At 57.6% G+C, this 55,936-nt stretch carries 56 protein-coding genes and 1 pseudogene (2 of these 57 running past the window's edge); 31 read left to right on the plus strand and 26 right to left on the minus strand.

Translation table 11 applies throughout. The features are described from left to right. Window positions 1-986: the 5' portion of an acetyl-CoA hydrolase/transferase C-terminal domain-containing protein gene (locus ICA16_RS11875; RefSeq protein WP_210700664.1), read on the minus strand. The gene continues 937 nt to the left of window position 1, outside the view; only the first 986 of its 1,923 coding nucleotides appear in the window; it begins with the start codon at window positions 984-986; its stop codon lies off the left edge, out of view. A gap of 580 nt (window positions 987-1,566) precedes the next feature. Here ICA16_RS11875 and lanM point away from each other — a divergent pair. From lanM to ICA16_RS11895, 4 genes are read left to right on the plus strand one after another with little or no spacing between them, the layout of a single operon-like run. Further along, window positions 1,567-4,500 carry a type 2 lanthipeptide synthetase LanM gene (gene lanM, locus ICA16_RS11880; RefSeq protein ID WP_210700665.1) on the plus strand — a complete coding sequence of 978 codons (2,934 nt, stop codon included), beginning with the start codon at window positions 1,567-1,569 and terminating at the stop codon, window positions 4,498-4,500. After that, window positions 4,497-5,375, plus strand: a complete 879-nt coding sequence (locus ICA16_RS11885) for an ABC transporter ATP-binding protein (protein ID WP_210700666.1) — start codon at window positions 4,497-4,499, stop codon at window positions 5,373-5,375. The genes lanM and ICA16_RS11885 overlap by 4 nt, the downstream gene beginning before the upstream one ends. 27 nt (window positions 5,376-5,402) lie before the next feature. Further along, window positions 5,403-6,263: an ABC transporter ATP-binding protein gene (locus ICA16_RS11890; RefSeq protein ID WP_210700667.1), complete on the plus strand. Its 861-nt coding sequence runs from the start codon at window positions 5,403-5,405 to the stop codon at window positions 6,261-6,263. After that, window positions 6,256-6,975 (plus strand): AAA family ATPase, encoded by a 720-nt coding sequence (locus ICA16_RS11895; RefSeq protein ID WP_210700668.1) that lies wholly within the window; start codon window positions 6,256-6,258, stop codon window positions 6,973-6,975. Before ICA16_RS11890 ends, ICA16_RS11895 begins: the two co-directional genes overlap by 8 nt. A gap of 55 nt (window positions 6,976-7,030) precedes the next feature. Here the strand turns inward: ICA16_RS11895 and ICA16_RS11900 are convergent, their stop codons facing one another. The 5 genes from ICA16_RS11900 to dadA all read right to left on the minus strand — a co-directional run bounded on the left by ICA16_RS11900 (window position 7,031) and on the right by dadA (window position 11,062). Beyond that, window positions 7,031-7,444, minus strand: a complete 414-nt coding sequence (locus ICA16_RS11900; protein WP_150593750.1) for a c-type cytochrome — start codon at window positions 7,442-7,444, stop codon at window positions 7,031-7,033. Between the two features lie 182 nt (window positions 7,445-7,626). After that, entirely contained in the window at window positions 7,627-8,175 is a 549-nt protein-coding gene (locus tag ICA16_RS11905) for a cupin domain-containing protein (protein WP_025112726.1), read from the minus strand. A gap of 88 nt (window positions 8,176-8,263) precedes the next feature. Then, the gene (gene alr / locus ICA16_RS11910; protein ID WP_210553570.1) at window positions 8,264-9,337 is read right to left on the minus strand and encodes an alanine racemase; all 1,074 of its coding nucleotides are present in this window, start codon (window positions 9,335-9,337) and stop codon (window positions 8,264-8,266) included. A gap of 95 nt (window positions 9,338-9,432) precedes the next feature. Then, the gene (locus ICA16_RS11915) at window positions 9,433-9,786 is read right to left on the minus strand and encodes a RidA family protein (RefSeq protein ID WP_150604618.1); all 354 of its coding nucleotides are present in this window, start codon (window positions 9,784-9,786) and stop codon (window positions 9,433-9,435) included. After that, window positions 9,758-11,062 (minus strand): D-amino acid dehydrogenase, encoded by a 1,305-nt coding sequence (gene dadA / locus ICA16_RS11920; RefSeq protein WP_150593461.1) that lies wholly within the window; start codon window positions 11,060-11,062, stop codon window positions 9,758-9,760. Before dadA ends, ICA16_RS11915 begins: the two co-directional genes overlap by 29 nt. A 155-nt stretch (window positions 11,063-11,217) precedes the next feature. Here dadA and ICA16_RS11925 point away from each other — a divergent pair, with 155 nt between their 5' ends. Next, window positions 11,218-11,706 carry an Lrp/AsnC ligand binding domain-containing protein gene (locus tag ICA16_RS11925; RefSeq protein WP_003206849.1) on the plus strand — a complete coding sequence of 163 codons (489 nt, stop codon included), beginning with the start codon at window positions 11,218-11,220 and terminating at the stop codon, window positions 11,704-11,706. A 137-nt stretch (window positions 11,707-11,843) separates the two neighbouring features. On the opposite strand, the gene ICA16_RS11930 is transcribed toward ICA16_RS11925, so the two are convergent. Beyond that, a complete protein-coding gene (locus tag ICA16_RS11930; RefSeq protein ID WP_042561739.1) occupies window positions 11,844-12,197 on the minus strand; it encodes a YkgJ family cysteine cluster protein in 354 nt (117 codons plus the stop codon). A gap of 146 nt (window positions 12,198-12,343) precedes the next feature. Between ICA16_RS11930 and ICA16_RS11935 the strand changes: the two genes are divergently transcribed. Further along, window positions 12,344-13,654 carry an NAD(P)/FAD-dependent oxidoreductase gene (locus ICA16_RS11935; protein WP_210700669.1) on the plus strand — a complete coding sequence of 437 codons (1,311 nt, stop codon included), beginning with the start codon at window positions 12,344-12,346 and terminating at the stop codon, window positions 13,652-13,654. A 115-nt stretch (window positions 13,655-13,769) separates the two neighbouring features. On the opposite strand, the gene ICA16_RS11940 is transcribed toward ICA16_RS11935, so the two are convergent. Next, window positions 13,770-14,015 (minus strand): DUF1127 domain-containing protein, encoded by a 246-nt coding sequence (locus tag ICA16_RS11940; protein WP_150604621.1) that lies wholly within the window; start codon window positions 14,013-14,015, stop codon window positions 13,770-13,772. A gap of 179 nt (window positions 14,016-14,194) precedes the next feature. On the opposite strand from ICA16_RS11940, the gene ICA16_RS11945 reads away from it, so the two are divergent. Next, window positions 14,195-15,613 (plus strand): aminotransferase-like domain-containing protein, encoded by a 1,419-nt coding sequence (locus ICA16_RS11945; RefSeq protein WP_150616855.1) that lies wholly within the window; start codon window positions 14,195-14,197, stop codon window positions 15,611-15,613. Here ICA16_RS11945 and ICA16_RS11950 read toward each other — a convergent pair. The 3 genes from ICA16_RS11950 to ICA16_RS11960 form a co-directional block, all read right to left on the minus strand. Then, window positions 15,596-17,977 carry a fimbria/pilus outer membrane usher protein gene (locus ICA16_RS11950; protein WP_210700670.1) on the minus strand — a complete coding sequence of 794 codons (2,382 nt, stop codon included), beginning with the start codon at window positions 17,975-17,977 and terminating at the stop codon, window positions 15,596-15,598. The genes ICA16_RS11945 and ICA16_RS11950 overlap by 18 nt on opposite strands. 65 nt (window positions 17,978-18,042) lie before the next feature. After that, on the minus strand, window positions 18,043-18,750 hold the full coding sequence (locus ICA16_RS11955) for a fimbria/pilus chaperone family protein (protein ID WP_210700671.1): 708 nt from the start codon (window positions 18,748-18,750) through the stop codon (window positions 18,043-18,045). A gap of 138 nt (window positions 18,751-18,888) precedes the next feature. Further along, complete coding sequence (locus ICA16_RS11960; RefSeq protein ID WP_150616858.1) at window positions 18,889-19,539, minus strand: DUF1120 domain-containing protein; 651 nt, start codon at window positions 19,537-19,539, stop codon at window positions 18,889-18,891. Window positions 19,540-19,818: 279 nt separating this feature from the next. Between ICA16_RS11960 and ICA16_RS11965 the strand changes: the two genes are divergently transcribed. Next, on the plus strand, window positions 19,819-21,387 hold the full coding sequence (locus ICA16_RS11965; protein WP_210700672.1) for a phospholipase D family protein: 1,569 nt from the start codon (window positions 19,819-19,821) through the stop codon (window positions 21,385-21,387). An 87-nt stretch (window positions 21,388-21,474) separates the two neighbouring features. Here the strand turns inward: ICA16_RS11965 and ICA16_RS11970 are convergent, their stop codons facing one another. Beyond that, on the minus strand, window positions 21,475-22,617 hold the full coding sequence (locus tag ICA16_RS11970) for an MFS transporter (RefSeq protein WP_210700673.1): 1,143 nt from the start codon (window positions 22,615-22,617) through the stop codon (window positions 21,475-21,477). A 262-nt stretch (window positions 22,618-22,879) separates the two neighbouring features. Next, window positions 22,880-24,373 carry an aldehyde dehydrogenase gene (locus ICA16_RS11975; protein ID WP_008086799.1) on the minus strand — a complete coding sequence of 498 codons (1,494 nt, stop codon included), beginning with the start codon at window positions 24,371-24,373 and terminating at the stop codon, window positions 22,880-22,882. A gap of 238 nt (window positions 24,374-24,611) precedes the next feature. On the opposite strand from ICA16_RS11975, the gene ICA16_RS11980 reads away from it, so the two are divergent. Continuing rightward, window positions 24,612-24,974 carry a cupin domain-containing protein gene (locus ICA16_RS11980; protein ID WP_210700674.1) on the plus strand — a complete coding sequence of 121 codons (363 nt, stop codon included), beginning with the start codon at window positions 24,612-24,614 and terminating at the stop codon, window positions 24,972-24,974. A 205-nt stretch (window positions 24,975-25,179) separates the two neighbouring features. Here the strand turns inward: ICA16_RS11980 and rpmG are convergent, their stop codons facing one another. Further along, entirely contained in the window at window positions 25,180-25,335 is a 156-nt protein-coding gene (gene rpmG, locus ICA16_RS11985; RefSeq protein ID WP_016772554.1) for a 50S ribosomal protein L33, read from the minus strand. 11 nt (window positions 25,336-25,346) lie between these two features. Further along, complete coding sequence (rpmB, locus tag ICA16_RS11990; RefSeq protein ID WP_007920377.1) at window positions 25,347-25,580, minus strand: 50S ribosomal protein L28; 234 nt, start codon at window positions 25,578-25,580, stop codon at window positions 25,347-25,349. Window positions 25,581-26,027: 447 nt separating this feature from the next. Between rpmB and ICA16_RS11995 the strand changes: the two genes are divergently transcribed. Beyond that, the gene (locus ICA16_RS11995; RefSeq protein ID WP_210553369.1) at window positions 26,028-27,614 is read left to right on the plus strand and encodes an ABC transporter substrate-binding protein; all 1,587 of its coding nucleotides are present in this window, start codon (window positions 26,028-26,030) and stop codon (window positions 27,612-27,614) included. Between the two features lie 126 nt (window positions 27,615-27,740). On the opposite strand, the gene radC is transcribed toward ICA16_RS11995, so the two are convergent. After that, window positions 27,741-28,415 (minus strand): RadC family protein, encoded by a 675-nt coding sequence (gene radC / locus ICA16_RS12000; protein WP_210553368.1) that lies wholly within the window; start codon window positions 28,413-28,415, stop codon window positions 27,741-27,743. Between the two features lie 135 nt (window positions 28,416-28,550). Here radC and coaBC point away from each other — a divergent pair, with 135 nt between their 5' ends. The 7 genes and pseudogenes from coaBC to ICA16_RS12035 all read left to right on the plus strand — a co-directional run bounded on the left by coaBC (window position 28,551) and on the right by ICA16_RS12035 (window position 34,296). Then, window positions 28,551-29,759, plus strand: a complete 1,209-nt coding sequence (gene coaBC, locus ICA16_RS12005) for a bifunctional phosphopantothenoylcysteine decarboxylase/phosphopantothenate--cysteine ligase CoaBC (RefSeq protein WP_053125030.1) — start codon at window positions 28,551-28,553, stop codon at window positions 29,757-29,759. A 5-nt stretch (window positions 29,760-29,764) separates the two neighbouring features. Beyond that, complete coding sequence (gene dut / locus ICA16_RS12010) at window positions 29,765-30,220, plus strand: dUTP diphosphatase (protein WP_210553367.1); 456 nt, start codon at window positions 29,765-29,767, stop codon at window positions 30,218-30,220. Window positions 30,221-30,573: 353 nt separating this feature from the next. Further along, a pseudogene (locus ICA16_RS12015) lies at window positions 30,574-31,950 on the plus strand (phosphomannomutase/phosphoglucomutase); the annotation flags it as partial. Between the two features lie 17 nt (window positions 31,951-31,967). Further along, window positions 31,968-32,873: an acetylglutamate kinase gene (gene argB / locus ICA16_RS12020; RefSeq protein WP_150593448.1), complete on the plus strand. Its 906-nt coding sequence runs from the start codon at window positions 31,968-31,970 to the stop codon at window positions 32,871-32,873. A 202-nt stretch (window positions 32,874-33,075) separates the two neighbouring features. Continuing rightward, window positions 33,076-33,336, plus strand: a complete 261-nt coding sequence (locus tag ICA16_RS12025) for a hypothetical protein (protein ID WP_210623190.1) — start codon at window positions 33,076-33,078, stop codon at window positions 33,334-33,336. Window positions 33,337-33,353: 17 nt separating this feature from the next. Beyond that, window positions 33,354-33,926 carry a hypothetical protein gene (locus ICA16_RS12030; RefSeq protein WP_150616865.1) on the plus strand — a complete coding sequence of 191 codons (573 nt, stop codon included), beginning with the start codon at window positions 33,354-33,356 and terminating at the stop codon, window positions 33,924-33,926. After that, window positions 33,913-34,296: a hypothetical protein gene (locus tag ICA16_RS12035; RefSeq protein ID WP_210700676.1), complete on the plus strand. Its 384-nt coding sequence runs from the start codon at window positions 33,913-33,915 to the stop codon at window positions 34,294-34,296. The genes ICA16_RS12030 and ICA16_RS12035 overlap by 14 nt, the downstream gene beginning before the upstream one ends. A 163-nt stretch (window positions 34,297-34,459) precedes the next feature. Here ICA16_RS12035 and pyrE read toward each other — a convergent pair whose 3' ends face one another. Further along, window positions 34,460-35,104: an orotate phosphoribosyltransferase gene (gene pyrE, locus ICA16_RS12040; RefSeq protein ID WP_041071932.1), complete on the minus strand. Its 645-nt coding sequence runs from the start codon at window positions 35,102-35,104 to the stop codon at window positions 34,460-34,462. Window positions 35,105-35,186: 82 nt separating this feature from the next. On the opposite strand from pyrE, the gene ICA16_RS12045 reads away from it, so the two are divergent. After that, a complete protein-coding gene (locus ICA16_RS12045) occupies window positions 35,187-35,966 on the plus strand; it encodes an exodeoxyribonuclease III (protein ID WP_007920349.1) in 780 nt (259 codons plus the stop codon). Between the two features lie 80 nt (window positions 35,967-36,046). Here ICA16_RS12045 and gltS read toward each other — a convergent pair whose 3' ends face one another. The 3 genes from gltS to rph all read right to left on the minus strand — a co-directional run bounded on the left by gltS (window position 36,047) and on the right by rph (window position 38,802). Continuing rightward, the gene (gene gltS, locus ICA16_RS12050) at window positions 36,047-37,255 is read right to left on the minus strand and encodes a sodium/glutamate symporter (RefSeq protein WP_210700677.1); all 1,209 of its coding nucleotides are present in this window, start codon (window positions 37,253-37,255) and stop codon (window positions 36,047-36,049) included. A gap of 429 nt (window positions 37,256-37,684) precedes the next feature. Next, the gene (locus ICA16_RS12055; RefSeq protein WP_150604638.1) at window positions 37,685-38,050 is read right to left on the minus strand and encodes a DUF4870 domain-containing protein; all 366 of its coding nucleotides are present in this window, start codon (window positions 38,048-38,050) and stop codon (window positions 37,685-37,687) included. A 29-nt stretch (window positions 38,051-38,079) separates the two neighbouring features. Next, window positions 38,080-38,802: a ribonuclease PH gene (gene rph, locus ICA16_RS12060; protein WP_042561757.1), complete on the minus strand. Its 723-nt coding sequence runs from the start codon at window positions 38,800-38,802 to the stop codon at window positions 38,080-38,082. A gap of 270 nt (window positions 38,803-39,072) precedes the next feature. Here rph and ICA16_RS12065 point away from each other — a divergent pair, with 270 nt between their 5' ends. The 6 genes from ICA16_RS12065 (at window position 39,073) to ICA16_RS12090 (ending at window position 44,379) form a co-directional block, all read left to right on the plus strand. After that, entirely contained in the window at window positions 39,073-39,936 is an 864-nt protein-coding gene (locus ICA16_RS12065) for a YicC/YloC family endoribonuclease (protein WP_042561758.1), read from the plus strand. Window positions 39,937-39,949: 13 nt separating this feature from the next. Continuing rightward, window positions 39,950-40,570, plus strand: a complete 621-nt coding sequence (gene gmk / locus ICA16_RS12070) for a guanylate kinase (RefSeq protein WP_150604639.1) — start codon at window positions 39,950-39,952, stop codon at window positions 40,568-40,570. 167 nt (window positions 40,571-40,737) lie between these two features. Next, window positions 40,738-41,001 carry a DNA-directed RNA polymerase subunit omega gene (gene rpoZ / locus ICA16_RS12075; RefSeq protein WP_016985812.1) on the plus strand — a complete coding sequence of 88 codons (264 nt, stop codon included), beginning with the start codon at window positions 40,738-40,740 and terminating at the stop codon, window positions 40,999-41,001. Between the two features lie 57 nt (window positions 41,002-41,058). Next, the gene (spoT, locus tag ICA16_RS12080) at window positions 41,059-43,164 is read left to right on the plus strand and encodes a bifunctional GTP diphosphokinase/guanosine-3',5'-bis pyrophosphate 3'-pyrophosphohydrolase (protein ID WP_210553362.1); all 2,106 of its coding nucleotides are present in this window, start codon (window positions 41,059-41,061) and stop codon (window positions 43,162-43,164) included. A gap of 24 nt (window positions 43,165-43,188) precedes the next feature. Continuing rightward, window positions 43,189-43,569 (plus strand): RidA family protein, encoded by a 381-nt coding sequence (locus ICA16_RS12085; RefSeq protein WP_003229509.1) that lies wholly within the window; start codon window positions 43,189-43,191, stop codon window positions 43,567-43,569. Between the two features lie 69 nt (window positions 43,570-43,638). Then, complete coding sequence (locus ICA16_RS12090) at window positions 43,639-44,379, plus strand: hypothetical protein (protein ID WP_150604640.1); 741 nt, start codon at window positions 43,639-43,641, stop codon at window positions 44,377-44,379. 137 nt (window positions 44,380-44,516) lie between these two features. Here the strand turns inward: ICA16_RS12090 and ICA16_RS12095 are convergent, their stop codons facing one another. Next, window positions 44,517-45,374 (minus strand): SDR family oxidoreductase, encoded by an 858-nt coding sequence (locus tag ICA16_RS12095; RefSeq protein ID WP_210700678.1) that lies wholly within the window; start codon window positions 45,372-45,374, stop codon window positions 44,517-44,519. A gap of 188 nt (window positions 45,375-45,562) precedes the next feature. On the opposite strand from ICA16_RS12095, the gene exbB reads away from it, so the two are divergent. The 6 genes from exbB to ICA16_RS12125 all read left to right on the plus strand — a co-directional run bounded on the left by exbB (window position 45,563) and on the right by ICA16_RS12125 (window position 52,401). Next, window positions 45,563-46,516, plus strand: a complete 954-nt coding sequence (gene exbB / locus ICA16_RS12100) for a tonB-system energizer ExbB (RefSeq protein WP_210700679.1) — start codon at window positions 45,563-45,565, stop codon at window positions 46,514-46,516. 6 nt (window positions 46,517-46,522) lie between these two features. After that, window positions 46,523-46,951 (plus strand): TonB system transport protein ExbD, encoded by a 429-nt coding sequence (gene exbD, locus ICA16_RS12105; RefSeq protein ID WP_103302606.1) that lies wholly within the window; start codon window positions 46,523-46,525, stop codon window positions 46,949-46,951. Then, entirely contained in the window at window positions 46,948-47,694 is a 747-nt protein-coding gene (locus tag ICA16_RS12110; protein ID WP_150595960.1) for an energy transducer TonB family protein, read from the plus strand. Before exbD ends, ICA16_RS12110 begins: the two co-directional genes overlap by 4 nt. 212 nt (window positions 47,695-47,906) lie before the next feature. Further along, window positions 47,907-48,836, plus strand: coding sequence for a hydrogen peroxide-inducible genes activator (locus tag ICA16_RS12115; protein WP_042561765.1), 930 nt, complete (start codon window positions 47,907-47,909; stop codon window positions 48,834-48,836). 9 nt (window positions 48,837-48,845) lie between these two features. Beyond that, complete coding sequence (gene recG / locus ICA16_RS12120) at window positions 48,846-50,921, plus strand: ATP-dependent DNA helicase RecG (RefSeq protein WP_150604643.1); 2,076 nt, start codon at window positions 48,846-48,848, stop codon at window positions 50,919-50,921. Window positions 50,922-51,000: 79 nt separating this feature from the next. Beyond that, complete coding sequence (locus tag ICA16_RS12125) at window positions 51,001-52,401, plus strand: aminoacyl-tRNA deacylase and HDOD domain-containing protein (protein ID WP_150604644.1); 1,401 nt, start codon at window positions 51,001-51,003, stop codon at window positions 52,399-52,401. A gap of 266 nt (window positions 52,402-52,667) precedes the next feature. On the opposite strand, the gene ICA16_RS12130 is transcribed toward ICA16_RS12125, so the two are convergent. Continuing rightward, on the minus strand, window positions 52,668-53,051 hold the full coding sequence (locus tag ICA16_RS12130) for a helicase (protein WP_150595957.1): 384 nt from the start codon (window positions 53,049-53,051) through the stop codon (window positions 52,668-52,670). Between the two features lie 354 nt (window positions 53,052-53,405). Between ICA16_RS12130 and ICA16_RS12135 the strand changes: the two genes are divergently transcribed. After that, window positions 53,406-53,768 carry a DUF6124 family protein gene (locus ICA16_RS12135; RefSeq protein ID WP_210700680.1) on the plus strand — a complete coding sequence of 121 codons (363 nt, stop codon included), beginning with the start codon at window positions 53,406-53,408 and terminating at the stop codon, window positions 53,766-53,768. A 114-nt stretch (window positions 53,769-53,882) separates the two neighbouring features. Here ICA16_RS12135 and ICA16_RS12140 read toward each other — a convergent pair whose 3' ends face one another. The 4 genes from ICA16_RS12140 to ICA16_RS12155 all read right to left on the minus strand — a co-directional run. Then, on the minus strand, window positions 53,883-54,047 hold the full coding sequence (locus ICA16_RS12140; protein ID WP_191626489.1) for a hypothetical protein: 165 nt from the start codon (window positions 54,045-54,047) through the stop codon (window positions 53,883-53,885). A 146-nt stretch (window positions 54,048-54,193) separates the two neighbouring features. Further along, window positions 54,194-54,793 (minus strand): lysozyme inhibitor LprI family protein, encoded by a 600-nt coding sequence (locus ICA16_RS12145; RefSeq protein WP_210700681.1) that lies wholly within the window; start codon window positions 54,791-54,793, stop codon window positions 54,194-54,196. Then, window positions 54,790-55,863, minus strand: coding sequence for a tetratricopeptide repeat protein (locus ICA16_RS12150; protein WP_210700800.1), 1,074 nt, complete (start codon window positions 55,861-55,863; stop codon window positions 54,790-54,792). Before ICA16_RS12150 ends, ICA16_RS12145 begins: the two co-directional genes overlap by 4 nt. Before the next feature lie 2 nt (window positions 55,864-55,865). Further along, on the minus strand, window positions 55,866-55,936 hold the final stretch of the coding sequence (locus ICA16_RS12155; protein ID WP_210700682.1) for a tetratricopeptide repeat protein. The gene runs 778 nt beyond the window's last position; the window shows 71 of its 849 coding nt (coding positions 779-849); its start codon lies off the right edge, out of view — the gene reads right to left on this strand; it ends in the stop codon at window positions 55,866-55,868.

Here is a 55,936-nt window from a genome sequence, read left to right on the forward strand (position 1 = left end):
TAAACCTTGCGCCGGATAATCCCGGCATCCGCCAGCACCAGCAGACCGTTGACGAACATTTCGCTGCAACCGTACAGGCCTTTGGCGAACGGCTCGCTGCCGCCCTCGCGCTCGATCAATTGCGCCCACTGGCTGAGGTTTATATCAGCGAGCAAGGCCTGATAACCCGCGTTATCGGCTTGACGCGCCAACAGCGCGGCGGTCAGCGCATCGCCCATGGAGCCGATGCCGATCTGCAACGTACCGCCATCGCACACCAACGCACTGGCATGCAGCCCGATGAAGTGATCCTGAAAACCGACCGGCATGTTCGGCGTGGAAAACAGCGTGCTGCTGTCCTTCTCGTCGATCAGCAAATCGAACGTGTCGATATCAACCTCGGCGTCGCCGGGCATGTACGGCAGATCGGTGTGTACCTGACCGACCAACAAAATCGTCTCCCCGGCGACCCGGCGCTTGGCGATCATCGGTAACAGGTCGAGGGTGATGTCCGGGTTGCAGCTCAGACTCAAGCGATCCGGGTGTTCGCTGCTGCTGGCGAGCAGTTGCGCCACCAGGTTCAGGCCGGCGGCGTTGATGTCGCGGGCGGCATGGCTGTAGTTGCTGCTGACGTAATCCTGCTGGGCCGGCGCGCTGTTGAGCAGGCTACCGGGCTGCATGAAGAACTGCTGGATGCGGATGTTGGCGGGCAGGCTATCGCGATGCAGATCAGCGAGGAAATCGAATTCCGGGTAGTCACCGAAGACTCGCTCAACGAAGGGCTCGATAAAGCGCTTCTGCAAACCGTCGCCCAGACTCGGACGGCCCAGACACAGCGCCGTATAAATCGTCAGTTGCCGATCGGGCAGCCCTTTGACGCGCCGATACAACGCGTTGACGAAGTGATTGGGTTTGCCCAACCCCAGCGGCAAGCCCATGTGGATATGCGCCGGCAATCGCGCCAGCACGTCATCCACTGCCTGTTCGATCGAACACAACTGCACCATCTGAAGCCTCCCGCCCGTTCCGTGAATAGGGGTAGACCGAGATTGCCGGGGATTTACTTCAGAGGGAAGGCAATTAGTGCGAAAAAAAGTGAAATAGGCGAGTGCAGTGCTTGGTGCAAGCACATCCAGAAAACTTTCAACAATAACAATGAATTAACAACACCAAGAGAATCATCGCACAAGCCGACAGCTTTTTTCCTACATTGACTCGAATTTAATCACGCAGAACTTCAGGACACTTCTGAATTGAAGTTATTTGAGTCACAGCTAGCATTAAAAACGTAACACTTCATTAGCAATCAATACCTTTAGGCCAAACAAACTTATAAGGAAAAATTATGGAAATCGACTTCTTAGCAATTCGTAGTGCGCGGGCACGCATTCTAAATTCAAGCGCACCTATTTCAACACTGGCAATTCAAGCATTCAGCAACTTAAGCGCAGCCAGCAGCGGTTCGCGCCCATGCACTAGTTGTTGCTCACAATGTTGGCAAGGATGCTGCTACGCGACTTACATGTAGTTATGAGCCAGGGGCGGTCAATACCTGCCGCCCCTATCACTTAATTTAGGATTTTTACATTGAAAACGCCGATTGAGTTTTTAACTGAATCCTTGAACTCCAACCGAAGCCTGACCACCGACTGCCCAGTATGGCCATACCTATCTTACTATATCTATCATATCGAAAATAAACTTCCAAAAGCATACGGAAGCGCCTTGGAGACTCAGTCAGTTATTATCAGCGGTTTCGCAACAAACCTCGCAGCGAGAATTACCAACGTAGCTAATAACGTTTTAATCACTGAAAAACAAATATTTGAAAAATCAATCCTCGGCAGAGAGATGGAAACCTCCTCTTACTACAAGTTAGTTAGCGAAAACAAAAGCTATCTCACCGACATTATTAAAGCTTATCCGGAGCTAGATCGAGTCCTCACCAAACTATCACAAAATTTTGTCGAATTTACATTACAGTTTTTTACTGACTTGATAGAAGACAGGCAGGAGATTAACGAAGTATTCAATATTGGGTCTGACGTCGACCTCTCCGCAATTGATGTCTCGGCTAGTGAAACGCATTATGGATCGAGGACCGTTTGCACGCTTTCCTTTAACTCCATAAAAATAGTTTACAAACCAAGAAATCTGAAACTTGAAGCGGAAGCATCCGGCTTTCTACTGTCTTTGAGCAGTGCCGCAGGCACTGACTTTTGCAAATGGAAAATACCAATTTATTTGGTGAAAAAAGAGCATGGATGGGCAGAGCACACACCTCAAAAGCAGGCAGAAACCGAAGAAGAGGTACATCAATACTTTAAAAGAGCAGGATTTTTATTAGGTTATTGCACTGCCTTTATCGCTGCGGACATTACCTCTGACAATCTGATTGCGCATGGAGCAAGCCCTATACCCATTGATCTGGAGACAATTTTTTACAGCACCTTAAACATTGAGACAATCCCGAGAGAAGTTCGGTGGAACGTTACCCAAACAAGTATCCTTCCAAACTGGACTTGGAAAGGCACCGATGGTATCGGTGTAGACTTGAGTGCGCTGGGTGGGTTATCAGAGCAATATGTCAGTCTAAACCTGTATCAACACTTAGAAGACGAAACTGGTCACAGCCAGTTTGGCATGGACGGAGTTAAAATCTTTCCAAATCAGAATGTTTTATATTTTGACGGGAAACCGGCGCAGCCGTGGGAATACGAAAAAGAAATAATTAATGGCCTAACCACCTTATTTTCTATATTAAACAATGCGCAGCCGTCAATTATCGAAAAAATTAAATCTTTTAGAGGCAGACAAAACAGGTATATCCCCAGACCGACAGCGACATATCACTACGCCATTCAATGTTCCCTGCATGCAACCTTAATGCGTTGCACTGACAAACGAACGGCCTTTCTGGAAAATATCCTTAATAACGACACAGCCCCCGCGATAGGCTTTCTCGACGCGGAGGTCTCAGCTTGCTTGGATCTGGACATTCCTTTTGCTCGAGGACAAGCCGGTATTCTTGAGTTCTACGACCCCGGTTACAGCGGTTCAGGGCACCTCGATAGTAAAGATTATATAAACGGAATAGACAACAGCATCCAATACATCACAACCTTGGACAAAAACAGAATTGCATTTGAAGAAAAACTAACTTCAAACACCCTTTTAGCAATGAAAAACATGTATGAACACGGAAATAAACTCACGGACCACTCCTTCAAACAACACGACGATGTGAAAGACCCCCGTTATTCAAATATTGACGAGATCATTAAAAAAATCAGGACATCATCGGAAATCAACGCATGCTTGATCAATGAACTGTTACGTACCGAAATTTCGAGTAATGGGCTCTGGCTAGGATTTCACTCATCACCAGGTGGCTATATGGAGTTCTCGGAGTTAGGAGATGACTTCTACTACGGGTTGTCTGGCATTCTTTATGGCTGCGTAGTGGCGGCCAGTCATAGCAGTGCCATAGATAAAGCCCTGGTAACTGAACTACTAAATCATTGCCACAGTAGAATAGTTAAAAAACTGACAAATAAGGGTACGCACCTAGGGGGCTTTCACTTCGGTCTATCGTCCGCAATCGTTCCGCTCTTGATAGGCTTAAATTATTTTGACGATGAAAGACAAAGCCAACTGCTACAGCTGTATAAAAAATATGTTGAAGACGTACTGGCAGACCCATGGTGGCAAAAATATTTTTGGGGCTCTGACTTTCTCTCTGGAATGTTCGGCACTCTAAGTGTACTCACGTTGTTATTCGACCTTACTAAAGATTTATCGTTTTGCGATTTAGCCAACTTGTTATACAAAAAAATAGAGACAGAACTCACTTTTATATCTGGAAGCAAACTAGCCACATTCGACAATGCAATTACAACGAGAAGCGACGCTTTACTGAGTGGCCTATCTCACGGAATAATGGGGTGCGCATACTCACTATTTTATTTTAATAACCTTATCGCTAAAAAAGATTCAATCCACGAATTATTCCTAGGCTTTTTGTCTTGGGAGCTTAACGAATATGATGAGTCAATTGAAAATTGGCGTGACTACAGAAAACGCTCGGAATCAAGCGCCGGTGAGTTTGCGTGGAGCCACGGTTTACCTGGAAATTATTTGGCGATCAGTTATTTCGCAAACAATGGAGTACAGCCTGCGCTAGACTTCTTGGAAAAGCACCCACCAAAAGCCGCATTCTCATATTCGAATCTCGAAAAACGAAAGAGACCCGTCAATGACTCTTTATGTCATGGCGCTTATGGGATTCTGAATATCATGAAAAAGATCTCACCGGAATCGTTGCTCGATCCACAAGTTTTTCTATGGTCGAATATCGTCAATTTAAGCGAACAAAACTCAAGAATCTTGAGAACAAAAACTGCTGATCCATTAGGATTATGGATCGGCCGCGTGGGCTCACTACTTGGCTCCATTGGTTTGATTGACCATAACTACGAGTTTCCATTTCTTCCGCACCAAATGGAATTCATCAAACCATGAAGAGCAACCTAATACTTTGCTGCTTTGGCCTGGGCATTTCAGTTCTAACAAGCGCATCGCCCTACCTAATCGGCAATTCAATTAATTTTTATATATCCCAAGACCGCTTATATTTATATGCACTCGCAGGCGCTTCGCTTCTTATCATCGCGACGCCTCCCTTGAAACTAGCAGCCAACATTTATCTACAAAGGACTGCTGCCAAGACAAGATATATTCTGAAAAGGACAATTCTAACGCACCTGCGAAGCAAGGCATCCACATATAGTAAAAATCCAGGTGAGCAAATCGAACTCATCGACGGCGATGTTGACGGCTCGATGTATCTATACCATTCGGTATTCTTTGACACTTCACTCAATTTCAGCATTATAATTTTCGCGCTGATTATAACGGCTCTGTATCATCCACTTCTGGCGCTCGCCCCCCTTAGCGGCCTGCTATATGCCTCAGCTGCATATTTTATAACCCGGAGAAAGAGCGCCGCCCTTTTTGAAGAGTATGTCCAAGAAAACACCGTTACAATCGGGGCAATCTGTGCGCATGTATGCGATGCCAAACCGTACAACGACAGAGTCAAGCTGGACATCAAAAACATTGAGCGCCTCGCTTTTCGTTCAAACCTGAAAGCATCTTTTTTCGAATCAATTTCAGGAACATGTTACTTGGTAGCGATAGTTGTTTTGCTCTTGATATCCGCTCATTTAATAAGTGAAGGCGCTTTGACAACAGGCGCTATCTTTGCCTCAGCCATCTACCTTGAGCGTGTGCTAAGCCCAACAATGTCGCTTATATCCATTTACTACTCAAGCAGAGAGGCCTCTTATCGCCGCAATCGAATTCTGAGCTATAAACTACAGCACGGGGGGCGTTGAATTATGCTTATGTGCTTGCGAAAAAACGTGGCATTATTTTTGTTTTCAACAATGAGCCTGACTTTAGCAGCCGCATGTCAGTTGTTAATACCTTCGATCGTGGCAGAGGGACTTACAGCTCTTAGTAGTGGCGCTGTCAGCACTCATCTGTACTTCACCCTCACCGCTGTTTTTTTATCCAAGCTAGCGACGCAAACTCTGGGCAGTTCCATGGCGGCGCTCATGGAAGCGAAATCTCGCTTTTCGCTCATCAATTTCATCGTGCATGATGAAAGACCTTGTCCGTTAAGCTCTCGCGTGACGATGATCAAAGAGGATGCTGAGAAAATTGCTTCAGTCCTTCATGACTCAATTCATCTGGCAGGATCTTGTATTTTGACATTTGCCACAGCCTATATCTTACTTCGTGAAAACGCTTATTTCCTCATCCCCTTGATATTTATCACGACATTGACTTGTGTGCAGTTGAAATTTGCAAAACCACAAATCCAGAGTCTGTATAAAGCCGAAATGAGCAATGAAGACCTGTACAAGGAATCGTTAATCAGCACTTTCAGCTCATCCACAATTGATGAGCAAAGTCTTCAATCACTTATCAGCAATAGTGATGAATGTTTGAGCAACACAATACAAGCACGTTATAAATATCAAAAAGCCAATGCCATTCAGTGCTTCTGGCCGGAAATGGCTATCTCGGCCGGGACAGTATCAGTCATCATTTTTAGCGCCACTGCGACGCCGGAGTTATTCGGCGAGCGTCTTATTGTCTATCTTGGTTACGTCGGAATTTTTACCATGGCCAGCACGAGTTCGATAAGCCTTGGTATAACGATGATTGGAGTAAAGGTATCCGTCGGAAGAGTATTCAGGGGGCGCCAATATGAATGATTTATTCATCCAGCAGATACGCCTTAAGTCAGACAGAGTGGCGGCTCATTTTTTACGCGGCCTTTTTCCGCTTCAATTCAATAACAGAATTACTGTATTTATCGGAGAAAACGGTTCTGGAAAATCCACCCTGCTTGAAGCACTTGCCATCAAGTTGGGATGCAATCCAGAAGGCGGTGGGAAGAACTTCAATTTCTCGACTGAGAACACCCACTCGAAACTGCACGAAACCCTGATGCTTTCAAAAGGCTACCGACGGGAGAAGGACGTTTTTTTCTACAGAGCAGAGACTTTCTATAACTTGAACACTGCGATCCGCAAGCTTGATGCAGAGGGGAGCTTTGATCCCGAAATAAAGACCTATTACGGCGGCGTGGATATGCATTGCATGTCACACGGTGAAGCAATGGAGGCGCTGTTTCAAAACCGATTCAAAGCCCAGGGACTGTACGTTCTCGATGAACCGGAAGCGTCGTTGTCTCCATTGAGGCAATTGGTGTTTATCAACCGCGTAATGGAGCTATCGCGCAAAGGCTCACAGTTCATCATCGCTACTCACTCACCGCTCATTATGTCGATCCCGGGATGTGATCTGAGACAGATATCGCAAGGGCGCTCCGAACCAATAACCCCGGCAGATACTGATGCTTATGCTGTGTACAAAGCCGTGCTTAACTCGGCCGGCGCCTACATCGCGAAAAATATGCAGTGAGATTGCAGACACAAAAAAACCGTCCGAAGACGGTTTTTTTCATCAGCAGTACGCCCTACTTCAGGCCCGACATCTTCTCGATCGCCCCTTTCAGATCGGCATCCGAGCAATCCGCGCAGGTACCTTTCGGCGGCATGGCGTTGATGCCGGTGATCGCCTTGGCCAGGATGCCGTCGAGGCCGCCCTGGTGATCGGCGCGTTCTTTCCACGCTGCGGTGTCACCAATTTTCGGCGCGCCCAACAGGCCGGTGCCGTGACAAGCGTTGCAATGTTTGGCAATGATTGAGTCTGGAGTCTTGGCATCACCGCCGCCGGCAGTTGCAGCCACTTCCATCCCTTTGCATTCCTGACCTTGCACACACACCTGGCCGACGGGCTCGAGGCGTTTGGCAATGTCGTCGTTCGTCGCAGCTTGAGCGCTGACAGCCCAGAGGGCCAGTACGGTTGCTGGTGCAGCCAGCATTTTCATAATTAGGTTCACGCGTTCACCCTCAATGGTGGCTATTCACGCCTGCGGCCACGGTTCGCAGGCGGGCGCAAGTATAGCGGTTAGCCCGCCACACTGAAACAACCCCATAGTCGAAGGGGTTATACCGCGCTGTGGAAAAACTGTTCGGATGCCTTCGCCGTTATGGCCTGGCGCCTCTTTGTTTAAAAATTCGCCGGCGTGGCTGCGCTGATTAGTCGCGCAGGCAAGTCGAACGGATTACGAAAACGATGCGGCTTGGTACTTTCAAAGTAGTAGCTGTCGCCAGCTTCGAGAATAAAAGTTTCAAGACCCACCACCAATTCCAGACGACCCTCCACCAAAATCCCGGTTTCCTCGCCCTCGTGGGTGAGCATTTCTTCGCCGGTGTCGGCGCCCGGCGGGTAGATTTCGTTGAGGAACGCGATGGCCCGGCTCGGGTGCGCGCGGCCGACCAGCTTCATGGTCACGGCGCCGTCGGAAATGTCGATCAGCTCGTTGGCCTTGTAAACGATCTGGGTCGGTATTTCCTGCAGGATCTCTTCGGAAAAGAACTCGACCATGGACATGGGAATCCCGCCCAGAACCTTCCTCAGCGAACTGATCGAAGGGCTGACGCTGTTCTTTTCGATCATCGAAATGGTGCTGTTGGTGACGCCCGCGCGCTTGGCGAGTTCACGCTGGGAAAGCCCTTTGAGCTTGCGGATCGATTGCAGTCGTTCACCGACGTCCAAGGCTGGAGCCTCCTGATATTGTAGAAATATTGAGCGTTATCATGGCGACAGCGTTCAGTATTTACAACACGTGGGCTCCGTGACGGCCTCAACCCTCGGAATAGAGCCTTGGCACTCGACGCAGGTTGCAGAAAATCTGGTACGGAATGGTGCCGGCCCACTGCGCCACTTCGCTGGCGAGGATGTTTTTACCCCACAACTCGACGGTCGAACCCAGCCCGGCTTCTGGCACATCGGTGAGGTCGATGCAGAGCATGTCCATCGATACCCGGCCGATGATGCGGCTACGTTTGCCCGCGACCAAAACCGGCGTGCCGGTTGGCGCCTGACGTGGGTACCCATCGGCGTAACCCATGGCAACCACGCCAATGCGCATCGGTTTGTCGGTGATGAACTTGGCGCCGTAGCCAACAGGTTCACCGGCCGGCAATTCACGCACGCTGATAACTTTTGATTCGAGGGTCATCACTGGCAGCAGACGCCCGGCCACGGTGTGGGATTCTTCGAACGGCGTAGCGCCGTAGAGCATGATCCCCGGGCGCACCCAGTCGCTGTGGATCTGCGGCCAACCGAGCACCGCTGGCGAGTTGCGCAGACTGACTTCGGCGGCGAGGCCCTGCCGCGCGGCTTCGAACACGGCGACCTGATCGGCGCTGCTCTGCTCGTGCAATTCGTCGGCGCGGGCGAAGTGGCTCATCAAGACGATCTTCGCCACTTTGCCGCTGGCCAGCAGACGTTGATAGGCCGCCGGGTAGTCCTTGGGATGCAGGCCAACGCGGTGCATGCCCGAATCAAGCTTCAGCCACACGGTGATTGGCTTGCTCAGAGCGGCCTGCTCAATTGCTTCGAGCTGCCACAGCGAATGCACCACGCACCAGAAATCATGCTCGACGATCAGCGCCAGCTCATCAGCTTCGAAAAAACCTTCAAGCAACAACACCGGCGCACGTATGCCGGCAGCGCGCAGTTCCAGAGCCTCTTCGATGCAAGCGACGGCAAAACCGTCGGTCTCTCCTTCCAGCGCCTGGGCGCAACGCACCGCGCCATGGCCGTAGGCATCCGCCTTGATCACCGCGAGCGCCTTGGCGCTAGTGACTTCGCGGGCAATTCGGTAGTTGTGACGCAGGGCTTGAAGGTCGATCAGGGCACGGGCAGGACGCATGGCGGCAGACTTCTGGGCGGTCATGGGAATAAAAACCGGCACCGGCTGACGGCGTGAACCGCCAACAGCGCCGGGAGAGGGATCTTTACAACGTATTACGGCAGTGCGGCGACGATGGAGATCTCAACCAGGATGCTCGGTTTGGCCATCTTCGCTTCAACGGTGGCACGGGCCGGGGCAGCACCTTTGGGCAGCCACTGATCCCACACCGAGTTCATCCCGGCAAAGTGTGCCTCGATATCGTTGAGGTAGATGGTCGCCGACAGCAGATGCTCCTTGTCAGTGCCGGCCAGATCGAGCAAACGCTCGATGTTGGCGAGGACTTCGCGAGTCTGCTGTTCAATACCGGCGTCGAAGTCGTCGCCGACCTGCCCGGCCAGATACACAGTGCCGTTATGGCTGACGATCTGACTCATGCGCTCATTGGTGAGCTGGCGCTGGATTGCCATGTTTTGCGGACTCCTGAATTTTGTTGCCGTAACGGGAAATATCGAGGCCTTCGGCGCTGATTTGCGGTTTTTTCTTCGCCATCAGGTCGGCCAGCAAACGACCGGATCCGCACGCCATGGTCCAGCCGAGCGTGCCGTGCCCAGTGTTGAGGAACAGGTTCTTGAACGGCGTCGCACCCACGATCGGCGTACCGTCCGGAGTGGTCGGACGCAGGCCGGTCCAGAAGCTCGCCTCGGCCAGATTGCCGCCCTGAGGATAAAGGTCGTTGACGATCATCTCCAGGGTTTCGCGCCGACGAGGGTTCAGCGACAGGTCAAAACCGGCGATCTCGGCCATGCCACCAACGCGGATGCGGTTGTCGAAACGGGTGATCGCGACCTTGTAGGTCTCGTCAAGAATGGTCGAAGTCGGGGCCATTGCCGGGTTGGTGATCGGCACGGTCAGCGAGTAACCCTTCAGCGGATAAACCGGCGCCTTGATGCCCAGCGGCTTGAGCAGTTGCGGCGAGTAGCTGCCGAGGGCCAGCACGTAGCGGTCGGCGGTTTCCAGTTTGCCGTCGATCCACACGCCGTTGATGCGATCACCGGCGAAGTCGAGTTTCTGGATGTCTTGGCCGAAGCGGAATTCCACACCCAGTTGCACCGCCATCTCAGCGAGACGCGTGGTGAAGATCTGGCAGTCGCCGGTCTGGTCGTTCGGCAGGCGCAGGGCACCAGCGAGAATATCGGTAACGCCCGCCAGGGCCGGCTCGACGCGGGCAATGCCGGCGCGGTCGAGGAGTTCAAACGGCACGCCGGATTCTTTCAGCACGGCGATGTCTTTGGCGGCGTTATCCAGTTGAGCCTGGGTGCGGAACAGTTGAGTCGTACCGAGGCTGCGCCCCTCGTAGGCGATGCCGGTTTCGGCGCGCAATTCGTCGAGGCAGTCGCGGCTGTACTCGGACAGACGCACCATGCGCTCCTTGTTCACCGCGTAACGATTGGCGGTGCAGTTGCGTAGCATCTGCGCCATCCACAAGTACTGGTCGATGTCAGCGGTGGCCTTGATCGCCAGAGGCGCATGGCGTTGCAACAGCCACTTGATGGCCTTGAGCGGCACGCCCGGCGCAGCCCACGGCGAGGCGTAGCCTGGCGAGACCTGGCCGGCATTGGCGAAACTGGTCTCCATGGCCGCGGCTGGCTGCCGGTCGACCACCACCACTTCAAACCCGGCACGGGCCAGATAGTAAGCACTGGCGGTACCGATGACGCCGCTACCCAAGACCATAACGCGCATTTTTGTATCCCTCATCGCGGCGTGCCGCGTACGTCTGTTGTTAGAGCAATGATGCGCGCAGTGTAAAAAAGATTTGCCAGTGCTTTTCACTGTATAAGCGCCTATATTTGGCGACAATTCTCGGCAAAAACCCTTTTCACGGAGGCGCATCCCCTATGCGTACCAATACTCAGACCAAACGTGAGCTGGACAAGATCGACCGCAACATCTTGCGGATCCTGCAGGCGGACGGGCGGATTTCCTTTACCGAACTCGGGGAAAAGGTCGGCCTCTCCACCACGCCGTGCACCGAGCGGGTGCGGCGCCTGGAACGCGAGGGGATCATCATGGGCTACAACGCCCGGCTGAATCCGCAGCACTTGAAAGGTAGCTTGCTGGTGTTCGTCGAGATCAGCCTCGACTACAAATCCGGCGACACTTTCGAAGAGTTCAGACGCGCGGTGCTGAAGTTGCCCCACGTGCTGGAGTGTCACCTGGTGTCAGGGGATTTCGACTATCTGGTGAAGGCGCGGATTTCCGAGATGGCGTCGTACCGCAAGCTGCTCGGCGACATTCTGTTGAAGCTGCCGCATGTGCGTGAATCGAAGAGCTATATCGTGATGGAAGAGGTGAAAGAGAGCCTGAACTTGCCGATTCCGGATTGATATTTGTGGCGTCTGACCTGGCCCCATCGCTGGCAAGCCAGCTCCCACAGTGATTTGTCGCGTTCACAAAATCTGTATCCACCGCCGTACCTGTGGGAGCTGGCTTGCCAGCGATGGCAGCAACGCTGTTCAACCGGCTAAACCAACACCTGCCGATTCGCCGCCATGTATTCGAAAATCTGCTTTTCAGCGCGTGGATGAATCAGCTCCACCGGCCCGCGCCCATTCGGGCAAGGCAACGTCTTCGTCGTCCCAAACAACCGGCAAATCAGCGGCCGTTCGCCATACACCGTGCAGCCGTTCGGCCCCAGGTGTACGCAGTTCAGCTCGTCCATCGCCGCATCCTGCTCGGCGCGGGTCTTGCGCGGCAGGCGCGCCATCTCTTCGGGCGAGGTGGTCACTGGCCCACAGCAGTCGTGGCAGCCCGGCACGCACTCGAACGTGGGGATCTGCTGACGCAGGGTGCGGATTTTCTCGCTGTTGCAGCTCATCGAAACAGTGACCGACGTGAAGTAGGCGGCAATTGTGCCGCAAAAGCCGTGATCCAGACACCACAGGCCGACCAGTGTTGCCCGACTTCGCGCGTGCGGCTTATGCTCCGTCAAATTTTCTCGACACCCCGCTCAGGATGACGCCCATGACTGCCCGCGCCCACACCACCGCGAGCCAACCTCACGCTGCCTCTTATTACGCCGCCAGCAGCCTGCCGCAACCGGATCACCCGTTGCTGCAAGGCGAGGTGATTGCGGATGTGTGCGTGGTTGGCGGCGGCTTTTCCGGGCTGAACACCGCGCTGGAACTGGCCGAACGTGGCCTCAGCGTGGTGTTGCTCGAAGCGCACAAGATCGGCTGGGGTGCCAGCGGTCGCAATGGCGGGCAACTGATTCGCGGGGTTGGCCATGGGCTGGATCAGTTCACTAACGTGATCGGCGCCGATGGCGTGCGGCAGATGAAACTCATGGGCCTGGAAGCGGTGGAAATTGTCCGTCAGCGCGTCGAGCGTTTTCAGATTGCCTGCGATTTGACCTGGGGCTACTGCGACCTCGCCAACAAGCCGTCGGACCTCGAAGGTTTTGCCGAAGATGCCGAGGAGCTGCGCAGCCTCGGTTATCGCCACGAAACCCGGCTGCTGCAAGCCAATGAAATGCACACCGTGGTCGGTTCCAAACGCTACATCGGTGGTTTGATCGACATGGGTTCCGGCCATCTGCATCCGCTGAATCTGGCGCTGGGCGAAGCCGCAGCAGCGCAGCAACTGGGCGTCAGATTGTTCGAGCAGTCGGCCGTCACGCGCATCGATTACGGCCCGCAAGTGCGCGTGCATACCGCCCAGGGTTCAGTTCGCGCCAAAACTCTGGTGCTGGGCTGCAACGCCTATCTGAACAACCTCAATGCGCAGCTCAGTGGAAAAGTGCTGCCCGCCGGCAGCTACATCATCGCCACTGAACCGTTGAGCGAACAACAAGCTCACCAGTTGCTGCCGCAAAACATGGCGGTCTGCGACCAACGTGTGGCGCTGGATTACTACCGGCTTTCGGCGGATCGCCGCTTGCTGTTCGGCGGTGCGTGTCATTACTCGGGGCGCGATCCAAAGGACATCGGCGCGTACATGCAGCCGAAGATGCTTGAAGTGTTTCCGCAATTGGCCGGGGTGAGAATCGATTATCAGTGGGGCGGGATGATCGGCATCGGCGCCAACCGTTTGCCACAGATCGGTCGGCTCGCGGATCAACCGAACGTGTATTACGCCCAGGCGTACTCCGGACATGGCGTGAACGCCACGCACCTTGCGGGCAAGTTGCTGGCCGAAGCGATCAGCGGGCAGCACAGCGGCGGGTTTGATCTGTTCGCCAAAGTGCCGCACATCACCTTCCCCGGCGGCAAGCATTTTCGCTCGCCATTGTTGGCGCTGGGGATGTTGTGGCATCGCCTCAAGGAATTGCGATGAAGTAGCGCCCTGTAGGAGCTGCCGCAGGCTGCGATCTTTTGACTTTGCCTTTGAAAAAACAAGATCAAAAGATCGCAGCCTGCGGCAGCTCCTACAGGGAGTGCATTTCAACGTGTCAGATCCGCCAGAATGGCTTCAACCCCTCTTCCAGCGCCTGCTCGCGTGACAACCCGACATCCTTGAGCTGATCGTTTGTCATGTTCAGCAATGCCTTGCGCGTGTGCAGACGATGCCAGAACAGATCCCAGCGACTGAGGCCGGACGGTGCGTTGCGCATGGCGCTGTTCCACGCACTGTCCTCCTGCCCTGCCTCCAGTTCCTGACTGTGTAACGTCAGCCGCACATCGCTCAAGCCGTTCATTTTTGTCGCTCCTGTTTACTTGGGTAGCCAGAGATTCCATGATGCGCGGGCCGGCAAAAGCATTACAGATTCAACTCATCTGTATTAAATCCATACAGATTTGCTACACCTGCTACTGAATTGCCGATTTACGCCGCATCTGTACTGGTTTTTCGAATCACCTGCATCGAGGCAGTGCCATGACGCTTTATGTGAATCTCGCCGAACTGCTCGGCACACGCATCGAACAAGGCTTCTATCGTCCAGGTGATCGACTGCCGTCGGTGCGCGCCTTGAGCGTAGAACATGGCGTCAGCCTCAGCACGGTGCAGCAGGCTTATCGCATGCTTGAGGACGGTGGTTTGGCCACACCGAAACCCAAATCCGGTTACTTCGTGCCGGTCGGGCGCGAGCTTCCGGAGCTGCCCGCCGTCGGCCGCCCGGCGCAGCGGCCGGTGGAGATCTCGCAGTGGGATCAGGTGCTGGAGCTGATTCGCGCGGTGCCGCGCAAGGATGTGGTGCAACTCGGTCGCGGCATGCCCGACATCAGCTCACCGACCATGAAGCCGCTGCTGCGCGGACTGGCACGGATCAGCCGGCGCCAGGACATGCCCGGGCTGTATTACGACAACATCCACGGCACCCTCGAACTGCGTGAGCAGATCGCCCGGCTGATGCTCGATTCCGGCTGCCAGTTGAGCGCCAGCGACCTTGTCGTCACCACCGGTTGCCACGAAGCGCTATCCACCAGCATCCGCGCGATCTGCGAGCCCGGCGACATCGTCGCGGTGGATTCGCCAAGTTTCCACGGCGCCATGCAGACGCTCAAAGGGCTGGGCATGAAGGCTTTGGAAATCCCCACCGACCCGCTCACTGGCATCAGCCTCGAAGCGTTGGAACTGGCGCTGGAGCAGTGGCCGATCAAGGTCATCCAGCTCACCCCCAACTGCAATAATCCGCTGGGCTACATCATGCCGGAGTCGCGCAAACGTGCCCTGCTCAACCTCGCACAGCGCTTCGACGTGGCAATCATCGAGGACGATGTGTATGGCGAACTGGCCTACACCTACCCGCGCCCACGCACGATCAAATCCTTCGATGAAGACGGCCGCGTGCTGCTTTGCAGTTCGTTTTCCAAAACGTTAGCGCCGGGGCTGCGCATCGGCTGGGTCGCGCCGGGTCGGTATCTGGAACGGGTGCTGCACATGAAATACATCAGCACCGGATCGACCGCGCCACAGCCGCAAATCGCCATTGCCGAATTTCTCAAGTCCGGCCACTTCGAACCGCATTTGCGGCGGATGCGTACGCAATACCAGCGCAATCGCGACATAATGATCGACTGGGTGACTCGCTACTTCCCCGCCGGCACGCGCGCCAGCCGCCCGCAAGGCAGCTTCATGTTGTGGGTCGAACTGCCGGAAGGCTTCGACGCGCTGAAACTGAATCGTGCGCTGCTCGAGGAAGGCGTACAGATTGCCGTTGGCAGCATCTTTTCCGCCTCGGGCAAGTACCGCAATTGCCTGCGCATGAACTACGCCGCCAAACCAACGCCGCAAATTGAAGAGGCGGTGCACAAAGTCGGCGCGGCGGCGATCCGGCTACTGGCCCTCGGCTGATTGGCAGACAGCGTCGACCGTTGCATACAGTTTATCGGTGTCGCTGCTTGCCGGCGCATCGACCTCGACCTGGCAGGCTTGACCGCTGCCGGAGTCGATCCGCAACCGCACCAGGACTGGCGCATCGATCAGGTACACCAGCCCGGCATCCACCACATTGGTCAGGTAGTTGCCCTGGGCATCCTGCACCGATGCACCTTTACGGACGGGTAAACCGTCAGGCGTACGCACCTGCAGCATCAGACGGCGCACGGTGTCTACGGGAAAGTCCAGGCGCGGCACGGCGCCACGTCCGGCTTCGACTTCCTGATAACCATTGAGTACATCCACATTGCGCGGCAGGCTGCGGGTGTCGATTTCGACTCGATTGGTGCGCCACGCCGACAAACTGGAAGCCACTGCCCGCCCCGCGCCATCGGTCCAGACCGGACCTTGCGGCGTGCTCAACTGGATACCGGCATCGTCACCTGCCTTGACCAGCGCAAAGGTCTCGCGCACCGGATAAGGCGATAGCGTCACGCCCCCTTCGTGCAGCACCAGACCACCGCGCAGCCCGGCGTCATAACGGCTCGAGCCGACGCTATTACGCGAGTAGCCAAGGTCGACGCTGGTGTAACGCGGCAATGCACTGAGCCGGGCATTGAAGTCGGTCTGCCCGTTCTGGGTACGCTCCATGCCCATGCTGTAATCCATCGTGTCGCTCAATTGTTCGGCGTAACGCACGCCTGTGCGCGAGCCCCGGTGCTCATCGTGGCGGGCGAATGTGCTCAGTCTGCGTTTGCTTCCCAGCGGCAGACTAACAGTCAGGTAGGCGCTGTCACCTCGCCCCCCCATGGCGGAGCTGCTGCTTTCGCGCTGAACACTGAGCGATAAGTTGGCCCTGGAATAAGTCTGCGACCATGTCGCCCCCATCCGCGAATGTTGCGTGCTGCCCTGCCCCGCATACGTTGACCAGAAGCCGGAAAAGGCGCCCCAGTCACGACTCGAGTAGTTGACCCCGGCGCCCCATTGTCGCTCGCCCTGCTGGTCCAGCTCCTCTCCAGCACCCTGCCCCGTCTGCGCCAAGGTACGAAACCCCCCGCTGCGCCGGCTCATATTGAGACTGGCTGACAGGCCGTAGCCCAAAGGCATCCCGAGCGCCGCTTGCGTCCTCCGGCCATTACCCGAATTCACGGTCATGGAATTAAGCTGCTGCACGCTGACCACCGCCCCCATGCCCACAGCCTGCGTTAATTCCCACCCTGCGGAACGATAGTCGCCGGCACCCATGATCCCGGCGCTGAAGCCAGTCGCCGAGCCCAACAACCAGTCTTTGTTGGCCGCCACGAAGGTCGGCGCTTCGCGGTCATCATTGCGCATTCGCCGGACCTTTCCTGCCGCAAGCCCATATCCTGGTTTCGCCGGCAGGGTCGGGGCTCTCAAAGAGGCTGCCGGAACGAGAAATACGTGGCGCTCACCACTTTCGGCCACAACCGTAACTTCCAGATCCAGATGGCGACTCAACAGTGGCAAATTGCGCAGTGCAAACGGCCCGCCCGGTACCACCGTGGAATAGACCACCACGCCGCTCTGCCGAACTTCGATCCGCGCGGGCGAAGGTGCATGACCTTCCACGACCGAGCCGCTGCCGGCATCTTCTGGCACGGCCCCGGCCAAGGCCGAATCCGGCAAGATTTGAATACCCGTGAACGGCTCGCCCGCGAACAACGATGAACGCATGTTGAGCTGCCCGACCTGCACCTGCGCCGCATACGCCTCCCATGTGCGAGAAGCCTGGGTATAGAGGACATCGAAACGCTCGGTATCCGCAAATGAGGTGTAGTTCTGCCGACTGCGCACCACCCAATCGGCAGCGTTGAATCCCAACTCGGTGCCAAGGTTCAGATATTGGGTCGAATGGCCAAGACTGGAGTCGCTCACCACCAGCGCGTCGTAGTTGAACAACCCGGCCCTGCCCCCCGACTGCCAGGCGCGCGCAGCAGACTTGGGTTCAAGCAGCAAACCAGTCGGCACCAGCAGCATCACCCTTTGCGAACCGGGATCAAGCCGTACTTGCACGTCGGGGAGATGATCCTCGACGTGAGCACAGCTACCATTCTCGGCGTTGTCAGGCAGGCCGGAAGGCACCGCAATGGACGCCTGATCCAGTAACCGGGTATCGAGACACAACTGCCCGTTGCCATCAAACGTCGCCAAAATCGAACCCAAAGCCCTGCCGTTGACCTCAAGCGCCACTCGACTGCGTCCGGCCGTGAAACGGGGTTCAACGCCGAAAAACCGGGCGGTGGCAGGGTCGATACCGCGTGCCTCCAGTACCGCTGGGTCGAACTCGGTATACGTCTGGGCCGAGGCTGCTGAAGGCATCAGGAGGATCGGCGCCAACCACCAGGGGACAGCGCAAGACACACGCTGGATCTGTGCGCTGCGTTTCATTTTTGAACGATCAACGGCGCGTCGAAGCTGTCGACGGCAAAACCGTACGTTGTCGCCGGAAACAACCGTACGTGACTGGCCAATGTCGACGGTGTGTCGAGCATCATCACTTCGCCCGGCAAAATGTAAGTACGTTGCAGATCGAGCGTGACGCCACCGGGAATCAGGCTCACCGCTTTGGACAGCCTGACCACATACGGGCTTGGGTTACTCACGCGAATTTGTCGGCCGGCAACGCTCCAGACCAGGCGTTTCCAGGGCGTACGGTCGATAGCCAGATCGGCTGGCCGGACAATCACCGGGATGTTCTGACGCACGGTCAGATACACCTGAGCGCCGTTTCCCTCTTGCCGTGGGCTGATCCCTTCGAATACCACGCGTTGCAGTCGCTCGGTTTTCAGCGGTGCGACGTCCCGCAAAATGAACCGCACTTGCTGACTTTTGCCCGGCTCCACCCGCGCCACCGGCGGATTGAGCAATAGCAGCAGCTCGGTATCCTCGGGAATGTGCTCGATGGTGCTGTAGAGCAATGCCGGCTGGTCGTCGGAGTTGCGGACATTCAGGGTCGCTTCCCCCGACGCTTGATCGACCACCACAACCGGCGTTTCCGGGACCATGCCAGCGGCATGGCTACTGATGCTCATAAATGACAGGCACACGGCCACGAAGGCGACAGGCACCTGGAAAGAAAAAAGGGGATACATGAAATTCTCCTGCGGGTATCGGCCGAAATGCGTCAGGCAATTTCGGCCGATACCTTGATGCGAAAAAATACGCGCTAACGCTATTCAGGCCCTGCGAGGCGCATCACGCGATCCGCATGGGTTCGGCAGTTTTTCGACTCAGAGGTAGAACACGTCGAACGTCACCGAACCATCGAGCTGGAACTCATCGGTGGTCGGCGGCAGATCGGCGGTCGGGCGAATGGCTGCCGCGACCTGCATCGGGAATGTGTGCAGCCGAGCAGCGGCAGGGCCCGCCGCAGCACTTGGCCCCCACGAATAAGAGATAGGTGCGTTGGATACCAGGCCGGTGGCCGGTACACGCCATACGCGGTTTTGTGGGCTGCGTACCAAGAAGGTTTGTGGCGTGCCATCGGCCAGTGGCTGGCCGGTCAACAGGCCGAAACCGCCAATGCCTACACCCTTTGTGCTGCCTAGACCGTAATAAAGCGTGTCAGAAGTCCGCCCATTGAACGTCAGGCCGGACACTTTGGTGGCGGCACGGTTGTCAGTCGCCGAGATTTCAACCGCCGCCGGTGCATCGCACGCAACCTTTAGGGTGATGTCCCTTGGGGGCAGATCGTTCTGCTGAGTCGCGCTCAGACTGGCGGAAAAAATACGCCCCAGATTAACGTTGCCGCCACCGGCGAATGCCGGAACGCAGGACGTTGGAATCACTGTGCCGGAGACCGTCAGGTCGAGGGTGCTGGCCTGAGCTGCAAAAGGTGACAGTGCCAATAGCAAGGCACTGGCTGCATAGAGTTTTTTCATTGTTATTTACCGGTTGATGATTGGGTACATACACAGGTCGTTTCAGGACGTTGCGCAGTCCTGAGCGGCCGTTATGCCCGCACATCATTCCCGGTTCAGAAAGGCTTTTCTGTAGGTTCAAGGTACCTGGTAGGTGTAGCGTTTTCGACGTACTGCGTAGTCCATTTCAGCGTGCATCGACAGAGGTGACTCAAAGTCCAGAGTGAATTTAATCTAAACAAAGAATGTCCTACGCCCGTGCCATACTTCGACCTTCGACCCGCCATGAGATGATCCTCCTTGAGATCAAGAACGGTCCTACTTTTCCCCCTACTTCTCGTGCTCCTGCTCAGCAGTTGCGCGAGCCTCAATGCACCGCGCGAACCGAGCCAGGCGTTGCCAGCGTCCGACTCGGCTTTCGGCCGGTCGATCCAGGCTCAGGCAGCGCCGCATGAGGGGCAGTCCGGTTTTCGTCTGCTATCCAACAGCACCGAAGCGTTCACCGCCCGTGCCGAGCTGATCCGCCACGCGCAAAGCAGCCTCGATTTGCAGTACTACATCGTGCATGACGGCGTCAGCACACGGATGCTGGTGGAAGAATTGCTGAAAGCCGCCGACCGCGGCGTGCGCGTGCGGATTCTGCTCGACGACACCACCAGCGACGGTCTCGACCAGATCATCGCGACGCTGGCGGCGCACCCGCAGATCCATATCCGTCTGTTCAATCCGCTGCATCTGGGACGCAGCACCGGCGTTACCCGGGCTGCCGGACGACTGTTCAACCTGTCGCTGCAACACCGACGGATGCACAACAAGTTATGGCTGGCAGATAACAGCATGGCCATCGTCGGCGGCCGCAATCTGGGCGACGAGTACTTCGACGCCGAGCCGAATCTGAATTTCACCGACATCGACATGCTCAGCGTCGGGCCGGTGGCCGAGCAGCTCGGGCACAGTTTCGATCAGTACTGGAACAGCGCGTTGAGCAAACCGATTGAAGAATTTCTTTCCAGCAAACCGACGGCCAGGGATTTGCAGAACACCCGTACGCGCCTGGAGGAGTCGCTGGAGGAAACCCGCAAGCAGAACCACGCGCTGTATCAGCAGTTGATGACGTTCAAGACCGACCCGCGCATGGACATCTGGCGCAACGAGCTGATCTGGGCCTGGAATCAGGCGCTGTGGGATGCGCCGAGCAAGGTGCTGGCCAAAGGCGAGCCGGATCCGCAATTGCTGCTGACCACGCAACTGGCGCCGGAGCTTACGGGGGTCAGCAAAGAACTGATCATGATCTCGGCCTATTTTGTACCGGGCCAGCCGGGGCTGGTGTACCTGACCGGGCGCGCCGACGCCGGGGTTTCGGTAAGCCTGCTGACCAACTCGCTGGAGGCCACGGATGTGCCAGCCGTGCATGGCGGGTATGCGCCGTATCGCAAGGCGCTGCTGGAGCATGGAGTAAAACTGTTCGAACTGCGACGCCAGCCCGGAGACGGTGGCGGCAGCGGCCCGCACGTGTTTTACAGTAAGTCGTTTCGTGGCTCGGACTCTAGCCTGCACAGCAAGGCGATAATCTTCGACCGGCGCAAATCGTTTATCGGCTCATTTAATTTCGACCCACGTTCAGTGCTGTGGAACACTGAAGTCGGGGTGTTGGTGGACAGTCCGCAGCTTGCCGAGCATGTGCGCGAACTGGCGCTGCAAGGCATGGCGCCGGCACTCAGTTACGAAGCGAAATTGCAGGATGGGGATATCGTCTGGGTGACCGAGGACAACGGTCAGATGCACACACTGACCAAGGAACCGGGGAGCTGGTGGCGCCGGTTCAATGCGTGGTTCAGTACCAGCGTTGGCCTGGAGCGGATGCTTTAAAGATCAAAAGATCGCAGCCTTCGGCAGCTCCTACATTTGGAATGCATTCTCTCTGTAGGAGCTGCCGCAGGCTGCGATCTTTTGACTTTAAGCAGTCTGCACTGTGCCAAAAGCACCTTGTCGGGATACCAGAATCACCAGCCCAAATGCCCCCGCCGCCATCAACCACGGCAACGCATGCCCGCTGATCCACTGACTACCCGCCCCCGCCGCCAACGGCCCGATCAGACAGCCAACACCCCACAGTTGCGCGATATGCGCATTGGCCCGCACCAGCGCGTCATCGCGATAACGCTCACCGATGAGGATCAGCGATAGCGTGAACAACCCACCTGCGCTGGCGCCAAACAACACCCACAGCGGCCAGATCAGCAACGTGTCGATCAACATCGGAATCGACAGGCTCGACAGCATCAACACCACCGCGCACCCGGTGAACAGCGTGCGCCGCGACAGGTAATCGGCTAACGCGCCAATCGGCAATTGCAGCAGCGCATCGCCCACCACCACAGTACTGACCATCGCCAAGGCGATTTCGGCGGTAAAACCCTGTTGCAGGCAATACACCGGCAACAGCGTCAGGATCATCGCCTCGAACGCGGCAAACAAGGACACCGCCCAGGCAATCGCCGGCAGTTCGCGGGCAAAGCCCCACAGGTCGCGGAAGGTCACGCTGCTCGCTTCACTGCTCGGCGCACCGCTACGGCGCAGCAACAGCAAAGGCGAGATCATCAGCAGCGCGACACCGACCCAAAAGCCGTAATCCTCTTCGGTGCCCAGCGCGCCCAACAGCAAAGGACCAGACAGTTGGCTCAGCGCATAACTGCTGCCATACAGCGCCACCAGTCGACCGCGCCAATGCTCGACCACCAGTTGATTGATCCAGCTCTCGCCGAGGATGAACACGATGGTCAGGATCACGCCGATCATCAAGCGCAGCACCAGCCAGATCGGATAGCTCGGCAACAACGCCAACAGGCCAATGGACAGCGCCCCCGCCCACAAACAAAGACGCATCAGGTTCGCCGTGCCAAAACGCGCCGCCAGATGACTGGAAATCTTCGCGCCCAACAACACGCCAATGGCCGGCATCGCCGCCATTACGCCAATGGCAAAGGCGCCATAACCCCAGCCCTCAAGACGCAACGACACCAACGGCATGCTGACCCCAAGGGCCAGGCCTACACTCAAGACAGACGCCAACACGGCGAAATACGTCGCCCACCGCATGTTCCACGCTCCTGTGGATATTCTTTTTGTATTCACCCAAAACACTGTGGGAGCGAGCCCCGGTGGCGAGGGGATTTATCCCCGTTGGGTCGCGCAGCGGCCCCAAAACCTGCAACCACGATGTACCAGGTACACCGCGTGCAATGGTTTAGCGACTGCTTCGCAGCCGAACGGGGATAAATCCCCTCACCACAGAAACTCACTCCCACAGAGGATTTCTGTAGCGCTCGGGAGCCTGATTCAGCAGGCCCTCTTTACCGCATTACAACTTGATCCAAGTAGCCTTCAGCTCGGTGTATTTGTCGAACGCGTGCAGCGACTTGTCGCGGCCGTTGCCCGACTGCTTGAAGCCACCGAACGGTGCAGTCATGTCGCCGCCGTCGTACTGGTTGACCCAGACGCTACCGGCGCGTAGCGCCTTGGCGGTCAGGTGTGCCTTGGAGATGTCCTGAGTCCACACCGCAGCGGCTAGGCCGTAAGGCGTGTCGTTAGCGATCTGGATGGCTTCTTCAGCAGTGTCGAAAGCAATAACCGACAGCACCGGGCCGAAGATCTCTTCCTGTGCGATCTTCATCGCGTTGCTCACGCCGTCGAAAATCGTCGGCTCGACGTAAGTACCACCGGTTTCCTGAAGAATGCGCTTGCCGCCAGCCACCAGTTTGGCGCCGTCGGTATGACCGGACTCGATGTACGACAGCACGGTGTTCATCTGCTGGGTATCGACCAGCGCGCCGACATTGGTCGCCGGGTCCAGCGGATTACCCGGCTTCCAGGCCTTCAGCGCCTCGATCACCATCGGCAGGAATTTGTCCTTGATCGAACGCTCGACCAGCAGACGCGAACCGGCGGTGCAGACTTCGCCCTGGTTGAAGGCAATGGCGCTGGCGGCGGATTCGGCAGCGGCTTGCAGATCGGGAGCATCGGCAAAGACGATGTTCGGGCTCTTGCCACCGGCTTCCAGCCAGACGCGTTTCATGTTCGATTCGCCGGAATAAATCATCAATTGCTTGGCGATCTTGGTCGAACCGGTGAACACCAACGTGTCCACATCGTTGTGCAGGGCCAGCGCCTTGCCAACGGTATGGCCATAGCCCGGAAGGACGTTGAGCACGCCTTTCGGAATGCCGGCCTCAACAGCCAGCGCCGCGATACGGATGGCGGTCAGCGGCGACTTTTCCGACGGCTTGAGGATCACCGAGTTGCCGGTCGACAGCGCCGGGCCTAGTTTCCAGCAGGCCATCATCAGCGGGAAGTTCCACGGCACGATGGCGCCAACCACGCCTACCGGCTCGCGGGTCACCAGACCCAGTTGATCGTGCGGCGTAGCCGCGACTTCGTCGTAAATCTTGTCAATCGCCTCACCGCTCCAGCTCAGCGCTTGCGCCGCGCCCGGCACGTCGATATACAGCGAATCGCTGATCGGCTTGCCCATGTCGAGGGTTTCGAGCAGGGCGAGTTCTTCGGCGTGCTGTTTCAGCAGACCGGCAAAGCGAATCATGGTGGCTTTGCGTTTGGTCGGCGCCAGGCGCGACCACACGCCGGAATTGAACGTAGCGCGAGCGTTTTCCACAGCGCGCTGGGCGTCGGCGGCGTCACAGCTGGCTATTTTACCCAGCAGACGGCCATCGACCGGGCTGATGCATTCGAAAGTCTCGCCGGAGACCGCGTCGGTGTATTCGCCATTGAGGTAGGCGCGGCCTTCGATCTTCAGGTCGCGGGCGCGTTGTTCCCAATCGGCACGAGTCAGGGTGGTCATTCAGGTGTCCTCCTCTTGTTGAATACGAGCGCCGCGCGATCTTCGCCGACGTCCTCAGCAATTCTGCCCGGCCAGCCTGCATTTTCGGTCCGAGGCACCCGCCACCCTAAACCAGCGGCCGGGTTTGTTTCAATATATTTGACATAAGGTGGCCATACGACCTTGCAGTGTTGATTTTAATCAACATAGACTTTGGCCTTTTCCAGCCATTGCGCCGCATTCACGGGAGATAACAACAATGAACATCCAGAACGTCGTCGACATCAGCCTGACCTCCAGCGAAGCCGAACGCTATCGCCCGGATCCGGCCAAAGTGCTCAAGGGCGATCCCGAGCAAGCAGTGTTCCATCAATATGAAAGTCCTTGCGGGCAGATGGGTGTCGGCGTGTGGGAGGGTGCGGTGGGTCAGTGGACGGTGAATTACACCGAGCATGAATACTGCGAAATTCTTCAGGGCGTTTCGGTGCTGCGTGACAGCGACGGCAATGCCAAGACGTTGCGCGTCGGTGACCGCTTTGTAATTCCGGCGGGTTTTCGCGGCACTTGGGAAGTGCTGGAAGCTTGCCGCAAGATCTATGTGATCTTTGAACAGAAGGGCTGAGGATATTCGCTGGCTGATCTGGCCCCATCGCTGGCAAGCCAACTCCCACAGTAATTGTGGGAGTTCACAAATTATGCGTTCACCAAAAAACCTATGGAAGCTGGCTTGCCAGCGATGAGGCATGGACGGGCGCGACAAAACCTGAGAAACAAAAAAGGCCCGTATCGTGAGATACGGGCCTTTTTCGTAAGTCAGGAAAAATCAATTACTTGATTTTGCCTTCCTTGTACATCACGTGCTTACGAACAACCGGATCATATTTCTTGATCTCGATTTTGTCCGGGGTAGTACGCTTGTTCTTGTCGGTAGTGTAGAAGTGACCAGTACCGGCGCTCGAGATCAAACGAATCAATTCACGCATGATTAGCTCCCTTAAATCTTGCCATCGCGGCGAAGTTCGGCGAGCACGACAGTGATGCCACGCTTGTCGATGATACGCATGCCTTTGGCAGATACGCGCAGACGCACAAAACGTTTCTCTTCTTCAACCCAGAAGCGGTGATGCTGCAGGTTCGGCAGGAAACGACGACGGGTTTTGTTGTTTGCGTGGGAAATGTTATTCCCAGTCACCGGACCCTTACCGGTAACTTGACATACTCTCGACATGCCTCAGCCCTCTAAAACCACATGCCCAACCCGGCATGGGTTGGCCGCTTAATCTCTCAGTCATTTGGCGCCAGGCGCCGCGTTTCTTTAGAGGTCTTACCGGCTACACCTACAGTGAAGGAACCGGGCCCCTAGAAAAGAGCGCTGCTTTATACCAGAAAGACTGGGGTGCAACAACTTTCCGTGTGCAATCAATCCACAAAAAGCCGTAAATTCTGCCCGTGAGCGCCTTGGATAAAGGCCGGGACGGGGTTTTACCACTCGTCGAAGAAAACTGCTCACATGCGCGATTCTGGCTCTTCGTTGCACCGAGCACCCACCGCAACCGCGTAAAAACGCTCCCAAAAACACAAAAGGGGATAGTCATTTGCAATCGCGACCTCTAGGGTAGGGCTTTTCCAGACTGCACTTGCAGATGGGCCTTCGATCTGTGAAAGGAAACCGACCATGCGCCTCGCTGCCCTAACCCTGCTGCTCGCCCCCCTCCTGCTGAGCCCCTTGGCCCAGGCCGCCGCGCTGAGCGTCTGCACCGAGGCGAGCCCTGAAGGCTTCGATGTGGTGCAGTACAACTCGCTGACCACCACCAATGCGTCGGCCGATGTGCTGATGAACCGCCTGGTTGATTTCGACACTGCCAGCGGCAAGGTCATCCCGAGCCTGGCCGACAGTTGGGAAGTCAGCACTGACGGCCTGACTTATATCTTCAAATTGCACCCGCGGGTCAAATTTCACACAACCGAATACTTCAAGCCAACCCGCGAGCTGACTGCCGAAGACGTCAAATTCAGTTTCGACCGTATGCTCGATCCAGCCAATCCGTGGCACAAAGTGGCGCAAAGCGGCTTCCCCCACGCGCAATCGATGCAGTTGCCGGCACTCATCAAGAAGATCGACGCGCTGGATCCGCTGACGGTGCGCTTCACGCTTGATCACCCGGACTCGACTTTTCTGGCGACGCTGAGCATGGGTTTCGCCTCGGTCTATTCCGCCGAATACGCCGACAAGCTGTTGAAGGCCAACGCCACCGACAAGCTCAACAGCCAGCCAATCGGCACCGGCCCGTTCGTATTCAGCCGTTTTCAGAAAGACGCCGCGGTCCGTTACAAGGCCAACCCGGACTACTTCCGTGGCAAGCCTGCAGTGGATCCGCTGATCTTCGCGATCACGCCAGATGCCAACGTGCGCCTGCAAAAACTGCGACGCAATGAATGCCAGATTGCCCTGTCGCCAAAACCCTTGGACGTACAGGCTGCGCAGAAAGAACCGACGCTGAAAGTCGAAAAAACTGACGCGTTCATGACCGCCTTCGTCGGCATCAACAGCCAGCATCCGCCGCTGGACAAACCGGAAGTGCGGCAGGCGATCAACCTTGCCTTCGACAAGGCCAACTACATCAAAGCCGTGTTCGAAGACACGGCGGAAGCGGCCAACGGCCCTTACCCGCCGAATACCTGGAGCTACGCGAAAGGCCTTCCGGGCTACCCGCACGACGTGGCGAAAGCCAAGGCGCTGATGGCCAAGGCCGGCTTGAAGGATGGTTTCAAGACCACGATCTGGACGCGTCCATCGGGCAGCCTGCTCAACCCGAATCCGAGCCTTGGCGCACAGATGCTGCAATCGGATCTGGCAGAGATCGGCATTCAGGCGGAAATCCGTGTGATCGAATGGGGCGAGCTGATTCGCCGCGCCAAGGCTGGCGAGCATGATCTGTTGTTCATGGGCTGGGCCGGCGACAATGGCGACCCGGACAACTTCCTCACGCCGCAGTTTTCCTGCGCCGCGGTCAAGTCCGGCACCAACTTCGCCCGCTACTGCAACGCTGATCTCGACAAGCTGATCAGCGCCGGCAAGACCACTAGCGAACAAGGTGTGCGCACCAAGCTCTACGAGCAGGCACAGGCGCAGATTCAGCAGCAGGCATTGTGGCTGCCGCTGGCGCACCCGACGGCGTTCGCACTGACGCGTAAAGACGTTCAGGGTTACACGGTGAGCCCGTTTGGCCGGCAGGACTACTCCAGGGTCAACATGAAATAATCGGCACACCACCAAATCCCTGTAGGAGCTGTCGAGTGAAACGAGGCTGCGATCTTTTGATCTTTAAAACAGAGTCAAAAGATCGCAGCCTTCGGCAACTCCTACAGAGAAAGGGTCGGCGGATAATTACATCCAGCCGCACTCCGCCATCGACAGCGGCTCACCCTCCCCCACGATGAAGTGATCGAGCACCCGCACATCAATCAGGTCCAAAGCCTTCTGCAAACGCTTGGTCAACAACCGGTCCGCCTGACTGGGGTCGCTGTTCCCCGACGGGTGGTTGTGACACAGGATCACCGCCGCTGCGTTATTCGCCAACGACCGCTTCACTACTTCCCGAGGATGCACGCTAGTGTTGTCGATGGAGCCGCGAAACAGCGCCTCGAACGTCAGCACTTGATGCTTGGAGTCCAGAAACAGACAACCAAACACCTCGTGTGGCTCGTGGCGCAGCATCGATTTGAGGTAATCGCGAACCGCCTGCGGATTCTCCAGTGCGGGTTTCTTGCGCATGCGTTCGGCCAGATGCCGCCGGCCCATTTCCAGCACCGCCTGCAACTGGGCGAACTTCGCCGGCCCCAATCCCAATTCCCTGCTGAATTCTGCAAGATCGGCCTCCAGCAACACGCGCAGGCTGCCGAATTGAGTCAACAGGTGTCGCGCAAGATCCACTGCGCTCTTTCCAGTGACTCCGGTGCGTAAAAAGATCGCCAGCAATTCTGCGTCGGAAAGACTTCCCGAGCCTTGTTCAAGTAGCTTCTCCCGCGGGCGTTCTGCCGCAGGCCAATCGCGAATACTCATACACTTTCCCTGTCTGTGGGCGCCGCTGTTCCGTAGCGGTCGCTGTGATATCTTAGCCCATCTTTTTTGCGGGCGAATTCACCCTGGGGAGGGGGTTTCGCCACGTATGTCACCCACGAAATGAAAGGCAGACCTATGCAGCGGCTGTATCGGAAACGCATCGTTCTGGGCGTCGGCGGCGGCATCGCTGCCTACAAGAGCGCTGATCTGGTTCGTCGCCTGATCGACCAGGGCGCCGAAGTGCGCGTGGTCATGACCCATGGCGGCGCCGAGTTCATTACTCCGCTGACCATGCAGGCCCTGTCCGGGCACCCGGTTCACCTGGATTTGCTTGACCCGGCCGCCGAAGCGGCGATGGGCCACATCGAACTGGCCAAGTGGGCCGATCTGGTGCTGATCGCCCCGGCCACCGCCGACCTGCTCGCACGCCTGGCCCAAGGCATCGCCAACGACTTGCTGACCACACTGGTGCTGGCCACCGACGCCGTCGTGGCGGTCGCACCTGCAATGAATCAGGCGATGTGGCGCGACCCTGCGACCCAGGCCAACCTGCAACTGCTTGAAAGCCGCGGCCTGAAGACATTCGGCCCGGCCTCCGGCAGCCAGGCCTGCGGTGACGTCGGCATGGGCCGCATGATGGAAGCCACGGATCTGGCCCAATGCGCAGCGGACTGCTTCCAGCGACAGGCGCTGACCGGCAAGCACGTGGTGATCACCGCCGGCCCGACCCAGGAGAACATCGACCCGGTGCGCTACATCACCAACCATAGCTCCGGAAAAATGGGCTTCGCCCTGGCCGAAGCGGCGGTGGAAGCCGGCGCCCGCGTGACACTGATCAGCGGCCCGGTGCACCTGCCGACCCCGGATCGCGTCACGCGCATCGACGTGGTCAGTGCCCGTGACATGCTCGCAGCGTGCGAATCTGCGATCCCATGCGACGTGTTCATTTCCTCGGCAGCGGTTGCGGATTACCGCCCGGAAGTCATCGCCCCGCAAAAACTCAAGAAAGATCCTACGAGCGGCGACGGCTTCGTCCTGCAAATGGTGCGCAACCCAGACATCCTGGCCACCATCGCGACCCGTCCCGATCGTCCGTTCAGTGTCGGTTTCGCCGCCGAGACCGAACACCTGCTCGACTACGCTGCACGCAAGCTGAAGGACAAGAATCTCGATTTGATCGTCGCCAACGACGTCGCCAATCCGAGCATCGGTTTCAACAGCGAAGAAAACGCCTGCAGCGTAATTGACCGTGAGCTTCACGCCACGGTTTTCGCCCAGACCAGCAAGAGCAAGATCGCTCGCCAACTGGTCACTTTTATCGCCGAACGTCTGAACCAGGTTTAATTTACATGCACGCTTTGCAAGCCAAGATCCTCGACCCACGCATCGGTACTCAATTCCCGCTGCCGCAATACGCCACCCCGGGCTCCGCTGGCCTCGACCTGCGCGCCATGCTGGAGCAGGACATCGTGATCAAGCCGGGTGAAACCGTGCTGATCCCGACCGGCCTGTCGGTCTACATCGGTGACCCCAACCTCGCAGCGCTGATCCTGCCGCGCTCGGGCATGGGCCACAAACACGGCATCGTGCTGGGCAACCTTGTTGGCCTGATCGACTCCGATTACCAGGGCCCGCTGATGGTTTCGTGCTGGAACCGCGGCCAGACCGATTTCACCATGACCGTCGGCGAACGCTTGGCGCAACTGGTGCTGGTGCCGGTGGTACAGGCGCATTTCGAGATGGTTGACGAGTTCGTCGAAACCGAGCGCGGTACCGGTGGTTTTGGCCATACCGGCACCAAATAATCCATACCGATACCGATACCGATACCGATACCGATACATCACTGTAGGAGCTGCCGAAGGCTGCGATCTTTTGATTTTGTTTTTTAAGATCAAGATCAAAAGATCGCAGCCTTCGGCAGCTCCTACAGGGGAAAATTTCAGGCAGATCAGCTGAAAGGTTTACCGCCGCAAATCAAGGTTTTGCCGGACCAAGGCCACGCCAGCCGAGGCGTCATGGCCCTTTCATGCCACGAACTCTCTGCGGAAAACGCCGTCATACCCTTCAGTTTGAGCTTGCCGTCGAATGAGTCGTCGGTCTGTCCAGTCACTTTTGAGATGGAGCATTTCCGCAGATGACCACCCCCGCCCAAGTTGCACCAAAGCTGCCTGAAAGCATCTTCCGCGCCTATGACATTCGCGGCACCGTGCCGGAATTCCTCAATGCCGAAACCGCTTACTGGATCGGCCGCGCTGTCGGCTCGCAGAGCCTTGCCCAAGGCGAACCCAATGTGTCCGTTGGTCGCGACGGCCGCCTGTCGGGTCCGGAACTGGTCGCCGAACTGATCCGCGGTATCGCCGAGAGTGGCTGCCACGTCAGCGATGTCGGCCTGGTGCCGACGCCAGCGCTGTACTACGCCGCCAACGTCCTGGCCGGCAAGTCCGGTGTGATGCTCACCGGCAGCCACAACCCGTCCAACTACAACGGTTTCAAGATCGTCATCGCCGGCGACACGCTCGCCAACGAACAGATTCAGGCTCTGCACGAGCGCCTCAAGACCAACAATCTGAGCAGCGGCAACGGCAGCGTGACCCAGGTCGAGATCCTCGACCGCTATAACACCGAAATCGTCCAGGACATCAAACTGGCGCGGCGCCTGAAAGTCGTGGTCGATTGCGGCAACGGCGCGGCAGGCGTGATCGCCCCGCAACTGATCGAAGCGCTGAACTGCGAAGTCATCCCGCTGTTCTGCGAAGTTGACGGCAATTTCCCCAATCATCACCCGGACCCGGGCAAGCCGGAAAACCTTGTCGACCTGATCGCCAAGGTCAAGGAAACCAACGCCGACATCGGCCTGGCGTTCGATGGTGACGGCGACCGTGTCGGCGTGGTGACCAACACCGGCAGCATCGTTTTCCCGGATCGCCTGTTGATGCTGTTCGCCCGTGACGTGGTGGCGCGCAACCCAGACGCGGAAATCATCTTCGACGTCAAATGCACCCGTCGCCTGGTACCGCTGATCAAGGAGTACGGTGGTCGGCCGCTAATGTGGAAGACTGGTCATTCGTTGATCAAAAAGAAAATGAAACAATCCGGCGCGCTGTTGGCCGGTGAAATGAGCGGGCACATCTTCTTCAAGGAACGCTGGTTCGGTTTCGACGACGGTATCTACAGCGCCGCACGGCTGCTGGAGATCCTCAGCAAGGAAAAATCCACCGCGGAGGAGCTGTTTGCGACCTTCCCGAATGATATTTCTACGCCGGAAATCAATATCCATGTGACCGAAGAGAGCAAATTCAGCATCATTGATGCACTGCACGACGCACAGTGGGGCGCAGGCGCTGACCTGACCACCATCGACGGCGTGCGAGTCGACTACGCCAAAGGCTGGGGCCTGGTGCGCGCGTCCAACACCACACCGGTGCTGGTGCTGCGCTTCGAGGCCGATGACGAGGCTGAATTGCAGCGCATCAAGGATGTGTTCCACGCCCAACTGAAACGCGTTGCACCTGATCTCCAACTACCGTTCTGATCCACCCGGAGCCCTGAATGACCCTCGAACGCGAAGCCGCCGCCAACACTGCCAAGGTCCTGTCCGAAGCACTGCCTTACATCCGACGCTATGTCGGCAAGACCCTGGTGATCAAATACGGCGGCAACGCGATGGAAAGCGAGGAGCTGAAAACCGGCTTCGCCCGCGACATCGTGCTGATGAAAGCCGTGGGTATCAACCCGGTGGTCGTGCACGGCGGCGGTCCGCAGATCGGTGATCTGCTCAAGCGCCTGTCGATCGAGAGCCACTTCGTCGACGGTATGCGCGTCACCGATGCCGCGACCATGGACGTGGTGGAAATGGTTCTGGGCGGTCAGGTCAACAAAAGCATCGTCAACCTGATCAACCGTCACGGCGGCAGCGCTATTGGCCTGACCGGTAAAGATGCCGGGCTGATTCGTGCGAAGAAACTGACCGTCACCCGCCAGACCCCAGAGATGACCCAGCCGGAAATCATCGACATCGGTCACGTGGGCGAAGTGGTCGGGATCAACACCGAGCTGCTGAACCTGCTGGTCAAAGGCAATTTCATCCCGGTGATTGCGCCAATCGGTGTGGGTGAGAACGGCGAGTCGTACAACATCAACGCCGACCTGGTGGCCGGTAAAGTTGCCGAAGCGCTGAAAGCCGAAAAACTGATGCTGCTGACCAACATCGCCGGCCTGATGGACAAGTCAGGCACGGTTCTGACCGGCCTGAGCACCCAGCAGGTCGACGATCTGATCGCTGACGGCACCATCTACGGCGGCATGCTGCCGAAGATCCGTTGCGCGCTGGAAGCCGTTCAGGGTGGCGTGGGGAGCTCGCTGATCATCGACGGGCGCGTACCGAACGCGATCCTGCTGGAAATCTTCACCGACACGGGTGTCGGCACGCTGATCAGCAATCGCAAGCGTCCCTGATCGCTGAAACGTAAAAGATCGCAGCCTGCGGCAGCTCCTACAAAAGCGAATTTCGTGTGTATGAAATTGCTGTAGGAACTGACGAAGTCTGCGATCTTTTTTATGCGCGCAGGAAGCGTCTGACTTAACACAGCGAAACGTCCGACATCCCCTCAGAACAAATCTCCCTAGGATCTTCCCCTCATCCACCGGAGATTTACCCATGCAAAAAGACTACGTTCCCTATGGCAGTGATGTTGCCCCAGGCACCTACGAGTGCGTGGATTGCGGCCACCAGTATTCCAATCAAGCCAAAACCTCGATGCCGCCCTGCCCGCAATTTCGCAAGACCGCGCACGTTCTGAACGGCTGGAAGATCCTGACCGGACAAGGTGACGCTCCTAATGATCCCTATCCACAGAAAACCGATAAGCCTTCCGGCATCAAGAGCGCCGAGGTCATTACGCCCTCGCACAAAAAATAACCCCGGAGGCCCGAGCCATGCAGATCTCGTTCACGATCGACGCCGACGCTTTCGAGCTGGAACAAAAGGAACCGGTCAAAAAGACCTTGCGCATCGGCGATGCGGAAATCACCCACGCCCTCCAGCGTATCGCCAAGGCGAGCCTGACCGAATACCTGAAAATGCTGGTCGAGGGCGGGATGCCCAGCCGGGCCGACGAGGCCAAGCAGGATCGCCTGCTTTATCTGATTCAAAGCTACTTCGGGCAGACTTTACCGACTGAATCGCAAATCTCGACGATCTTCCAACTGACCCAGAGTCAAAGCAAAACCTTGCTGAAAAACACTGTGTCGCGCTTTCGTAATCAGCTCGACGACATCCTGCAGCACAGCATGCGTGCGGTGGTCGATTCTGCGGAGCATGCAAAGGATGTCTATCTGGTCGTCATCAGCTCGGATGTGATCCGTGATGAGCTGAACATGCTGATTACCCAGAACGAGCCGACCTTCAAACCCATCACCAAGCGCAAGGGCAGTGCCGGACAGTTTGAGATCAGTGAGGATTCCCACGATTTGTTGTGCGCAACGCTGGGACTCAATGCCGTTCAGTGACATCGTCGCGGTCAGTGGCTTGCTGCTGACCCTGACCACCTTCATGTTCAATCTGGCCTGGCCAAAACTCAATGAGGCGTTGGCGCTGGATGAACACCAAACCGGCCCGCAGAACAAAAAACGCAGCCGCGAGAAGGTCAAGAATGTTGTTTACTGGCGTGCGTTGCCGCTGACAGGCGCCTTCGTAGCGCTGTTTTACGTCAACCTTCCGGCTGCGGTGGGGATTATTCGCAGCAGCTCAGTGGATCTGTGGGATTTCGACGTTGATCGCACGCTGTACGTAATGGTGGTTGTCGCGCTGCTCGCGTTTGCGCTGATCAATACGGTATTGACCCTGAAACTGATCTGGAAATGGCGAAATCTGCGCTAACCGCAAGCAAAAAGACCCCGTTCAGTCAGACTGAACGGGGTCTTTCTTTGCCTGCGATCCCTGTAGGAGCTGCCGAAGGCTGCGATCTTTTGATTTTGCCTGCGTCAAAAAACCGCAGCCTTCGGCAACTCCTACAGGGGATTGCGTCAGGCCAGAATCTGCGTCAAACGCCGAATTGGGCGCGGTACGCTTCCACGGCTGGCAAATGCTGCTTGAGCTGCGGATCGTCAGCGAGGAACTCCAGCACCTGATTCAGCGAAACAATGCTGATCACCGGAATGCCGAAATCGCGCTCTACTTCCTGAATTGCCGACAACTCTCCGTTGCCACGTTCCTGACGGTTCAAGGCGATCAACACACCGGCAGCCTTGGCACCGTCCTGAGACGCGATGATCTGCATGACTTCGCGGATCGCAGTACCGGCGGTGATCACGTCGTCGATGATCAGCACATCACCGGTCAGCGGGGCACCAACCAGACTGCCGCCTTCACCGTGGGCCTTGGCCTCTTTGCGGTTGAAGCACCATGGCAAGTCACGGTCGTGATGCTCGGCCAGCGCGACGGCGGTAGTCGCTGCCAACGGGATGCCTTTGTACGCCGGGCCAAACAGCACGTCGAAGGAAATGCCGCTTTCGGCAATGGCTGCGGCGTAAAACCGACCCAGCTGCGCCAGGGCCGAACCCGTGTTGAACAGGCCGGCATTGAAGAAGTAAGGACTGGTGCGCCCGGACTTCAGGGTGAACTCACCGAAGCGCAAAACGCCGCGATCGATGGCAAAACGAATGAAATCGCGCTGATACGCTTGCATGAAAAAAACCCCAAATACCACGGATTTAGCTAATTAGCTTGACGCCGTGTATCATACACGCACGCGATTTTTGGGGCCATTTATGCGGATCATCAGTGTGAACGTCAATGGTATTCAGGCTGCAGTCGAGCGTGGTTTGCTCAGTTGGCTGCAAGCACAGAATGCCGACGTCATCTGCCTGCAGGACACCCGTGCCTCCGCCTTTGAACTGGATGACCCAGCCTTCCAACTGGATGGCTACTTCCTTTATGCCTGCGATGCTGAAGTCCCCGCCCAAGGTGGCGTGGCTTTGTACTCGCGGTTGCAACCGAAGGCTGTCATCAGCGGTCTCGGTTTCGAGACGGCCGACCGCTACGGGCGCTACCTGCAAGCAGATTTCGACAAAGTCAGTATTGCCACCTTGCTGCTCCCTTCGGGGATGAACGGCGATGAGGACTTGAACCAGAAGTTCAAGCTCATGGACGACTTCGGCAAGTACCTGGACAAACAGCGGCGTAAACGTCGCGAGTACATTTATTGTGGCTCGCTGTATGTCGCGCAGCAGAAGCTCGACATCAAGAACTGGCGTGACAGCCAGCAATCCCCGGGCTTCCTGGCGCCAGAACGCGCCTGGATGGACGAGATTGTCGGCAACATGGGCTATGTAGATGCCCTGCGCGAAGTCAGCCGCGAAGGCGACCAGTACAGCTGGTGGCCGGACAACGAACAGGCCGAGATGCTCAATCTGGGCTGGCGCTTCGACTACCAGATCCTGACCCCAGGCTTGCGGCGCTTCGTGCGCAGTGCACGCCTGCCGCGCCAGCCTCGGTTCTCGCAGCACGCGCCGCTGATCGTCGACTACGACTGGACGCTGACCATCTAAGCGTCGATTCGCAGAAAAAAAATGCCCGTATCGCGAGATACGGGCATTTTTTTGTGCCTCAGACTGAAGCGGTCTGAAGCTCAGACCGCGACAAAAAACGGCAAGACCAGGTACAGCTTGATCACGATGACATTGATAATGTCGATGAAGAATGCACCCACCATCGGCACCACGAGAAACGCAATCTGCGAAGGACCGTAGCGCTGCGTCACCGCCTGCATGTTGGCGATGGCCGTCGGTGTCGCACCCAACCCAAAACCACAGTGCCCCGCTGCCAATACCGCCGCGTCGTAGTTACGACCCATCATTCTGAACGTCACGAAAATCGCAAACAGCGCCATGACCAGTGTTTGCGCAGCCAGGATGATGAATATCGGTAGTGCCAGTGCCGCCAGATCCCACAGCTTGAGCGACATCAAGGCAATCGCCAGAAACAGCGACAGGCTGACATTCCCCAACACCGAGACTTCGCGCTCGAACACCTGATACAAGCCCAGCGCTGACAGCCCGTTACGCAGAACGACACCCACGAACAAGACGCAGACAAACGTCGGCAACTCGAATGCGGTGCCGTGCAGCAACCCATTGAGCAGATTGCCGGCCAACAGGCTGACGGCGATCAGCGCAAGCGTCTCGATAAACGAGAACGGTGTGATCGAGCGTTCCTTGTTCGGCTGCTCAAAACCTTTTGGCAAGCGTGGTGTTTCTTGCGAGTGGCAGCCGGGCACCTGAACGCGCTTGATGAGCAAGCGAGCCACAGGGCCACCAATCAGCCCACCCAACACCAGACCAAACGTCGCAGATGCGATGGCGAGCTCGGAGGCGGAGGCCAGACCGTACTTCTCACTGAACACCGCGCCCCACGCTGCGCCAGTGCCGTGACCGCCCGCCAACGTTATCGAGCCCGTCAGCAGGCCCATCAACGGATCCAGCCCCAGCGCAGTGGCAAGGCCAATGCCCAACGCATTCTGAACCACCAGCAACCCGGTGACCGCCAGCACGAATATGCCCACTACACGCCCGCCTTTCCTCAGGCTGGCAAAATCGGCACTCAAGCCAATAGTGGCGAAAAACGCCAGCATCAAAGGTGTTTGCAGTGAAGTGTCGAAGCGGATTTCAATATCGAGAGTTCGCAGCAACAACAGAACCAACGCAACAACCAGACCGCCCGCGACGGGTTCGGGAATATTGTAATTGCGCAGAAAGGCGATACGCGTAACCAGTCCACGCCCCAGTAAAAGCACCAGGGAAGCGGCCACAAGCGTTCCATAAAAATCGAACTGAATCATTGGATTATTCTTGGCTATATATTCAGAGCCGCACTTTATACCTGGGCACGCCTCATGAACTGGCTGATCTACTCAACACTATTGATTGGGGGGTTCAAGAACCTTCGCTGGCTTGAATATATCGAGATATTTCAAAGGAAATACAACGTGCGACAACTTTAACAACCACCAAAGCTTATTGCCAAGAACATGGGCATCACTGAAGCGCTGCAGTTGTGACTAAAGATGTAAGAGCCTGATGTATATAGCAATCTGCACTGCCGCTCATCGCAGTCAGATTATTCCTACACACTTTCTAAACTGATTTAATTGCAAACACAGAAAAACCCTGTAGGCGCTGCGGCACGCTGCGATAATTTGATTCTGACTCTAAAAATCAAGATCAAAAGATCGCAGCGTGCCGCAGCTCCTACAGGGGGCTTTGAATCGTTATTTGATCAGACGCCACGTGAAAGGATAGCGATAGGGGAAACCTTCGTTAGCTTTCACGCCACCGATAATCGCCAATACCAACGCGGCAATGGTCACCAGTCCGTAAAGAAAGAAACCAACGATGACCAGCATCAGCAGAATGCAAATCGCCGTAGCGATCGCGACGGTGATCTGAAAATTCAGCGCCTCTTTGCCCTGTGCATCGATAAACGGATCTGACTCACGCTTCATCTGCCACAGAATCAGCGGCCCGATCAGATTGCCGAAAGGAACCCAGATCCCCAGCAAGGCGGACAAGTGACAAAACATCGCCCACTGACGAACCTCTTGGCTCGGTTTGGGCAGCAGCTCCTGGTCACTCATCGCGTCCTCCTTGCGGGTTATGAACCTGCTCAGTCAGCCAGTGCTGATTTCTGCAGTTCGAAGATTTCATTCATGCCTTTCTTGGCCAGTTCCAGCATCGCGTTCAGATCTTCAGGCTGGAACGGCGCGCCTTCAGCGGTGCCCTGCACTTCGATGAAGCCACCGGAGCTGGTCATCACCACGTTAAGGTCGGTCTCGGCAGCGGAGTCTTCAAGATAGTCCAGATCCAGCACTGGCTCGCCTTGATACATGCCCACCGACACAGCGCCGATCATTTGCTTGAGCGGGTCGCCGCCTTTCAGGCCGCCGCGCTTTTTGATGACCTTCAACGCATCGACCAGGGCCACCATGGCGCCGGTGATGGATGCAGTGCGGGTGCCACCGTCGGCCTGGATCACGTCGCAGTCGACGTACAGGGTGACGTCGCCCAGCTTGGACATGTCCAGCGCAGCGCGCAGGGAACGACCGATCAGACGCTGGATTTCCAGGGTGCGGCCGCCCTGCTTGCCGCGACTCGCTTCACGCTGGTTACGCTCGCCGGTGGCGCGCGGCAGCATGCCGTACTCGGCAGTCAACCAGCCCTGGCCCTGGCCTTTGAGGAAACGCGGCACGCCGTTTTCGACGCTGACGGTGCAGATGACCTTGGTATCACCGAATTCGACCAGTACGGATCCCTCGGCGTGTTTGGTGTAGTTGCGGGTAATGCGGATCGAGCGGAGCTGATCGGCAGCGCGACCACTTGGACGTTTCATAGGGAATACCTGTACTGGGGACGGAAAACTGCCGAGCATTATAGAGCGGTGCACCGCCACTGGGCACTGGTTAAAAATCCGCACCGACGACCGAACGCCCTCAAACACTTATTACCGACGGGCTGCAGCCCTTTGTCACACCGTGTGTTTGGGCGCATTCGCCGCACTGCGCTACAATCCTGCGCCTTTGCTGCCAGTCGGCTTAAATTCATTGATATCGCGCCTGCGGAACTCAGGTTCCGCGCCGATCTGCATTGCGAGGTCACCGCCATGGTGCACAGCATGACCGCTTTCGCCCGCGTCGAAAAAGCCGGCGCACAGGGCACCCTGAGCTGGGAATTGCGCTCGGTCAACAGTCGCTATCTGGAACCGCACCTGCGTCTGCCGGAGTCGTTTCGCGAGCTCGAAGGCGCCGTGCGCGAAGCCCTGCGTCAGGGCCTGTCGCGAGGCAAACTGGAATGCACCCTGCGGTTCACTGAAGAAAGCACCGGCAAACCGCTGCAGGTTGATCGCGAGCGCGCCGCGCAATTGGTCGCCGCAGCCGAAACGATTGCCGGTCTGATCAAGAATCCTGCTGCACTCAATCCGCTGGAAGTGCTGGCCTGGCCCGGCGTTCTGGTCGCCGATGCCAGTGACCCGCAAGCACTGAATGCCGAAGCCCTGGCCCTGTTCAATCAAGGGTTGAAGGAACTCAAGGCCGGCCGTGAGCGTGAAGGCTCGGAGCTGGCACGGCTGATCAACGATCGCCTGACTTCCATCGAAGAAGACGTCGTGACCCTGCGTGAACTGGTTCCGCAGATGCTCGCCACCCAGCGCCAGAAGGTCCTCGACCGCTTTGCCGACATGAAGGCCGAGCTGGATCCGCAGCGCCTGGAACAGGAAATGGTCATCCTCGCGCAAAAGAGCGATGTGGCCGAAGAACTGGATCGCCTGAGCACTCACATCATAGAAGTACGCCGGGTGCTCAAATCCGGCGGTGCCGCCGGACGGCGCCTCGACTTCCTGATGCAGGAGCTCAACCGCGAAGCCAATACACTGGGCTCCAAGGCCTTCGACCCGCGCAGCACCCAAGCCGCCGTCAACCTCAAAGTGTTGATCGAGCAGATGCGCGAACAAGTGCAGAATATTGAGTAAGGCTACCCCCGACATGACCCACAGCACCGGCACCCTGTACATCATTTCCGCACCATCGGGCGCGGGCAAGAGCAGCCTGGTCAAGGCTTTGACCGATGCCAACCCGGAGATCCGCGTTTCGGTTTCGCACACCACCCGCGCCATGCGTCCGGGTGAAGTGGACGGCGTGAACTATCACTTCGTAACCCGCGAAGCCTTCGTAAAGATGGGCGAGCACGGTGATTTCCTTGAGCGCGCCGAAGTCTTCGGCAACTTCTACGGCACCTCGCAAAGCCATCTGCAACAGACCCTCGATGAAGGCCACGACCTGATTCTGGAAATCGACTGGCAGGGCGCCGAGCAAGTGCGCAAGCTGATGCCGCAGGCGCGTTCGATTTTCATTTTGCCGCCATCGCTGCAAGCGCTGCACCAGCGTCTGACCAATCGCGGCCAGGACAGCGACGAAATCATCGACGGGCGGATGCGCGAAGCGGTCAACGAGATGAGCCACTACGTCGAATACGACTACCTGATCATCAACGACGACTTCGCTCATGCGCTGGACGATCTGAAGGCGATTTTCCGCGCCAATCAGTTGCAACAGAAACGCCAACAGGTGCGTTTCGGCAAATTACTGGCCGAATTGCTCGGTTAATCAGCGCTTCCCAAAAGCGCTGCAAGGGCTTTACATTGGCACTTGCAGCGCGTTGAAGAGGTTGATCAAAAAATCAGCGCTTCCCTAATCGCTGGTGTTTTTTTAAACTGCTCAGTCCGCTCGCCCAACCGGGCAGCGCGCATATTGCATTCGCTCCGAGGAATACCATGGCCCGCGTAACCGTTGAAGACTGCCTGAACCACGTGGAAAACCGTTTTGAGCTGGTCATGCTCTCTACCAAACGTGCCCGTCAACTGGCCACCGGCGGCAAAGAGCCACTGGTTCAGTGGGAAAACGACAAGCCTACCGTTGTAGCGCTGCGTGAAATCGCTGAAGGCCTGATGAGCTACGAGTTCATCGCCGAGCAGGAAATCGTCCAGGATGAACCGCTGTTCGCAGCGTTCGAGGACGAGTCCAACGAGGCCGTCTAAGCCTATGCCTGGTCGACGTAGCACGGCGCAGGGTCACAACGTACGGCAGGAGTCATCATGCCGAGCATAGACGCCCTCGCCGATCGCTTATCGACCTACCTCGGCAATGACCAGGTCAACCTGGTCCGCCGAGCGTATTTCTACGCCGAACAAGCCCACGACGGCCAACGCCGACGCAGTGGCGAGGCGTACGTCACGCATCCTCTTGCCGTGGCAAATATTCTTGCCGACATGCACATGGACCATCAGAGCCTGATGGCTGCGATGCTGCATGACGTGATTGAAGACACCGGTATCGCCAAAGAAGCGCTGCAAGCGCAGTTCGGTGAAACCGTGGCCGAACTGGTCGATGGGGTCAGCAAACTGACCCAGATGAACTTCGAGACCAAGGCCGAAGCCCAGGCTGAAAACTTCCAGAAAATGGCCATGGCCATGGCACGCGACATCCGCGTGATCCTGGTCAAGCTCGCTGACCGCCTGCACAACATGCGCACGCTGGAAGTGCTGTCCGGAGAAAAACGCCGCCGGATCGCCAAGGAAACCCTCGAAATCTACGCGCCCATCGCCAACCGGCTGGGTATGCATGCCATTCGCATCGAATTCGAAGACCTCGGCTTCAAGGCCATGCACCCGATGCGTTCCGCGCGGATCTACCAGGCGGTCAAGCGCGCCCGGGGCAACCGCAAGGAAATCGTCAACAAGATCGAAGAATCCCTCGGCCATTGCCTCGCTATCGACGGCATCCAGGGCGAAGTCAGCGGTCGCCAGAAACACCTCTACGGCATCTACAAGAAAATGCGCGGCAAGCGTCGGGCCTTCAACGAGATCATGGACGTCTACGCGTTCCGGATCATCGTCGACAAGGTCGACACCTGCTACCGCGTGCTGGGTGCTGTGCATAATTTGTACAAACCGTTGCCGGGGCGCTTCAAGGATTACATCGCCATCCCCAAGGCCAACGGCTATCAGTCGCTCCACACCACGCTGTTCGGTATGCACGGCGTACCGATCGAGATCCAGATCCGCACCCGCGAAATGGAAGAGATGGCCAACAACGGCATCGCCGCCCATTGGCTGTACAAATCCAGCGGTGACGAGCAGCCGAAGGGCACTCACGCCCGCGCCCGCCAGTGGGTCAAAGGCGTGCTGGAAATGCAGCAACGCGCCGGCAACTCGCTGGAATTCATCGAAAGCGTGAAGATCGACCTGTTCCCGGACGAGGTCTACGTATTCACGCCAAAAGGCCGGATCATGGAGCTGCCAAAAGGCTCCACGGCGGTCGACTTCGCCTACGCGGTGCACACCGATGTCGGTAACAGCTGCATCGCCTGCCGGATCAACCGCCGTCTCGCACCGCTGTCCGAGCCGTTGCAAAGTGGCTCCACGGTCGAGATCGTCAGCGCGCCCGGCGCACGACCGAACCCGGCTTGGCTCAACTTCGTGGTCACCGGCAAGGCGCGCACGCACATTCGCCATGCGCTGAAACTGCAACGCCGCTCCGAATCCATCAGCCTCGGCGAACGCCTGCTGAACAAGGTACTGAACGGTTTCGACAGCTCGCTGGAGAAGATCCCGAACGAGCGCGTCAAGGCGATGCTCACCGAGTACCGCCTCGAACTGATCGAAGACCTGCTCGAAGACATTGGCCTGGGTAATCGCATGGCCTATGTGGTCGCCCGTCGCCTGCTTGGCGAAGGCGAACAACTGCCTAGCCCGGAAGGCCCGCTGGCGATTCGCGGTACCGAAGGCCTGGTGCTGAGCTACGCCAAATGCTGCACGCCGATCCCGGGCGACCCGATTGTCGGGCACCTGTCGGCGGGCAAGGGCATGGTCGTGCACCTGGACAACTGCCGCAATATCAGCGAAATCAGGCACAACCCGGAAAAATGCATCCAGCTCTCGTGGGCCAAGGATGTCACCGGCGAATTCAACGTCGAACTGCGTGTCGAGCTGGAGCACCAGCGCGGCCTGATCGCCCTGCTGGCCAGCAGCGTCAACGCAGCCGATGGCAATATCGAGAAAATCAGCATGGACGAACGCGATGGTCGTATCAGCGTCGTCCAACTGGTGGTCAGCGTTCACGACCGTGTGCACCTGGCCCGCGTAATCAAGAAACTGCGCGCACTGACCGGGGTGATCCGCATCACCCGCATGCGTGCATAAGTCCACCCTTACAAGGAGTCATGCATGACCAAGACAGTTATCACCAGCGACAAGGCCCCTGCTGCTATCGGCACTTACTCCCAGGCGATCAAGGCTGGCAACACCGTCTACATGTCGGGTCAGATCCCGCTGGACCCAAAAACCATGGAACTGGTTGAAGGCTTCGAAGCCCAGACCGTCCAGGTGTTCGAGAACCTCAAAGCCGTAGCCGAAGCCGCCGGCGGTTCGTTCAAGGACATCGTCAAACTGAACATCTTCCTCACCGACCTGAGCCACTTCGCCAAGGTCAACGAGATCATGGGCAAATACTTCGACCAGCCGTACCCGGCCCGCGCCGCCATTGGCGTTGCTGCCCTGCCAAAGGGTTCGCAGGTTGAAATGGATGCCATTCTGGTCATCGAGTGATGCGCACGGCGCGGCCTTCATACGCCGCGCCGACTGCTCTGCAAGAAAAGGTTTTGAAAGGATTCCACCATGCGCAAAGCGCTTGCTCTCTCGCTGTTCGCCATTTTCCTCGGCGGCTGCGCCAGCGACCCTGCCGACCGTGACATCAGCGGCACCTGGATCAATCAGGTGGCCATTGATGCTGCCACCAAGGGCGGCTCCCTGCGCGAAGCGCTTCAGGCTTACGGCCCGAACCTGGAATGGGACGTCAACACCAAGGCCGGCCAGGCCCGCTACACCAACGGTTTTGAGAAAGTCGAAGGTCGGTTGCTGGGCGAACAGTCCGGTGCCTGGAAAGTCGACTTTTATGGCAGCTCCGCCAGCGAGCTGAAACGCGACGGCAATCAACTGCAACAGGCCGCCAGCGACAACGAACCGGAACAGCTCTTCGACCGCGCGCAGATCCAGGTACCCGAAGGCGCGCCGATTGGTGCGAGCTTCGAACGCGCACTATATTCAACCTACATGGGCGGCACCTGGAAAATCGCCAATGGTCAGGGCGAAGGCAGCACCGTGCAGTTTCAGGCCGACGGCCAGGTCTCCGGCCTGCCGGGCGCCGATCGTTACGCGTTATGCCTGGCGGGCGATTGCGCATCGATGAGCAGTGGCAACGACAGCATGTGGTTGCAGCAGAACGGCCAGGGCAACAACTGGATCTTTGTGCGCAAGGGCAAGGAACTGGAAATCCTGCAAGCGGTGAACACCGCTCTGGCGGATGAACAACCGCAGTTCACCGCAGGTGAGCGCAAGTGGTTGCTCGAGAAGCAGTAATTACACCTGAGAACAACATTTGACCCTGTGGGAGCGGGCTTGCCCGCGATGAGGCTAGCAGACCCAACACTTGTGTTGCCTGCCTGGCCGCCATCGCGGGCAAGCCCGCTCCCACAGTGGTTTGTTGTGTCCGGAAGTCAGCATTTACCTTCAAGAATCGCCGCATACCCCTCGCGATAACTCGGATACTTTGGCGTCCAGCCCAACGCTTTCGCCCGCGCATTGCTGCAACGTTTGCTGCCGGTGCGCCGCACGCTTTCATCTTCCGACCATTCAGTGACACCCAGATACTCGCGTAACCAGCCCACCACCTCGGCCAGCGGCGCCGGCGCGTCATCGACACCGATGTAGATCGGCTCCAGCGCCACGCCCCGACGGTCAGCCTCAAGCAGAAACGCCAGCAACCCCGCCGCATCATCAACATGGATACGATTGCCATACAGCGGCGGATCAACGGCCACTCGATAGCCACGCCGTACCTGAGTCAACAGCCATTCCCGGCCCGGGCCGTAAATACCGGTCAGGCGCAGGATGCTCGCCGGGATACCACTGTTGAGCGCTACCTGCTCGGCTTCAAGCATCAATCGCCCCGAGTAACCGGTGGCGACGGTCTCGGAAGTCTCATCCACCCACTCGCCGTCCAGTTGCCCGTAGACACTGCTGCTGGACACGAAGATCAGCCGATCCGGCACTTGACCATAGTCGTCCAACCAACTCAGTACATTTTGCAAACCCTGCACGTAAGCCGCTCGATAACCGGCCTCATCGTGATCGGTGGCAGCGGCGCAGTACACCAGGTAATCCACGGCACCGACCGGCCAGGTCGCCGGGCAGTCTTCGTTGAAGAGGTCGCCGGCAACGCCGATGACCCCTTCAGGCAGGCGCGAGACATTTCGGCGCAAGCCATGAACTTCCCAACCAGCAGCCAACAATTGCGTGGCCAGACGGCTGCCGACATCACCACAACCGGCGATCAAAACAGAAGGCGCGGACATCAAAAAACTCCCATCGGAAAGGCACAGACTAGCCTCGGCGAAGGACGAACGGCTAGCAATCAAGGAAAAAAAGTTACTCTATTACTTTTGTTAACAAGAATTACTTGCAATAATGCCTGCCACTTTTGTTCTCGGCCTCACGAGGCCTGGAAGAGCATTACCGTTTTTCTATCTCAGGTCCGGCCAGCATGAATCGTAATCAAATCCCCGCTTCGCCAACCAAACGACCTCGCGCCTGGAGCGCGGTGGCGGCTCTGTTGCTCAGCCTGATGCTGACGCCAACCGCCGCTTTCGCCGACGCTCAGGCACCCGCTGCTCCGGCTGCCTCCGAACAGAGCGCTCCAGCAGCGGCTGCACCGGATGCAACGACCCCGGTTCAAACCCTCGACGACGCACCTGCCGATGCGCCAGAAGTCCTTGAAGCCGACAACAGCCTGGGCATGGCTCACGACCTGTCACCTTGGGGCATGTACCAGAACGCCGACATCATCGTGAAAATCGTGATGATCGGCCTGGCCATTGCGTCGATCATCACCTGGACCATCTGGATCGCCAAGGGCTTTGAGCTGATGGGCGCCAAGCGTCGTCTGCGTGGCGAAATCGCCGCCCTGAAAAAGGCCGCCACCCTTAAAGAAGCCAGCGCCACAGCGGCGAAGGAAGGCACGCTCGCCAACCTGTTGGTGCACGATGCGCTCGAAGAGATGCGCCTGTCGGCCAACAGCCGTGAGAAAGAAGGCATCAAGGAACGCGTCAGCTTCCGTCTCGAGCGCCTGGTAGCTGCCTGCGGTCGCAACATGAGCAGCGGCACCGGCGTGCTGGCTACCATCGGTTCCACCGCACCGTTTGTCGGCCTGTTCGGCACCGTGTGGGGCATCATGAACTCCTTCATCGGCATCGCCAAAACCCAAACCACCAACCTTGCCGTCGTGGCACCTGGTATCGCTGAAGCGCTGCTGGCCACCGCACTGGGTCTGGTGGCTGCGATTCCTGCGGTAGTGATCTACAACGTCTTCGCCCGCTCCATCGCCGGTTACAAGGCGCAGGTCTCCGATGCCTCGGCAGAAGTCCTGCTGCTGGTCAGCCGTGACCTCGATCACCAGCCTGAGCGCAGCTCGCAACCGCACATGGTGAAAGTGGGGTAATCGGCCATGGGCCTGCATTTGAAAGAAGGCGCAGACGACGATCTGGCCGAGAACCACGAAATCAACGTCACACCGTTCATCGATGTAATGCTGGTGCTATTGATCATCTTCATGGTGGCCGCTCCATTGGCCACTGTCGATATCAAAGTCGACCTGCCCGCCTCGACCGCCAAACCGGCGCCGCGGCCAGAGAAGCCGGTGTTCCTTAGCGTCAAGGCTGATCAGCGCCTGTTCCTCGGCGAAGACGAAGTGAAGCCTGAAACACTGGGCGCCACCCTCGACGCCCGCACCAAAGGCAAGAAAGACACCACCATCTTCTTCCAGGCCGACAAAGGCGTGGATTACGGCGACCTGATGAGCGTGATGGATAACCTGCGCTCTGCCGGTTACCTGAAGGTTGGTCTGGTGGGACTTGAGAGCGCAGTCAAAAAATGATCACGACGCGCCATAAGCTGACGCGTTACAGCGGTAGCCTGGCCGTGGTGCTGGGCGTTCACGCGCTGGCCATCGCGCTGGCGCTGAACTGGACTACCCGCCCGCCCATCGAACTGCCTCCCCAGGCAATGATGGTCGAGCTGGCCCCGGTTCCAGCCCCGCCACCGCCAGCTCCGCCGAAAGTCGTCACCCCGCCGCAGCCACCGGCTCCGGTTGAAGAACTGCCGATTCCGAAATTGGCTGAAGCACCGAAAGCCGAAATCGCGGTGCAAAAACCAAAACCGAAGCCAAAGCCTAAACCGCCGAAGCCTGTCGAGAAGAAGCTGCCCGACCCGCCGAAGGAAAAGCCTTCCGAGGAAAAACCGGCCGACACACCACCGACACCTGCACCGACAGAGAAATCTGCTGCACCCGCACCAGGCCCGTCGCCAGCCCAGATGGCTGCCAAGGCCAGCTGGCAAGGTACTCTGCTTGCGCATTTGGCCAAGTACAAAAAGTACCCGCAAAGCGCACAGGCGCGCGGCAAGGAAGGCTTGAATCGTCTGCGTTTCGTGGTCGATGGCGAAGGCAACGTGCTGTCGTTCGAACTGGTGGGCCGCTCGGGCAACGCCGATCTGGACCGGGCCACCCTGGAAATGATCCGCCGCGCACAACCGCTGCCCAAACCACCGGCCGACATGTTGACCAATGGCTCGATTGAAATTGTTGCGCCATTTGTTTACTCGCTGGAACGCCGTCGTTAAGGAGCAAGATCAAAAGATCGCAGCCTTCGGCAGCTCCTACAGGTAGTCACATGCTCATGTAGGAGCTGCCGAAGGCTGCGATCTTTTCTTTTTTCCAGATCTGGCACCGGCAAACCGGCATTGCCCGGTGTCGCACTCCTCCCTCAGTCTGATAACGTGCGTCTATCGATTGCAGCCGGTATGCTTGGCCCGCATCTTCATGGACGCTTGCTATGACCCTCACAGAATTACGCTACATCGTCACCCTCGCCCAAGAGCAGCATTTCGGCCACGCCGCCGAAAAATGCCACGTCAGCCAGCCGACCCTGTCGGTGGGCGTGAAGAAACTTGAAGACGAACTCGGTGTGCTGATTTTCGAGCGCAGCAAGAGTGCCGTGCGTGTGACGCCGGTCGGCGAAGGCATCGTCGCCCAGGCGCAGAAAGTCCTGGAACAGGCCCAAGGCATTCGCGAGCTGGCCCAGGCCGGCAAGAACCAGCTGACCGCTCCGCTGAAAGTCGGCGCGATCTACACCGTCGGCCCGTACCTGTTTCCACACCTGATTCCCCAACTGCACCGGGTCGCCCCGCAGATGCCGTTGTATATCGAAGAAAACTTCACCCACGTGCTGCGCGATAAACTGCGCAACGGCGAACTCGACGCGATCATCATCGCCTTGCCGTTCAACGAAGCCGACGTGCTGACCCTGCAACTCTATGACGAGCCGTTCTACGTCTTGATGCCAGCGCAGCACCCGTGGACCCAGAAAGAAACCATCGACGCCGGCCTGCTCAACGACAAGAGCCTGCTGCTGCTCGGCGAAGGCCACTGCTTCCGCGATCAAGTACTGGAAGCCTGCCCGACCCTGACCAAGGGCAGTGACGGCGCCAAGCACACCACGGTCGAATCCAGCTCGCTGGAAACCATTCGCCACATGGTTGCCTCCGGTCTGGGCATCTCGATCCTGCCGTTGTCGGCGGTCGACAGCCACCACTACGCCCCGGGCGTGATCGAAGTGCGGCCCTTGTCGCCGCCGGTGCCATTCCGCACCGTGGCGATTGCCTGGCGCGCGAGCTTTCCACGGCCCAAAGCCATCGAGATTCTCGCCGACTCCATTCGCCTGTGCTCGGTGGCCAAGCCAGCGGCACCGGTTACAGCCGGTTAAGCGAGCGTCATGACAGAGCTGTCGCAAGTGTCGGTGACGGCACTCAAGGGTGTCGGCGAAGCCATGGCCGAGAAGTTGGCCAAGGTCGGTCTGGAGAACCTCCAGGACGTGCTGTTCCACCTGCCGCTGCGCTATCAGGATCGCACCCGCGTGGTGCCGATCGGCCACTTGCGACCAGGACAGGACGCCGTGGTCGAAGGCACCGTCAGCGGCGCCGACGTGGTCATGGGCCGTCGTCGCAGCCTCGTCGTGCGCTTGCAGGACGGCACGGGCGGCCTGAGCTTGCGCTTCTACCATTTCAGCAACGCGCAGAAAGAAGGCCTCAAGCGCGGCACGCGGATCCGCTGCTACGGCGAAGCGCGGCCCGGCGCGTCAGGACTGGAGATCTACCACCCGGAATACCGCGCCATCACGGGCGACGAGCCGCCGCCGGTGGATGAAACCCTCACCCCGGTCTATCCGCTGACCGAAGGCCTGACCCAAGCGCGCTTGCGTCAGTTGTGCATGCAAACGCTGACGATGCTCAAGCCTGACACCCTGCCCGACTGGCTGCCGACCGAACTGGCCCGCGACTATCAACTCGCGCCACTGGCCGATGCGATCCGCTACTTGCACAACCCGCCCGCCGATGCCGACGTCGACGAACTCGCCCTCGGTCATCACTGGGCCCAGCATCGTCTCGCCTTCGAAGAACTGCTGACGCATCAACTGTCGCAGCAACGTCTGCGCGAAAGCATGCGTTCCCTGCGCGCGCCAGCCATGCCGAAAGCTACGAAGTTGCCGCCGAAATACCTGGCCAACCTCGGCTTCAACCCGACTGGCGCGCAGCAACGCGTCGGCAACGAAATCGCCTACGACCTCAGTCAGCACGAACCGATGCTGCGGCTGATTCAGGGTGACGTCGGCGCGGGTAAAACCGTGGTCGCCGCCCTCGCCGCGTTGCAAGCGCTGGAGGCCGGATACCAAGTCGCGTTGATGGCGCCGACCGAAATCCTCGCTGAGCAACACTTCATCACCTTCAAGCGCTGGCTCGAGCCGTTGGGCATTGAAGTCGCGTGGCTGGCCGGCAAGCTCAAGGGCAAAAATCGCGTTACCGCGCTGGAGCAAATCGCCAGCGGCACGCCGATGGTGGTGGGCACGCATGCACTGTTTCAGGAAGAGGTGAAATTCAAGAACCTCGCGCTGGTGATCATCGACGAACAGCACCGCTTCGGCGTGCAGCAGCGTCTGGCGTTGCGGCAGAAAGGCGTCGGTGGGCGCATGTGCCCGCATCAATTGATCATGACCGCCACGCCGATTCCGCGCACGTTGGCGATGAGCGCCTACGCCGACCTCGACACCTCGATCCTTGACGAGTTACCGCCCGGTCGAACCCCGGTCAACACCGTGCTGGTCACTGACACACGCCGCGTCGAAGTCATCGAACGGGTCCGTGGCGCCTGCGCCGAAGGGCGTCAGGCCTACTGGGTGTGCACGCTGATTGAAGAGTCGGAAGAGCTGACCTGTCAGGCCGCCGAAACCACCTTCGAAGACCTCACCGCCGCCCTTGGCGAACTGAAAGTCGGCCTGATTCACGGACGCATGAAACCTGTCGAAAAAGCCGCCGTCATGGCCGAATTCAAGGCCGGCAACCTGCAATTGCTGGTCGCAACCACGGTGATCGAAGTCGGCGTCGACGTCCCCAACGCCAGCCTGATGATCATCGAAAACCCCGAGCGCCTGGGCCTCGCGCAGTTGCACCAATTGCGCGGTCGCGTCGGTCGAGGCAGCGCGGCCAGCCATTGCGTGTTGCTCTACCATCCGCCGCTGTCGCAGATCGGCCGCCAGCGCCTGGGCATCATGCGCGAGACCAACGACGGTTTCGTCATCGCCGAAAAAGACCTCGAACTGCGCGGCCCCGGTGAAATGCTCGGCACCCGCCAGACCGGTCTGTTGCAATTCAAAGTCGCCGACCTGATGCGCGATGCCGACTTGTTGCCCGCCGTGCGCGACGCCGCCCAAGCCTTGCTGGAACGCTGGCCGACCCACGTCAGCCCCTTGCTCGACCGGTGGCTGCGCCACGGGCAGCAATATGGCCAAGTGTGAGCACCGTCGCAGTTTCTGACAGCCCGCGCCTACAGAGCTGGTTATACTCCTGCAATTGTTTCAAAAACGGATACAGACCATGACCGAAGCTGCTCTCGCCCCCGAATCTCCGCACGCTCCGTCTGTTATTCGGCTGCTGCTGGACAAGCTCGGGATCGTCTACGAAGAAGTGCTCGACCACCACGGCCTCAATGCATCGCGCAAAGTACAAGCCGTGTTGCTGGACGACGCCGTCGGCGCGCTGATGGTGCTATTTCCACAGAGCCAACTGCTCGACCTCAATCGCCTCGCCGAACTGACGGGTCGTCGTCTGACCGCCGTGTCGACTGAGCGCCTGCAAAAAATGCTCGGCAAACACAGCCTGAGCCTGTTGCCAGGTCTGCCGGCGCTGACCAGTTCGCCGTGCCTTTACGAAGAAAGCCTGCTGCGCGAGCCGAAGTTGCTGATCAACTCCGGTGAGCCGGGCGTGCTGCTGGAAATCACCAGCGAACACTTCAAGACCATGCTTACCAAGGCCAGCGCCGCCAACTTCGGCGAGAACCTGACCAGCATTCGTCCGAACCTCGACCGCCCTGATGACGACCGCAAGGAAATCACTCAGGCTGTGCAGGCGTTCACCGCGCGACGCATCCAGCAGCGACTGGAAGCTACCATCGAGATTCCGCCGCTGGCCGAAACCGCTCAAAAGATCATCAAGCTGCGCGTCGACCCGAACGCCACCATCGACGACATCACCGGCGTGGTCGAAACGGACCCTGCGCTGGCCGCACAAGTGGTGAGCTGGGCGGCGTCGCCGTACTACGCCTCGCCGGGCAAGATTCGTTCGGTGGAAGACGCGATCGTCCGCGTGCTCGGTTTCGATCTGGTGATCAATCTGGCGCTGGGCCTGGCCCTCGGCAAGACACTGAGCCTGCCGAAAGATCATCCACAACAGACGACGCCGTACTGGCAGCAGTCGATCTACACCGCCGCCGTCATCGAAGGCCTGACTCGCGCCATGCCGCGCGCCCAGCGCCCGGAAGCCGGCCTTACTTATCTGGCCGGTCTGCTGCACAACTTCGGCTACCTGCTGCTGGCCCACGTCTTCCCGCCGCACTTCTCGCTGATCTGCCGCCACCTGGAGGTCAACCCGCACCTGTGCCACAGCTACATCGAGCAGCATCTGCTGGGCATCAGCCGCGAACAGATCGGCTCGTGGCTGATGCGCTACTGGGACATGCCCGACGAACTGGCCACCGCCCTGCGCTTCCAGCACGATCCAAGCTACGACGGCGCCTACGCCGAATACCCGAACCTCGTGTGTTTGGCCGTGCGCCTGCTGCGTAGCCGTGGCATCGGCTCCGGTCCGGATGAAGACATCCCGGATGCACTGCTCGAGCGTGTCGGCCTGACCCGCGAAAAAGCCAACGACGTCGTCAGCAAAGTGCTTGAAGCCGAAGTCCTGCTGCGCGAATTGGCTTCGCAATTCAGCCAGGCCTAAACGCATCGCGGGCAAGCCCGCTCCCACAAGATCTATGCGATCCCTGTGGGAGCGGGCTTGCCCGCGATGAATCCAGCTCAATCTATCTGCCTGAAAAAAAACCTGTGGTGAGGGGATTTAGCGAAACGTCGCACCGCCCCGACCGACTGCGCAGCAGTCGCAAACCCAGCCAACAAGGTTTGTCCGGTAGATCGAGTATTCTGGCTTTGGGGCCGCTTCGCAGCCCAACGGGGATAAATCCCCTCGCCACAAAAACCCTTCTACTCTCAGGCTTTTGGCTTGGCCTTCCTCGGCTTCAAATACTTCATCAACCCCTGAAACCACATCACCAGCGCCGGATTGCCCTTGATCTGGATCGACTTGTCCTGAATCCCCTGCATAAACGCCAACTGCTTGTTCTTCGCCTGCATCGTGGCAAAGCCATAACCCGCATCTTTAAACGCAATCGCAAACGCCGGCTCCGCCACCACCCCAGACTTGCTGGTGATGCGTTGATCCTTGACCACGAAATGCCGCGCCACTTTCCCATCCAGCGTCTGCATCTGAAACACCAGATCCTTGTCACCCAACTGCTGCTGGAACGCGGGATTTGTCCGGCTGGCCTTACCCATCAACAAACCCATCATCCACAGAAGAAAACGAAATTTCATGCGCACAGCCTCAAAAGGAAAATGAACGGCCGGGGGAGTGTAACGGCTTCAAGCGATAACGCCACTATTGGTAAACGTTGGAAGAGGATGCCGCCGTTTTCTAGCACGATGACTACCAAGTCACACTTCCCTACACACGCCTACACACATTTCTGTAGGAGCTGCCGAAGGCTGCGATCTTTTGATCTTCCACCCCGTAAACCTATGGAAAATTTCCTGCAAAGAGCCGGGCTGTTCATGAACTAGGCGGACGGGTGGGCTATCGATAAGCTCTGTGTGTCGCCGCAAAATCGGTGATCGGATGTGCAAGTCCGTATTCGGGGAAAATCAATTAACTGCTCAGGATTTACACCCATGACTGATGAAACATTCGACGCTGATTCAACCTCCCCCTACGCGTCTCCCGATTCAAAGAAATTCCACGAAGCCGCCGAGCGCGCCCTCGACCACCATTTCAAACCCGCCGTCGAACCACGCCCCAAACGCGAAACCGGCCTCTTCAGCCTCTCCCCCGGTACCGACGCCGAAGCCCTCATGGCCAACGCCTCGGAAGACCTGCTGTCCATCAGCGTCATCGCCTGCGACCTGGCTGACAACCTCCACGGCTCCCGCCGCTCGGTCGCGCTGGCCCTTAGCAGAATGGCGGATGGGGTGCGGTTGATGGTCGAAGGGATGCTTGATCACATAGAAGTGCGGAGTGTGAAGGCCAAACCTTAACGGGATTTGCGGATGGAAAAAGGGGACGTTAAGTCCCCTTTCTGCAACTGTCTGTAAAAAATTCAGACACAAAAAAGCTGCCAATCAGGCAGCTTTTTTGAGAATCCGAAACCTTCAACCGGCCAGTCGACCAACAGGCTCGAAATCACTGCCGTTGGACAGAGCAACATCCAGAAAGCGGCTGCGCTTATTACCAGAGCGCTTGGCCAAAACTTCACGAGCTTCAGCCTGGAACCGGGCAGCCATCATAGGCTTTGGTTCATGTTTTGACTTTTTCATGGAAACCTCTCGGGTCTCGAAATTTGACTGGATGTTGGAGGCTCGACGCCGCCAATAACAAGTCAACTACAAGGGAATATTGAGTCCTTTTCTGTCAGCGGACAGGTAAACAAAACGCAGGAAACGCTTTTAAACCAATCATTGCATCAGCGATTCATAGGCAACTGAAAACGCATACGAACAATGCAATAAGCGAAGTCTTCACGAAACAGCCGACCAGCCATTTCACAGTGCCCATCAGCGTATTGTTTCCAAAGCGGATCGTCGAAGGCTGCTCCCCCCAATCGCTCCATCGAAGTCGCCAGTCCTTTTTCCCGGTCCTGCCCAGCCATGGCCGTGGCGGCTTTGTAAAAACCGTCCAGCGGTAACCCGGTTTGCAGAGCAATCAACTCTCCCAAACGTGCGTTGGTTGTTTGCACCAGACACCCAAGCCTATCAATCGGCGCTTCAGCACCCGGGAACGTGCCTTGATAGATCTCCTCGCAAAACCCTTCTTTGAAGCGCACCCATTTCTTCTGCACGTCTTTGAGTTGCATCTTTTCCGCAGGCGCCAAACTGGCCAGCGCTTTCTTATATTGCTCATTCAAGACTGCATCGACTTTCTCGAAAGTCTGCTGACCGCAGATGATCAAATCGCGATTGGTAAAGCTGTCAGGATTGCAGGCTTCCTGCGCATGCGCTGGAACCAGCGAAGCAGCCAAAAAAACACCCGCGATCAGCTCAAAGAACGTCTTGAGTTTGATCATGATCCGGATCCGCCAACACTGCGCTCAACCACCCTCGCCGGGATCTTCGAAGCCTTTCCCGCTTCCGACATACGCGATGCATATTGCTTGTACGCCGGCACCGCTCGCTCTTTATCGTTCATAGCCCAATAGCTATCTGCGAGATTCAGGTAAGCCACCGTCCGCTCTGGGTTGTGTGCAATTACCGCATTCAACAGTTCAATGGACTCTACGTAGTAACCCGCTTCGCCGAGTAGAAAACCAAGGTCGTTGGACCAGCCAGGATGCTGTCGGAAGTAGTACTTTCCGGTGATATAACTCTCCGGAGAGCACGCGCCATGTGAGTCATCGCCCATCAGTGCCTCACTCATCACTCTTTTGAAAGACCTGCTGTCACCCTTCCGATACGCCGCCAGCGCCGTATCCAGCAGGTCCGCCGAATAGACTGTCATGAGTTTTCTATAACCGTCCTGAGGTCCGCTAATGTTCGCAGCGCGCAGCTTTTGAAGAGCCTCGAACCCATCGAAGGACGCCAAAGTGATAGAGCCCAATGTCCGCACCGGCAACTCCGCCACGCTGATGAGCGAGCGATCGCAATACTCGTTGTTAACCAACTGCAATATTTGCTTTAGCTCAAACTGCCTTGAAATTCTATTGAAGGCGAACAACAGGTTGAAGTTGTAAACCGCGTTATCTTCTTCGCTGGTTACCAGCGCGATGTAATCCCCGGCCTCAACGAACGGCTGCTTGACCACAGCTTCCTCAGCCTGCGGATCAATGACAGTCATGACGCCAGGGCGACCTTTGAGTACATGAACGCTGAATACACCCTGAAGCGCAGACGAGTACTGACTCTTGATCAGAGGCAGCGCCTTCGACGTATCGAGCAAGATGTCCTCGTCACGCGCTTGTTCCGGCGCAATCAACAATCGGTTAGAAACTTCGTCCGCATCGCCCGCCAGCACAAACACCTTTTGCCGTGATGCATCACCCAGCAAGCTAGCCGGAATTTCCTTCAGGACTTGTGGGGCAGCGAGTGCGTATGAAGTGGTTAGCAGCCCAAGGCTCAACACGATAAAGCGGAAGAACATATTCACTCTTTCAGTCCCTGAATTTCGGATCGCTCAACGACGCGTTGCGGAATCTTCTGCGCTTTACCGGCGG

Origin of the sequence: Pseudomonas anatoliensis (assembly GCF_017976235.1) — a bacterium.
Lineage (GTDB): Bacteria > Pseudomonadota > Gammaproteobacteria > Pseudomonadales > Pseudomonadaceae > Aquipseudomonas > Aquipseudomonas anatoliensis.

What these genes read in the sequence shown, in the direction of transcription:
- ICA16_RS11885 (WP_210700666.1), top strand. Translation starts at nt 4,497, where the DNA reads ATGAAGAGCAACCTAATACTTTGCTGCTTTGGCCTGGGCATTTCAGTT.
- ICA16_RS11895 (WP_210700668.1), top strand. Translation starts at nt 6,256, where the DNA reads ATGAATGATTTATTCATCCAGCAGATACGCCTTAAGTCAGACAGAGTG.
- ICA16_RS11900 (WP_150593750.1), bottom strand. Translation starts at nt 7,444, where the DNA reads ATGAAAATGCTGGCTGCACCAGCAACCGTACTGGCCCTCTGGGCTGTC.
- alr (WP_210553570.1), bottom strand. Translation starts at nt 9,337, where the DNA reads ATGCGTCCTGCCCGTGCCCTGATCGACCTTCAAGCCCTGCGTCACAAC.
- ICA16_RS11915 (WP_150604618.1), bottom strand. Translation starts at nt 9,786, where the DNA reads ATGGCAATCCAGCGCCAGCTCACCAATGAGCGCATGAGTCAGATCGTC.
- dadA (WP_150593461.1), bottom strand. Translation starts at nt 11,062, where the DNA reads ATGCGCGTTATGGTCTTGGGTAGCGGCGTCATCGGTACCGCCAGTGCT.
- ICA16_RS11925 (WP_003206849.1), top strand. Translation starts at nt 11,218, where the DNA reads ATGCGTACCAATACTCAGACCAAACGTGAGCTGGACAAGATCGACCGC.
- ICA16_RS11930 (WP_042561739.1), bottom strand. Translation starts at nt 12,197, where the DNA reads ATGAGCTGCAACAGCGAGAAAATCCGCACCCTGCGTCAGCAGATCCCC.
- ICA16_RS11935 (WP_210700669.1), top strand. Translation starts at nt 12,344, where the DNA reads ATGACTGCCCGCGCCCACACCACCGCGAGCCAACCTCACGCTGCCTCT.
- ICA16_RS11940 (WP_150604621.1), bottom strand. Translation starts at nt 14,015, where the DNA reads ATGAACGGCTTGAGCGATGTGCGGCTGACGTTACACAGTCAGGAACTG.
- ICA16_RS11945 (WP_150616855.1), top strand. Translation starts at nt 14,195, where the DNA reads ATGACGCTTTATGTGAATCTCGCCGAACTGCTCGGCACACGCATCGAA.
- ICA16_RS11950 (WP_210700670.1), bottom strand. Translation starts at nt 17,977, where the DNA reads ATGCCTTCAGCAGCCTCGGCCCAGACGTATACCGAGTTCGACCCAGCG.
- ICA16_RS11955 (WP_210700671.1), bottom strand. Translation starts at nt 18,750, where the DNA reads ATGTATCCCCTTTTTTCTTTCCAGGTGCCTGTCGCCTTCGTGGCCGTG.
- ICA16_RS11960 (WP_150616858.1), bottom strand. Translation starts at nt 19,539, where the DNA reads ATGAAAAAACTCTATGCAGCCAGTGCCTTGCTATTGGCACTGTCACCT.
- ICA16_RS11970 (WP_210700673.1), bottom strand. Translation starts at nt 22,617, where the DNA reads ATGCGGTGGGCGACGTATTTCGCCGTGTTGGCGTCTGTCTTGAGTGTA.
- ICA16_RS11975 (WP_008086799.1), bottom strand. Translation starts at nt 24,373, where the DNA reads ATGACCACCCTGACTCGTGCCGATTGGGAACAACGCGCCCGCGACCTG.
- ICA16_RS11980 (WP_210700674.1), top strand. Translation starts at nt 24,612, where the DNA reads ATGAACATCCAGAACGTCGTCGACATCAGCCTGACCTCCAGCGAAGCC.
- rpmG (WP_016772554.1), bottom strand. Translation starts at nt 25,335, where the DNA reads ATGCGTGAATTGATTCGTTTGATCTCGAGCGCCGGTACTGGTCACTTC.
- rpmB (WP_007920377.1), bottom strand. Translation starts at nt 25,580, where the DNA reads ATGTCGAGAGTATGTCAAGTTACCGGTAAGGGTCCGGTGACTGGGAAT.
- ICA16_RS11995 (WP_210553369.1), top strand. Translation starts at nt 26,028, where the DNA reads ATGCGCCTCGCTGCCCTAACCCTGCTGCTCGCCCCCCTCCTGCTGAGC.
- radC (WP_210553368.1), bottom strand. Translation starts at nt 28,415, where the DNA reads ATGAGTATTCGCGATTGGCCTGCGGCAGAACGCCCGCGGGAGAAGCTA.
- coaBC (WP_053125030.1), top strand. Translation starts at nt 28,551, where the DNA reads ATGCAGCGGCTGTATCGGAAACGCATCGTTCTGGGCGTCGGCGGCGGC.
- dut (WP_210553367.1), top strand. Translation starts at nt 29,765, where the DNA reads ATGCACGCTTTGCAAGCCAAGATCCTCGACCCACGCATCGGTACTCAA.
- argB (WP_150593448.1), top strand. Translation starts at nt 31,968, where the DNA reads ATGACCCTCGAACGCGAAGCCGCCGCCAACACTGCCAAGGTCCTGTCC.
- ICA16_RS12025 (WP_210623190.1), top strand. Translation starts at nt 33,076, where the DNA reads ATGCAAAAAGACTACGTTCCCTATGGCAGTGATGTTGCCCCAGGCACC.
- ICA16_RS12030 (WP_150616865.1), top strand. Translation starts at nt 33,354, where the DNA reads ATGCAGATCTCGTTCACGATCGACGCCGACGCTTTCGAGCTGGAACAA.
- ICA16_RS12035 (WP_210700676.1), top strand. Translation starts at nt 33,913, where the DNA reads ATGCCGTTCAGTGACATCGTCGCGGTCAGTGGCTTGCTGCTGACCCTG.
- pyrE (WP_041071932.1), bottom strand. Translation starts at nt 35,104, where the DNA reads ATGCAAGCGTATCAGCGCGATTTCATTCGTTTTGCCATCGATCGCGGC.
- ICA16_RS12045 (WP_007920349.1), top strand. Translation starts at nt 35,187, where the DNA reads ATGCGGATCATCAGTGTGAACGTCAATGGTATTCAGGCTGCAGTCGAG.
- gltS (WP_210700677.1), bottom strand. Translation starts at nt 37,255, where the DNA reads ATGATTCAGTTCGATTTTTATGGAACGCTTGTGGCCGCTTCCCTGGTG.
- ICA16_RS12055 (WP_150604638.1), bottom strand. Translation starts at nt 38,050, where the DNA reads ATGAGTGACCAGGAGCTGCTGCCCAAACCGAGCCAAGAGGTTCGTCAG.
- rph (WP_042561757.1), bottom strand. Translation starts at nt 38,802, where the DNA reads ATGAAACGTCCAAGTGGTCGCGCTGCCGATCAGCTCCGCTCGATCCGC.
- ICA16_RS12065 (WP_042561758.1), top strand. Translation starts at nt 39,073, where the DNA reads ATGGTGCACAGCATGACCGCTTTCGCCCGCGTCGAAAAAGCCGGCGCA.
- gmk (WP_150604639.1), top strand. Translation starts at nt 39,950, where the DNA reads ATGACCCACAGCACCGGCACCCTGTACATCATTTCCGCACCATCGGGC.
- rpoZ (WP_016985812.1), top strand. Translation starts at nt 40,738, where the DNA reads ATGGCCCGCGTAACCGTTGAAGACTGCCTGAACCACGTGGAAAACCGT.
- spoT (WP_210553362.1), top strand. Translation starts at nt 41,059, where the DNA reads ATGCCGAGCATAGACGCCCTCGCCGATCGCTTATCGACCTACCTCGGC.
- ICA16_RS12085 (WP_003229509.1), top strand. Translation starts at nt 43,189, where the DNA reads ATGACCAAGACAGTTATCACCAGCGACAAGGCCCCTGCTGCTATCGGC.
- ICA16_RS12090 (WP_150604640.1), top strand. Translation starts at nt 43,639, where the DNA reads ATGCGCAAAGCGCTTGCTCTCTCGCTGTTCGCCATTTTCCTCGGCGGC.
- ICA16_RS12095 (WP_210700678.1), bottom strand. Translation starts at nt 45,374, where the DNA reads ATGTCCGCGCCTTCTGTTTTGATCGCCGGTTGTGGTGATGTCGGCAGC.
- exbB (WP_210700679.1), top strand. Translation starts at nt 45,563, where the DNA reads ATGAATCGTAATCAAATCCCCGCTTCGCCAACCAAACGACCTCGCGCC.
- exbD (WP_103302606.1), top strand. Translation starts at nt 46,523, where the DNA reads ATGGGCCTGCATTTGAAAGAAGGCGCAGACGACGATCTGGCCGAGAAC.
- ICA16_RS12110 (WP_150595960.1), top strand. Translation starts at nt 46,948, where the DNA reads ATGATCACGACGCGCCATAAGCTGACGCGTTACAGCGGTAGCCTGGCC.
- ICA16_RS12115 (WP_042561765.1), top strand. Translation starts at nt 47,907, where the DNA reads ATGACCCTCACAGAATTACGCTACATCGTCACCCTCGCCCAAGAGCAG.
- recG (WP_150604643.1), top strand. Translation starts at nt 48,846, where the DNA reads ATGACAGAGCTGTCGCAAGTGTCGGTGACGGCACTCAAGGGTGTCGGC.
- ICA16_RS12125 (WP_150604644.1), top strand. Translation starts at nt 51,001, where the DNA reads ATGACCGAAGCTGCTCTCGCCCCCGAATCTCCGCACGCTCCGTCTGTT.
- ICA16_RS12130 (WP_150595957.1), bottom strand. Translation starts at nt 53,051, where the DNA reads ATGAAATTTCGTTTTCTTCTGTGGATGATGGGTTTGTTGATGGGTAAG.
- ICA16_RS12135 (WP_210700680.1), top strand. Translation starts at nt 53,406, where the DNA reads ATGACTGATGAAACATTCGACGCTGATTCAACCTCCCCCTACGCGTCT.
- ICA16_RS12140 (WP_191626489.1), bottom strand. Translation starts at nt 54,047, where the DNA reads ATGAAAAAGTCAAAACATGAACCAAAGCCTATGATGGCTGCCCGGTTC.
- ICA16_RS12145 (WP_210700681.1), bottom strand. Translation starts at nt 54,793, where the DNA reads ATGATCAAACTCAAGACGTTCTTTGAGCTGATCGCGGGTGTTTTTTTG.
- ICA16_RS12150 (WP_210700800.1), bottom strand. Translation starts at nt 55,863, where the DNA reads ATGTTCTTCCGCTTTATCGTGTTGAGCCTTGGGCTGCTAACCACTTCA.